This is a genomic window from Opitutaceae bacterium, from assembly GCA_041395105.1.
Taxonomy (GTDB): Bacteria; Verrucomicrobiota; Verrucomicrobiia; order Opitutales; family Opitutaceae; genus B12-G4.
Window position 1 is genome coordinate 806,920 of record JAWLBB010000001.1, and the last position, 57,671, is coordinate 864,590.

At 60.6% G+C, this 57,671-nt stretch carries 44 protein-coding genes and 3 tRNA genes (2 of these 47 only partly in view); 15 read left to right on the forward strand and 32 right to left on the reverse strand.

Features of this window, described 5'->3' with window-relative positions; all coding sequences use genetic code 11:
* A protein-coding gene (locus tag R3F07_03140; GenBank protein ID MEZ5275361.1) for a biotin--[acetyl-CoA-carboxylase] ligase crosses the window boundary here: on the reverse strand, positions 1 to 440 show its beginning. Its footprint begins 559 nt before the window's first position; the window shows 440 of its 999 coding nt (coding positions 1–440); the start codon lies at positions 438 to 440; its stop codon lies off the left edge, out of view.
* Positions 437 to 1,375: a carboxylating nicotinate-nucleotide diphosphorylase gene (nadC, locus tag R3F07_03145; protein ID MEZ5275362.1), complete on the reverse strand. Its 939-nt coding sequence runs from the start codon at positions 1,373 to 1,375 to the stop codon at positions 437 to 439. The genes R3F07_03140 and nadC overlap by 4 nt, the downstream gene beginning before the upstream one ends.
* Positions 1,376 to 1,395: 20 nt before the next feature.
* Here nadC and R3F07_03150 point away from each other — a divergent pair, with 20 nt between their 5' ends.
* Entirely contained in the window at positions 1,396 to 1,689 is a 294-nt protein-coding gene (locus R3F07_03150) for a hypothetical protein (GenBank protein MEZ5275363.1), read from the forward strand.
* A 9-nt stretch (positions 1,690 to 1,698) separates the two neighbouring features.
* Here R3F07_03150 and R3F07_03155 read toward each other — a convergent pair whose 3' ends face one another.
* Both R3F07_03155 and R3F07_03160 read right to left on the reverse strand, forming a co-directional pair.
* A complete protein-coding gene (locus tag R3F07_03155) occupies positions 1,699 to 2,172 on the reverse strand; it encodes a hypothetical protein (GenBank protein MEZ5275364.1) in 474 nt (157 codons plus the stop codon).
* Between the two features lie 16 nt (positions 2,173 to 2,188).
* Positions 2,189 to 3,472: a glutamate-5-semialdehyde dehydrogenase gene (locus R3F07_03160; protein MEZ5275365.1), complete on the reverse strand. Its 1,284-nt coding sequence runs from the start codon at positions 3,470 to 3,472 to the stop codon at positions 2,189 to 2,191.
* A 117-nt stretch (positions 3,473 to 3,589) separates the two neighbouring features.
* Between R3F07_03160 and R3F07_03165 the strand changes: the two genes are divergently transcribed.
* Positions 3,590 to 4,447 (forward strand): endonuclease/exonuclease/phosphatase family protein, encoded by an 858-nt coding sequence (locus tag R3F07_03165; protein ID MEZ5275366.1) that lies wholly within the window; start codon positions 3,590 to 3,592, stop codon positions 4,445 to 4,447.
* On the opposite strand, the gene R3F07_03170 is transcribed toward R3F07_03165, so the two are convergent.
* Complete coding sequence (locus R3F07_03170) at positions 4,434 to 5,357, reverse strand: PfkB family carbohydrate kinase (protein ID MEZ5275367.1); 924 nt, start codon at positions 5,355 to 5,357, stop codon at positions 4,434 to 4,436. The genes R3F07_03165 and R3F07_03170 overlap by 14 nt on opposite strands.
* A gap of 120 nt (positions 5,358 to 5,477) precedes the next feature.
* Between R3F07_03170 and R3F07_03175 the strand changes: the two genes are divergently transcribed.
* From R3F07_03175 to R3F07_03190, 4 genes are all read left to right on the forward strand, one after another.
* Positions 5,478 to 5,672: a hypothetical protein gene (locus R3F07_03175; GenBank protein ID MEZ5275368.1), complete on the forward strand. Its 195-nt coding sequence runs from the start codon at positions 5,478 to 5,480 to the stop codon at positions 5,670 to 5,672.
* 60 nt (positions 5,673 to 5,732) lie between these two features.
* Complete coding sequence (locus R3F07_03180; GenBank protein MEZ5275369.1) at positions 5,733 to 7,334, forward strand: CTP synthase; 1,602 nt, start codon at positions 5,733 to 5,735, stop codon at positions 7,332 to 7,334.
* Between the two features lie 9 nt (positions 7,335 to 7,343).
* The gene (gene kdsA, locus R3F07_03185; protein ID MEZ5275370.1) at positions 7,344 to 8,141 is read left to right on the forward strand and encodes a 3-deoxy-8-phosphooctulonate synthase; all 798 of its coding nucleotides are present in this window, start codon (positions 7,344 to 7,346) and stop codon (positions 8,139 to 8,141) included.
* A gap of 138 nt (positions 8,142 to 8,279) precedes the next feature.
* Positions 8,280 to 9,869 carry a beta-ketoacyl-ACP synthase 3 gene (locus R3F07_03190; GenBank protein MEZ5275371.1) on the forward strand — a complete coding sequence of 530 codons (1,590 nt, stop codon included), beginning with the start codon at positions 8,280 to 8,282 and terminating at the stop codon, positions 9,867 to 9,869.
* A 21-nt stretch (positions 9,870 to 9,890) separates the two neighbouring features.
* Here the strand turns inward: R3F07_03190 and R3F07_03195 are convergent, their stop codons facing one another.
* A complete protein-coding gene (locus tag R3F07_03195; GenBank protein ID MEZ5275372.1) occupies positions 9,891 to 10,718 on the reverse strand; it encodes an RsmE family RNA methyltransferase in 828 nt (275 codons plus the stop codon).
* A gap of 565 nt (positions 10,719 to 11,283) precedes the next feature.
* Between R3F07_03195 and R3F07_03200 the strand changes: the two genes are divergently transcribed.
* The 4 genes from R3F07_03200 to R3F07_03215 all read left to right on the forward strand — a co-directional run bounded on the left by R3F07_03200 (position 11,284) and on the right by R3F07_03215 (position 13,183).
* Positions 11,284 to 11,369, forward strand: a tRNA-Leu gene (locus tag R3F07_03200).
* A 73-nt stretch (positions 11,370 to 11,442) separates the two neighbouring features.
* Positions 11,443 to 11,519, forward strand: a tRNA-Pro gene (locus R3F07_03205).
* 388 nt (positions 11,520 to 11,907) lie between these two features.
* The gene (locus R3F07_03210; protein MEZ5275373.1) at positions 11,908 to 12,789 is read left to right on the forward strand and encodes a hypothetical protein; all 882 of its coding nucleotides are present in this window, start codon (positions 11,908 to 11,910) and stop codon (positions 12,787 to 12,789) included.
* 37 nt (positions 12,790 to 12,826) lie between these two features.
* A complete protein-coding gene (locus tag R3F07_03215; GenBank protein ID MEZ5275374.1) occupies positions 12,827 to 13,183 on the forward strand; it encodes a hypothetical protein in 357 nt (118 codons plus the stop codon).
* A gap of 30 nt (positions 13,184 to 13,213) precedes the next feature.
* Here the strand turns inward: R3F07_03215 and R3F07_03220 are convergent, their stop codons facing one another.
* The 7 genes from R3F07_03220 to R3F07_03250 all read right to left on the reverse strand — a co-directional run bounded on the left by R3F07_03220 (position 13,214) and on the right by R3F07_03250 (position 28,442).
* Positions 13,214 to 13,978: an HNH endonuclease gene (locus R3F07_03220; GenBank protein MEZ5275375.1), complete on the reverse strand. Its 765-nt coding sequence runs from the start codon at positions 13,976 to 13,978 to the stop codon at positions 13,214 to 13,216.
* Positions 13,975 to 14,976: an AAA family ATPase gene (locus tag R3F07_03225; GenBank protein MEZ5275376.1), complete on the reverse strand. Its 1,002-nt coding sequence runs from the start codon at positions 14,974 to 14,976 to the stop codon at positions 13,975 to 13,977. The genes R3F07_03220 and R3F07_03225 overlap by 4 nt, the downstream gene beginning before the upstream one ends.
* A complete protein-coding gene (locus tag R3F07_03230; GenBank protein ID MEZ5275377.1) occupies positions 14,973 to 16,166 on the reverse strand; it encodes an ATP-binding protein in 1,194 nt (397 codons plus the stop codon). The genes R3F07_03225 and R3F07_03230 overlap by 4 nt, the downstream gene beginning before the upstream one ends.
* A 60-nt stretch (positions 16,167 to 16,226) precedes the next feature.
* Positions 16,227 to 20,147 (reverse strand): N-6 DNA methylase, encoded by a 3,921-nt coding sequence (locus R3F07_03235; GenBank protein MEZ5275378.1) that lies wholly within the window; start codon positions 20,145 to 20,147, stop codon positions 16,227 to 16,229.
* 4 nt (positions 20,148 to 20,151) lie between these two features.
* The gene (locus tag R3F07_03240) at positions 20,152 to 22,950 is read right to left on the reverse strand and encodes a DEAD/DEAH box helicase (protein ID MEZ5275379.1); all 2,799 of its coding nucleotides are present in this window, start codon (positions 22,948 to 22,950) and stop codon (positions 20,152 to 20,154) included.
* A 9-nt stretch (positions 22,951 to 22,959) separates the two neighbouring features.
* Entirely contained in the window at positions 22,960 to 28,167 is a 5,208-nt protein-coding gene (locus tag R3F07_03245; protein ID MEZ5275380.1) for a DEAD/DEAH box helicase, read from the reverse strand.
* 89 nt (positions 28,168 to 28,256) lie between these two features.
* Positions 28,257 to 28,442 (reverse strand): ribbon-helix-helix domain-containing protein, encoded by a 186-nt coding sequence (locus R3F07_03250; GenBank protein MEZ5275381.1) that lies wholly within the window; start codon positions 28,440 to 28,442, stop codon positions 28,257 to 28,259.
* 535 nt (positions 28,443 to 28,977) lie between these two features.
* Between R3F07_03250 and R3F07_03255 the strand changes: the two genes are divergently transcribed.
* Positions 28,978 to 30,132, forward strand: a complete 1,155-nt coding sequence (locus tag R3F07_03255; protein MEZ5275382.1) for an ImmA/IrrE family metallo-endopeptidase — start codon at positions 28,978 to 28,980, stop codon at positions 30,130 to 30,132.
* Positions 30,129 to 30,641 (forward strand): DUF4411 family protein, encoded by a 513-nt coding sequence (locus tag R3F07_03260; protein MEZ5275383.1) that lies wholly within the window; start codon positions 30,129 to 30,131, stop codon positions 30,639 to 30,641. The genes R3F07_03255 and R3F07_03260 overlap by 4 nt, the downstream gene beginning before the upstream one ends.
* A gap of 298 nt (positions 30,642 to 30,939) precedes the next feature.
* Here R3F07_03260 and R3F07_03265 read toward each other — a convergent pair whose 3' ends face one another.
* From R3F07_03265 to R3F07_03285, 5 genes are all read right to left on the reverse strand, one after another.
* Positions 30,940 to 31,188, reverse strand: coding sequence for a hypothetical protein (locus R3F07_03265; GenBank protein MEZ5275384.1), 249 nt, complete (start codon positions 31,186 to 31,188; stop codon positions 30,940 to 30,942).
* Between the two features lie 68 nt (positions 31,189 to 31,256).
* Positions 31,257 to 32,285: a tyrosine-type recombinase/integrase gene (locus R3F07_03270; GenBank protein ID MEZ5275385.1), complete on the reverse strand. Its 1,029-nt coding sequence runs from the start codon at positions 32,283 to 32,285 to the stop codon at positions 31,257 to 31,259.
* A 1,017-nt stretch (positions 32,286 to 33,302) separates the two neighbouring features.
* Entirely contained in the window at positions 33,303 to 34,559 is a 1,257-nt protein-coding gene (locus tag R3F07_03275; GenBank protein ID MEZ5275386.1) for a hypothetical protein, read from the reverse strand.
* A gap of 3,336 nt (positions 34,560 to 37,895) precedes the next feature.
* Positions 37,896 to 38,894, reverse strand: a complete 999-nt coding sequence (locus R3F07_03280; GenBank protein MEZ5275387.1) for a Gfo/Idh/MocA family oxidoreductase — start codon at positions 38,892 to 38,894, stop codon at positions 37,896 to 37,898.
* Positions 38,895 to 38,913: 19 nt separating this feature from the next.
* On the reverse strand, positions 38,914 to 40,032 hold the full coding sequence (locus R3F07_03285; GenBank protein ID MEZ5275388.1) for a Gfo/Idh/MocA family oxidoreductase: 1,119 nt from the start codon (positions 40,030 to 40,032) through the stop codon (positions 38,914 to 38,916).
* Between the two features lie 200 nt (positions 40,033 to 40,232).
* Between R3F07_03285 and R3F07_03290 the strand changes: the two genes are divergently transcribed.
* Both R3F07_03290 and ligA read left to right on the forward strand, forming a co-directional pair.
* Positions 40,233 to 40,676 carry a VanZ family protein gene (locus R3F07_03290; GenBank protein MEZ5275389.1) on the forward strand — a complete coding sequence of 148 codons (444 nt, stop codon included), beginning with the start codon at positions 40,233 to 40,235 and terminating at the stop codon, positions 40,674 to 40,676.
* A 31-nt stretch (positions 40,677 to 40,707) separates the two neighbouring features.
* On the forward strand, positions 40,708 to 42,720 hold the full coding sequence (gene ligA, locus R3F07_03295; protein MEZ5275390.1) for an NAD-dependent DNA ligase LigA: 2,013 nt from the start codon (positions 40,708 to 40,710) through the stop codon (positions 42,718 to 42,720).
* Between the two features lie 316 nt (positions 42,721 to 43,036).
* On the opposite strand, the gene R3F07_03300 is transcribed toward ligA, so the two are convergent.
* The 9 genes from R3F07_03300 to R3F07_03340 form a co-directional block, all read right to left on the reverse strand.
* Positions 43,037 to 43,531 carry a hypothetical protein gene (locus tag R3F07_03300; protein MEZ5275391.1) on the reverse strand — a complete coding sequence of 165 codons (495 nt, stop codon included), beginning with the start codon at positions 43,529 to 43,531 and terminating at the stop codon, positions 43,037 to 43,039.
* Between the two features lie 67 nt (positions 43,532 to 43,598).
* The gene (gene dnaA / locus R3F07_03305; protein ID MEZ5275392.1) at positions 43,599 to 44,981 is read right to left on the reverse strand and encodes a chromosomal replication initiator protein DnaA; all 1,383 of its coding nucleotides are present in this window, start codon (positions 44,979 to 44,981) and stop codon (positions 43,599 to 43,601) included.
* Positions 44,982 to 45,402: 421 nt separating this feature from the next.
* A complete protein-coding gene (hprK, locus tag R3F07_03310) occupies positions 45,403 to 46,374 on the reverse strand; it encodes an HPr(Ser) kinase/phosphatase (protein MEZ5275393.1) in 972 nt (323 codons plus the stop codon).
* A 55-nt stretch (positions 46,375 to 46,429) separates the two neighbouring features.
* Complete coding sequence (gene lptB / locus R3F07_03315) at positions 46,430 to 47,173, reverse strand: LPS export ABC transporter ATP-binding protein (protein MEZ5275394.1); 744 nt, start codon at positions 47,171 to 47,173, stop codon at positions 46,430 to 46,432.
* Positions 47,170 to 47,811: an LptA/OstA family protein gene (locus R3F07_03320; GenBank protein MEZ5275395.1), complete on the reverse strand. Its 642-nt coding sequence runs from the start codon at positions 47,809 to 47,811 to the stop codon at positions 47,170 to 47,172. The genes lptB and R3F07_03320 overlap by 4 nt, the downstream gene beginning before the upstream one ends.
* A complete protein-coding gene (locus R3F07_03325) occupies positions 47,808 to 48,260 on the reverse strand; it encodes a hypothetical protein (GenBank protein MEZ5275396.1) in 453 nt (150 codons plus the stop codon). Before R3F07_03325 ends, R3F07_03320 begins: the two co-directional genes overlap by 4 nt.
* The gene (locus R3F07_03330; protein ID MEZ5275397.1) at positions 48,257 to 48,817 is read right to left on the reverse strand and encodes an HAD hydrolase family protein; all 561 of its coding nucleotides are present in this window, start codon (positions 48,815 to 48,817) and stop codon (positions 48,257 to 48,259) included. The genes R3F07_03325 and R3F07_03330 overlap by 4 nt, the downstream gene beginning before the upstream one ends.
* Positions 48,814 to 50,739: a thiamine pyrophosphate-dependent enzyme gene (locus R3F07_03335; protein MEZ5275398.1), complete on the reverse strand. Its 1,926-nt coding sequence runs from the start codon at positions 50,737 to 50,739 to the stop codon at positions 48,814 to 48,816. The genes R3F07_03330 and R3F07_03335 overlap by 4 nt, the downstream gene beginning before the upstream one ends.
* Before the next feature lie 163 nt (positions 50,740 to 50,902).
* Positions 50,903 to 51,589, reverse strand: coding sequence for a metal-dependent hydrolase (locus R3F07_03340; protein MEZ5275399.1), 687 nt, complete (start codon positions 51,587 to 51,589; stop codon positions 50,903 to 50,905).
* A gap of 353 nt (positions 51,590 to 51,942) precedes the next feature.
* Here R3F07_03340 and R3F07_03345 point away from each other — a divergent pair, with 353 nt between their 5' ends.
* Entirely contained in the window at positions 51,943 to 52,587 is a 645-nt protein-coding gene (locus R3F07_03345; GenBank protein ID MEZ5275400.1) for an energy transducer TonB, read from the forward strand.
* A 34-nt stretch (positions 52,588 to 52,621) separates the two neighbouring features.
* On the opposite strand, the gene R3F07_03350 is transcribed toward R3F07_03345, so the two are convergent.
* From R3F07_03350 to ppk1, 5 genes are all read right to left on the reverse strand, one after another.
* Complete coding sequence (locus R3F07_03350) at positions 52,622 to 54,139, reverse strand: sulfatase (GenBank protein ID MEZ5275401.1); 1,518 nt, start codon at positions 54,137 to 54,139, stop codon at positions 52,622 to 52,624.
* A 257-nt stretch (positions 54,140 to 54,396) separates the two neighbouring features.
* Positions 54,397 to 54,486, reverse strand: a tRNA-Ser gene (locus tag R3F07_03355).
* 330 nt (positions 54,487 to 54,816) lie between these two features.
* Complete coding sequence (locus R3F07_03360) at positions 54,817 to 55,476, reverse strand: energy transducer TonB (protein MEZ5275402.1); 660 nt, start codon at positions 55,474 to 55,476, stop codon at positions 54,817 to 54,819.
* Positions 55,477 to 55,556: 80 nt separating this feature from the next.
* Positions 55,557 to 56,177 carry a MotA/TolQ/ExbB proton channel family protein gene (locus R3F07_03365; protein ID MEZ5275403.1) on the reverse strand — a complete coding sequence of 207 codons (621 nt, stop codon included), beginning with the start codon at positions 56,175 to 56,177 and terminating at the stop codon, positions 55,557 to 55,559.
* A gap of 202 nt (positions 56,178 to 56,379) precedes the next feature.
* A protein-coding gene (gene ppk1 / locus R3F07_03370; protein ID MEZ5275404.1) for a polyphosphate kinase 1 crosses the window boundary here: on the reverse strand, positions 56,380 to 57,671 show its 3' portion. 832 nt of this gene lie beyond the right edge of the window; the window shows 1,292 of its 2,124 coding nt (coding positions 833–2,124); its start codon lies beyond the right edge, outside the window — the gene reads right to left on this strand; the stop codon is at positions 56,380 to 56,382.

Genomic DNA, 57,671 nt, shown 5'->3' on the forward strand with positions numbered 1-57,671 from the left:
GGAGGAATCCTCGGTCGAAAGGCAAAACTGGCATAGAGATTGCCCCGGTCGGGGCTCGACCAGTTGCGCCCGAGTCGTCCGCGACCGCGGGTCTGACTGCGGGCGAGGACGACAAACGGCGTGACCGCGCCGGCGGCAAGCAGGCGCTCGGCCTCGCTGTTCGTGCTGTCGACCTCTTCGCGGAACTCGATGGTCGGAATGGACCGAAGGGAGCAATGGGCCTGGACGAGGAGCGGGTTGAGTTCCCGCGGTGCGTCAACCAGTCGGTAACCGCGCCGCCGAACCGCTTCGAAACGAAAACCCTGCTTCTTCAGGCCCTCCATCCGGGCCCAGATGCCGACTCGCGACATGGCCAGTTCCGCTCCGAGTTCATTGCCGGAGACAAAACCGTCACCGGCCTGGAGCATCCTTCGGACGATAAGAAGATCGGACGCGCTCATCGGGGTGTCCAATCCAACCCGATATCGACCCACCGGCTCTGATGGACGAGGGCTCCGCTCGAAATGAAGTCCAGCCCGAGATGGGCATAAGCGGGGATCGAGTCGAGGGTGATGCCGCCGCTGGCCTCGATCGCGGCCCGCCCCGCGATCAGGCGGACTGCCTGCCGGATGGCGGACGGCGTGAAATTGTCGAGGAGGATGATCTCGGGGAGGGCTTCCATGACGGCCGGGATCTGGTCGAGTGCATCCACTTCAACCTCGATCAAGAGGTCAGGGTTCCGGCGTCGGGCGGCCAGGATGGCATCGCGCAGGGCGCTGCCGGTGCCGCTGTCTCTTGCGGCCAGGTGATTGTCCTTGATCATGACCCGGTCGTAGAGCCCGAGACGGTGGTTCCAGCCTCCGCCCCTTGCCACCGCATACTTTTCGAGAGCCCGGTAGCCTGGCGTGGTCTTGCGGGTGTCGAGGATACGGGTGGGAGATTCCGCCAGCAGACGGGCGAACCTGGCGGTCTGGGTGGCGATTCCGCTGAGGTGTTGGAGGAAATTGAGGATGACTCTCTCGGCGGTGAGAAGCCGGGCGGCCGGCAGTGAGAATTGGCCGAGGGCATCGCCTGCCTCGACCGTATCACCATCCCGGCGCAAGGGGCGGAATCCCGTCGACTGTCCATAGCAGTCCAGGATCAACGGGACGAGAGGCAATCCGCAGACGACCATCGGCTGGCGGGCCACGAGTCGGGCCCGACCGGCCGTGGCCGGCGCAATCAGGCTCCGGGTGGTCACGTCGCCCCGGTGGGCGGCGGACCGGCGGAAACCCGAACCGGACAGATCCTCGCGACGGGCGAGGCTGATCAGGGTTCGAAGGGCTGAAGGCTCGAGATCGGACCACGATATCTGCTCGCACCGGGGGAGACTGGATGTTAGCCGTTTCCTTTTCATCTCGAGACGTTTGAAGATCAATGAACAGGATAGAGGCATTCCACAGCAGTGTTGCAAGCGAAGAGGCACCCCCCGCAGGGTATACACCGGCCATTCAGGCACTCTGGTGGGACGCCAGGGGCGATTGGCACCGCGCCCATGAAGCCACCCAGGAAGATTCCGGTCAGGCGGTGTCCTGGGTTCATGCCTTCCTGCATCGCAAGGAAGGGGACCTGTCCAATGCCGGTTACTGGTATGCCAGGGCGGGACGGGTGGCTGCCTCGGGCTCCCTCGATGCGGAAAGAGATGCAATCCTCGCAGAATTGCTGGGCTGAGGTCCGGCCTTACTCGACCGTTCCCACGGTTTCCTTGATGGAACCGCAGTGCAGCATGGCGGCCCCGTAGTAAGGATTGGCCACCTCCGGCTTGGTCTGGATCCAGTCGGCCTTGGCCATCGGGCAGGTCATCACATAGTGACCGGGGATCCATTGGGCCAGGCGGATGACCTGTTTGGAGATGTCCCGAAAGATGATCCGTGCCTCATCGATCGTCCGGGAGCGTTCGAGGTCTGCCACCCGGCGGTCGAGGTCCTCTTCGCCGAGGCATTCCGCCCAGAGTCCAAGGTCCTCGGCCCCGTCAATCGCCCCCTTCAGATCGTCCGCCGCCAGGGCCACGGCGATTTTCTCGTAGGACGGAATGAGGTCGGCGCAGGCCTCCTTGCAGCAGGTCCCCTGGGGCACCGCCGATCCGACGTCTTCCGCAAAACCGGCGCAGGTGAAGAGAAACACGGGGAGGAGGAGGAGGCGTGCGATTTTCATGCGGGTGTCTGGGACATCAGCGGATCTGTCCGGTTCCGCGGATGACATACTTGTAGCTGCAGAGTTCGGTCAGGCCCATCGGCCCGCGGGCATGGAGCTTGTCGGTCGAGATCCCGATCTCGGCGCCGAGGCCGAACTCGAATCCGTCGGTGAAACGGGTGCTGGCATTCCAGTAGACGGTGGCGGAGTCGACGCCGGCAAGGAATCGGTCGGCCCGGCTTTCATCCCGGGTGATGATGGCGTCGCTGTGGGCGGAGCCAAAGGTGTTGATGTCGCGGATGGCGGCGTCGAGAGACGGGACCACCCGGACAGCGAGGATCAGGTCGAGGTATTCTTCACTCCAGTCGGCCTCGGTGGCCGGCTGAAAATCGATCTGGTGTGCCTCAAGGATGGCGGCTGCGGCCGGGTCGACCCGGAGTTGAACCGCGTGTCGACGAAGGGAGCGGGCCAGGCCGGGCAGGAGGGTGGAAGCCACCCCGGCGTGGATGAAAAGGTTTTCTGCCGCGTTGCAGACGGAGGGACGCTGACACTTGGCGTTGATGACAATTGCCTCGGCCATGGCCGGATCGGCCTCCCGATCGACGTAGACGGTGCATACGCCCTTGTAGTGTTTGATCACCGGGATGGTCGAGGTTTCGGCCACAAAGCGGATGAGCCCCTCGCCGCCCCGCGGGATGATGCAATTGACCAGGCTGTCCAGTTTCAGCAGGGTCAGGAGGGCATTGCGGTCGGTCGTCGGGATGAGTTGAATGGCCGCTTCGGGCAGGTTGGAATCCCTGAGTGCCTGTCGGATCAGGCCGGCCAGGGCCTGGTTGGTGTGGAACGCTTCCTTTCCGCCGCGAAGGATGGCGGCGTTGCCGGATTTGAGGCAGAGGATGGAGCAATCGACGGTCACATTGGGGCGCGACTCGTAGATGATGCCGATGACTCCGATGGGAACGCGGACCTTTTGGATCTCAATCCCGTTCGGTCGGACCGTTTTCTCGATTTCCAGGCCCACCGGGTCGGGCAGATCGCGAACCTCGCGGGTGCCTTCGGCCATGGCTTTGATCCGGGCATCGGTCAGGCGAAGACGGTCGAGGAGTGCGCCGGTCAGTCCGGCGGCTTCACCGGCTTCAAGATCCCTGGCGTTTTCAGACTGGAGGATTGCCACCGAAGATTCCACCAGATCGGCCAGACGGCTGAGAAAGGCGTTCTTGGACGCGGTCGACGCGGTGGCCAGGCGGAGGGATGCCTCCCTCGCCCGGCCGGCCATGGCACGGACCATCTGGTCCAATTCGGTATCAATCGCGGTCGTCACGGCTCAAACCAAGGCCGGGATCGCCGAATATTCAAGAAATACCGCAGTTGCTTGATCCGCCGGTTCCCCCTTGCTATCGTCGGAATCTGCATTTCCGTTGAGCGGTTTTTCCTTTCCATGCCGAGCCTGAGATTACTGACCCTGAATATCGCCCACGGACGCGGACTGTCCCTCTATCAGGGGTTTCACTCTCTCAAGTACATTCACCGCAACCTCGACCGAATTGCGCACCTTCTGCGTCGCCTGCGGCCGGATATCGTGGCCCTGCAGGAAGTGGATGAGAGTTCCCATTGGAACAAGCACATCAATCTCCTCAGTTACCTCCAGGAAAACGCCGCTTATTCGCACGCCTTTCTCGGCGTGCATAATCGTCGCGGGGGGGAGAAGGAGCTGGCTTACGGGAATGCCATCCTGTCCCACCACAAGATCCACTCGACCGAGGCCATACCATTCGGAACCAAGACCCTCGGGGAGAAGGGCTACGTCTTCGCCCAGGTGGAGGTGGGGCAGAGGGTGATCCCCGTGATCAACCTGCACCTCGACTACCGATCAAGGCGGATCCGCACCGAGCAGGTTGAACGCATCATTGAGGATCTGGACGAACGGTCGCGACACCTCGAGGGATCCCAGCGGATGGCGCCGATCATCTTCGGCGATTTCAACTCCTCTTCGAAACGCGCGCGGGATGCCGTCCAACACCTTCTCTCCCATGTCCGCAAGCATACCCACTACCAGATTCATCCGGAGGGAGGGCGGACGTTTCCCGCTCATTTTCCGCGTTGGGGTTTCGATTTTTTCTTTGTCCCGCCGGAATATGAAGTGACCAGTTGCCGGGTCATCCGCAGCTATGTCTCCGACCACCGTCCGGTGCTGATGCAGATCCGTCTGCCGGACTCCGCGGCGGCGGGAATCAATGGCGATTCGGCGGTTGCCGGGGCGGGCGTCGAACCCGGCGGGCCGGTCAATCCAGCCTGATCAGCCGGAGCAGATCGGCGGAACGGGCATCGATCTCGGCCCGGCCCGCCGCTTCCAGACGGTCGCAGGAAAACGACTCGACGGTGAGACTGGCGGTGGCGGTGGCCTGAATCAGGGCGCGTTTGAGCGCGGCGAAGCCGGTCGCTCCCTGTGCGGCCAGACTGCCGACGAGCGCACCGAGATAAGAGTCACCCGCGCCGGTCGGATCTTCGACCCGGGTGACGGGATAGGCGGGGAGCATGAAAAGCCCGTCCGAATGGAAGAGAACGGAGCCGTGTTCACCCTTCTTGATCACGATGGTCTTCGGCCCCAACCCCTTCAGGCGTCTTCCGGCCAGAATCAGATTGGACTCCCCCGTCAACATCCGGGCCTCATCGTCATTGACCACAAACAGGTCGAGGCGGGGCAGGAGGCGGTCGAGGTCACTCCGGGAGATATCGATCCACAGGTTCATGGTATCGGCGGCCACGAAGGGGTGGCCGCTGATCTGATCGAGAACATTGTGCTGGAGCGCGGGGTGGATGTTTCCCAGCAGGACGTAGGGCGTCGACCGGTAGCTGTCGGGAAGGACCGGATTGAAGTGCTCAAAAACATTGAGGTCGGTCCGGGTCGTCTCGCGGGTGGCGAAATTCTCTCCGTAAACACCCGACCAGTAGAAGGTGGGCCCGGAGGGGTCCGTCTGGAGGCCGGTCAGGTCGATCGGATGGCGGCGCAAGCGCTCGAAGTGGGCTTCGGAAAAGTCGTTGCCGACCACACCGACCAGGTTGACGGGGGACTGGTAGCTGGCGGCGATCGACGCGTAGGTGGCCGACCCGCCGAGAACGCGGCCGCTTTCCGCAGTCGAAGTGGTGATATCGTCAAAGGCGACCGAGCCGACGATCAGAACAGGCGATTGGGTGGAGGCGCGCATGATGTTAGGGCAACAGGTTCTGGCAGGAACCCGGGGGTCTTGCCAAGCCTGGATCTGCGGAACGGTTTTCGGATAGCCGGCATTGCATTTGGTCCGGCCACTTCTTAACCCTTGAAAAGCGTGCCCAATCCGATCCAACCGTTGATGGAGAATCTGTCGGCCTACCCGTCCTGGCTGGTGGCCGCCTGCACCCTGATCGTGCTCACGGGGGTCTGCGCCTTTTTCTTCAAGGTCTTCCGCTTCGTCATCGTGACCGCCCTTGTTGTGGTCGGGTTGATTCTGACCGCTTATGTGACCCTGCGGCTGGCCGACTGAAGAAGGCTTCCGGCCAGAGTTTGCTTGTAAAGGCTTTTGGCCCCGGTTTAACACTCGCCGATGAAGTACATCTTCGTAACCGGCGGTGTGGTATCTTCCCTGGGCAAGGGGCTGACGGCAGCCGCACTGGGTGCGTTACTGGAGGAACGGGGCCTGACCGTTCGGATTCAGAAGTTCGATCCTTATCTGAATGTGGACCCCGGGACGATGAGTCCGTTTCAGCATGGCGAGGTGTACGTGCTCGATGACGGTGCTGAGACGGATCTTGATCTTGGTCATTATGAGCGCTTTACATCGGGACAACTCAGCCGGCTGAACAACCTGACCTCAGGCCAGATCTACGAGTCGGTCATCCAGAACGAGCGGCGCGGGGTCTATCTGGGCAAGACGGTTCAGGTGATTCCCCATGTGACCAACGAAATCAAGGAACGCCTTCGGCAGACTGGAGAGAATGTCGATGTGCTCATTACGGAGATTGGCGGAACAACCGGCGACATCGAGGGCCTGCCGTTCCTCGAAGCCATGAGGCAGTTCGCGCTCGAGGTCGGGCACGGCAACGTCCTCTTCATGCACGTGACCCTGATTCCGTATCTCAAGGCGGCGGGTGAGCTGAAGACCAAGCCCACCCAGCAGAGTGTCGCCAAGCTGCGCGAGATCGGCATACAGCCGGACATCCTGGTCTGCCGTTGCGATCACCCGCTGAGCAATGAGTTGCGGGAAAAACTCAGCCTCTTCTGTAACGTGCCGGTCCGGGCCGTCATCGAGGAGATGGACGTCGAGTCGTCGATCTATGAACTGCCCCTCATGCTCCAGCGCGAGAAGGTTGACGATCTCGTGGTTGAAGGACTTGGCCTGACCGCGCCGCCCAGCGGTCGCAATGTCTGGACGGATGTCGTGCGCCGTCTGAAATCCCCGGCCAACCGGGTCGAGATCGGGGTGGTCGGGAAGTACATCGAACTCCAGGATGCCTACAAATCGGTTTATGAATCCCTGACCCATGGAGGGATTGCCAACGATTGTGCGGTCAAGATCGTGCGGATTGATGCCGAAGCGCTGGAGGAGGAGAATGGTGGCGAGCGCTTCAAGGGCCTCGACGGCATACTGGTTCCGGGCGGGTTCGGTGATCGCGGAACGGAGGGCAAGATCGCGGCGGCCCGTTATGCACGGGAAAAGAAGGTTCCCTATTTCGGCCTCTGCCTGGGCCTGCAGATCGCGGTCATCGAGTTTGCCCGGCATATCCTCAAACTGGAGACGGCCAACAGCCTGGAGTTCGATCCCGAATCTTCGGACCCCGTCATCACCCTGATGGAGGAGCAGAAGCTGGTCGTCGACAAGGGGGCGACCATGCGGCTTGGCTCCTACGAGTGTGCGCTGGTTCCCGGCACCCTGTCGGCCAAGGCCTACGGGACCTCCTCCGTTCGTGAGCGCCATCGTCATCGCTACGAGGTGAACAACGACTATGTGGAGCGGCTGGAAGCGGCGGGCATGCGCGTGAGTGGACGCAATCCCAAGCGGAATCTGGTCGAGATCGTCGAGCTGGTTGACCATCCCTGGTTCGTTGCGGTTCAGTTTCATCCGGAATTCCAGTCCAAACCGAACCGGGCCCATCCTCTTTTTGCGGATTTCATCGCGGCGGCCATCCGCAGGAAGAACAATCGTTGACTGTCTGACATGCTTTACGATCCCTCCCGGCTTCTCGTCATCGCCGGTCCCTGCTCCCTCGAGACGCTCGAGGTCTGCCGGACGGTGGCCGGAAAGCTGCGCGAGATTGCCGAGCGCTTCCCTGAACTGCAGATCGTTTTCAAGGGCTCCTTCGACAAGGCCAATCGCACGTCCATCTCCGGGGCCCGCGGTCTCGGAATTGATGAGGGCCTGGCCATGCTGGCGCGGATGCGCTCGGAATTCGACCTGCCGGTTCTGACCGACGTGCACCTCCCGGATCAGGTTGCCCGGGTCGCGGAGGTCTGCAACGTGCTGCAGATTCCCGCCTTCCTATGCCGGCAGACGGATCTCCTCGTGGCCTGTGCACGGAGCGGATGTACGGTCAACGTGAAGAAGGGACAATTCCTTTCACCGCAGGAAATGGAGCATGTTGTTGCCAAACTGGTTGGTTCGGGAGCCGGGGAGATCTGGCAAACGGAGCGAGGGACGACTTTCGGCTATCAGAACCTGGTGGTCGATATGCGCTCGTTCCCGATACTGCATCGGTGGGGGGGGGCGGTGATCTTTGATGCGACCCACAGTGTTCAGTTGCCGGGAGCGGGAGGCGGCAGGAGCGGCGGGGAGCGGGAATTCGCGCCGACCCTGGCCCGGGCCGCCGTGGCGGCGGGGGCGGATGGCCTCTTCATTGAGACTCATCCGGATCCGGATCGTGCCCTTTCGGATGGACCCAATATGGTGCCACTGGATGAGTTGGAGCCCCTGCTGGTCACCTGTCTGGCCATCCGGCGGGCGGTTCAGACCGGATAGGATTTGACCGGGGCCGGTTCCGCTTCAATCCTAGGCAACTCCCGTCGGGGTCATTACCACTTTGTCTGCAGCATGCCAATCCGACCGATTCTCAGTCTTCCGGCCACTCCAAGGGTCCGTATTTGAAACAGCCTTCTGATGGATTCACTTCTGGTTGAAATTCCGGTCCCTTCGATGGGAGCCACCGTAAACGAGCTCACTGTCATCGATATCATGATCGAGGATGGGCAGGCCGTGAAGAAGGGCGAGCAGATCGCTGAACTCGAGAGCGACAAGTCTGTTTTTGAGTTCGAGTCGCCCTGTGATGGTGTCGTCCGGGCAGTCCTCTGTCGGGCGGGCGATATTGTCCCGAGCGGCGCGCCCTTTCTGCGCATCGAAACCTCCGATCTGAGTCTCCGCCATCTCGCCCTGTCCTCTGCCGGGCAGTCCGGTGGGAACGGAGCGGTAAGGAAGAGCTCGGGGCTGGCTTCGACTGACGGACCGACACCCGCGAATCTCCCCGTGCACCCGCATCCGTCAGCTCCCTCACCCAAGGCCGCCGCCCCGGCCGGTATCAAGTGGACCCCACGGGCGATCAAGTTGGCTACGGACGCGGGTCTGGATCCGGCAGGTATCATCGATATTGAGGGAACCGGTCCGGGTGGACGGGTTTCGGGCGACGATTTGACCCGTTATCTGGAGCGACAGCCCAAGGCGGAGGGGACCGCACCGGTCCCCTCCGCTGCGATCGCGGGAGCGACAGGGGACCAGACGGTCTGTGTGGCCGGAATCGGCTACGCTTTTCCCAGGCAGGTCCGCTCCAACCAGGAAATCCTGAAGGCATTTCCGGATATGACGGAGAAGGACTTCTTCAAGGTCACCGGCATCCGCCAGCGCTATGTCGCCGGTCCGGACGAGTCGGCGACCAGTCTTGCCGAGATGGCCGCCAACAATGCGCTGGAAATGGCCGGACTCAAGGCTTCGGACCTGGATGGGGTCATCGTGGCCACCCTGATTCCAGATCAGCCGGTTCCGAGTGCGGCCAGCGCTTTGGCCCGCCAGCTCGGCATCCGTTACGCCCTGGCCTTTGATGTGAACGCGGCCTGCTCCGGGTGGCTTTACGGGCTCGAGGTCGCGCGGGCCTTCATCCGGGCCGGGACGGCCAAGCGTCTGCTTGTAGCGACGGCCGAGCTCCTGTCCCGAATCACCAATCCGCGTGACCAGTCGACGGCCTTTCTCTTTGGCGATGGCGCCGGAGCGGCCATCGTCACGGACAGTCCGGCGGGACACCGTCTCAACCGGATGGGCTTGTCGGGTGATGCCGAACTCTACACCGCGATTCAGAGGCGGGGCGGCGGCGCCCGGCAGCCCGTTCCTCAACCGGGCGATAATCTGGATCAGTTCTACATCACCATGGATGGCGCAGTCGTCTTCAAGCATGCGGTCATCGCTTTCGGGACCATCATCGAGGACACGCTCAAGCGCCACAACCTGACGGTGGACGAAGTCGACTGGATTGTCCCGCACCAGGCGAACGAACGCATTCTCAAGGCGGTCAGCAAGCGGGTGAGCATCCCTTACGAGAAATTCGTTGTCACGATCGGCGAGTACGGAAACACATCGGCGGCCTCGGTTTCCATGGCGTTCGGCTGGGCGGCGGAGGAAGGGATCTTCAGTTCGGGCGACAAGATCATTTTCTGCAGTGTTGGTGCCGGTCTCACCTTTGCCGGTGGATTGCTGGTCTGGTAGGCGGCCGAAGCCGCGGCCGCTTTACTGCAACTCGTAGCTCAGAATGCTCAGGGCATAGACGGCGGCGGTTTCGCAGCGCAGGACGAGCGGACCGAGGGAAACCGGCTGAAAGGCGGCGCTTTTCGAGTTACCCATCTCGGCCGGGGTGAAATCCCCCTCGGGGCCAACCATCCAGACCATATTTTTGGGGGCTTGCGAATGCTCGAGCCGGTATTCGGCCAGCACGTCCCGGAGAATCCGCGCGCCCGGTTGCAGACTGGCGACGAGCCGGAGATCGAATTCCCTGGCTGAGGTTTCCATGAATTCGCGAGCGGTCTGGGGAGCGAGGATTTCCGGGAGAAAAGCATTCCCGCATTGCTTCGCCGCTTCGATTGTCGCGCTGCGCCACTTTGCGGTCTTGACCTCCTCGCGGTCCTTCTCGAGGTGAACTTCGGTCCGTTCGCTGTAAAGCGGGGCGATCCGGGCGACGCCAATCTCGGTCGCCTTGCGGACAATTGCGTCCATCGACTTGCCCTTGGGCACGGCCTGGGCCAGCGTGATCCGGTAGGGCAGGGGCTTGATCCGCTGGTGGAAGCGCACCTTCAGTACGGCCCTGCGGCGATCGGCTTCGACGCATGCGCAGATCCATTCGTTTCCCTTGCCGTCGAAGGCGACCACGGTGTCCCCGCTCTTGGCCCGATTGACCGAAATCAGATGGTGTGACTCATCGGGATCCAGTTCGATCGAGGTGGGTCCGAGTTCGTGAGGGCGGAAATAAGAGCGAAAATCCGGCATGAGCTCAAGAAACGGGGGCAGGCCGTCCGGAGGCAATCGAAAATCAGGAATCCGCAGGGTACGAAAAAGAGGCACCGCTTTTGGCGATGCCCCTTTTCCGACTTATCAAACTACAAACTAGAACTAAACCCTAATAGCTCTCTTGCGTGGGGATAGACGGGGGTGAAGGGCAAAACGTTCAAATTTTCTTTGGACGGTGAAAAAAAGTGCCTGCTGTCGCCACCCGGTCGACGGGTTATTCCTCGAGCCGGGGGCGTCCGGGTTGGAGACAGCCCCGTGAATCCGGTCGCCGAACCCGGAAAGAAAAAGAGGCACCGCTTTTGGCGGCGCCTCTCTTTCCGACTTATCAAACTACAAACTAGAACTAGAACAAAACCCTATTAGCTCTCTTGCGTGGGGATAGACGGGGGTGAAGGGCAAAACGTTCAAAAAAAGACCGCCCCCCTGATCGTGTCGCGCACATCCCCGGACACTTCCCGGAGGTTTGATTTCTGAAGTAGCTGATTTTCAGGAAGTAAATGGCCTTGCTAATAAGATGTGAAGGTTAAGGCGCCCCCGACGAAGCGCGGAATTTTCGTTGAGCGAGACATTTTTCTTCCCATTTGGATTGGATTGAAGTCGCATCATTTCTCCCTGGTAGGCCCGGATGGCGGAATTGGTAGACGCGCTAGACTCAAAATCTTGTTCCCTCTGGGAGTGTCGGTTCGATCCCGACTCCGGGTACCACAAGAGAAGCTCGAGGAAGACGTGATTGGGACTTGCCTTCCAGTCCGGCAACCCGTTCTTTCGTTGGCTTTGGCGGGCCGTAGCGTAGCCTGGTAGCGCGCTTGCATGGGGTGCAAGAGGTCGCGAGTTCGAATCTCGCCGGCCCGACCATTATTCCTGAAAACTATTGAGTCTCGGGGAGGATGGCCGGTATCGTAAAGGTATTGTGCAGAAAGCGGCCAAGAAAACGCCCACTGAAGTGCCCACTAGGTCGCCCATTGGGCGCCCACTAAAGGCTCCCCCTCGAGGCCTCTCGTTTGAGCACCGACCGAGTAACCCGCTTCCTTTCTTTGCCAGGTGGCGTGAACCGGGGGGGAAGAAGCGCTCAAAGGCCTTCGCAACGGAAAAGGAGCGCTGGGTATTTGTAGCGGCGTGGGAGAAGCGCAAGGAAACGTTTGGAAGGGCCGCCGTGGTAGCCAGGCCGGAGCAGGTTGAGACCTGGAGGCTCTTTAGCGAGATCACGGAAGGCGCGGACCCTTTGGAAGTTGCCAGGTGGTTCGTGAAGCATGGTCCCAGCGTTGGCGGTCAGATGAGGGTAGCGGACGCGATAAAGCGTTACCGGGAGACTGGCCGTCTGACTGGGCATGCATCCCTGCATCTCGATCGCCTCGAGGCCGCCTTTGGTAACACCCGTCTCGGTTCGCTGCAGACTTCAGACCTTGCAGAGTGGGTCGACTTCTTGGTTCATCCCAAGACCGGCGCGGCCGTAGCTGCCTGGACAAAGCGGCATCATTTTTGCACGGTCAAACGCTTTTTTGAAGTCTGCGTTCATGAGCGGTGGATGGATCGCAATCCGATGGAGACGCTCAAACCGCCACATAAGGACGAGGACGACATCTACGTGTTGCCCGTCAAGGACGCCGAGAAGCTATTCAATGCTGCCAGTAAGTCGATCGCTGTCGGTCGTCTAGCACTTGAGGCGTTCGCGGGGTTGAGGTATTCATCAGCAGCCAGGATCGCCAAGGCAGATCTGGATTTCAAAGAGTGTGGTGTCACCATGCAAGGCAAGAAGCACAAGAGCGGTCGGCGTCACTATGCTGAGGGTTTCCCTGGGAATCTGTGGCTTTGGCTTGAGGCTACCCCCGACCAGTGCTGGTCGTTGACCGAGCGGCAATATTTCGAGGAAAAGAGCCGTATCTTTCGTGCTGCGGGTTTGAAGCCCGAGGGAAAGGCCAAGACCGAAGAGGAGAGAGAGCAATTGGCCAGAATGCGTAACGTCTTGCGGCACAGTTTCGCATCATACCATGTCGCGCTGTTCGGCGATGCAGCCAAGACGGCCATCCTGCTTACCCATCGAAATCAGGCCATGCTCTATCAGCATTACCGGGGTCGGGCGACGAAGAGAGATGCAGTAGCGTATTTTGGTATAGTCCCTGGTTAACGCTCGCGACACAACTCGCGCGCTTTCCGTTTTTGGGATGAGTACTTCGATTCTGATCGCGGATTCGGTGGCAGAAGGGGCACCTCGCAAACTCTTGGTCCGAACGGTTGGCGCCACTCTTTGGACCTTTGGAGTCTCCGGTGCTCTACCTGATACGGTTCTGGAGATTGTTAAGGACGATCAGACAATAGCTGAGAACGACGATTGGAGTGATGCCGCAAATTCTGGTTTCATCTTCAACGTGTCTGCCGCGCTTGAAGCGTTAAGGTTGAAACCAGGAAGATTGGACTCTGACGTCCAGACTATCCTCTATCTCGGCGCCTATTCGTTCAGAGTAGGGGCAAAGGACGGTGCGACGGGTGTAGCTTTGGTTGGCATTTCCAAGGTTCTGTAGCAGTCTATAACGCGGATTCGCGATGGTCTTTCACCTATTGGCCAATGCATGGAAGCGTTTACGATGGTGTCCTAGGCTCTCACGGTGGGAATCGGTGAGGGGGATGGGTTGTTCCCAGGTCAACGCCTGCCGGGCGGCGGGGCTGAGCTTGGGTGAGAACTCGGGCTTTCCGTGGTCGTCGAAGGTGACGAGGGCGCGATCGAAGGCGGCGTCCCAAAGGGCAGAGAGAAGGAGGCCGTTGCGGACGTCCAGGCGCCGGGCATCGTCGGTGCAGTCGGCCCAGGGGATGATGTGGGAGGCACGGAGGAGTTCGGGGTCGGTGATGCCAGTGAGCGGGCAGCGACCCTGCCAGTATTCCATCAGGCTCTTGCGGAAGATGTCCTGGCCGATGCGTTGGATGACGAGGCGCTCGACCTCGGTGGTTTGGGGCAGTTTGGCGGTTTGCCGGTGAAAGGTCTTCAGCGGCGCGTCCGGGAGGCTGGTGGCCAGTTGGTAGAGGCGGGGCAGAATGGCGTAGAGGGCGGTGAGGGTCGGGAAGCTGAAGCGGTCGATCCCCGGACCGGTGATACCGGCGGATGGGAGGGCGAGTTCCGCGATTACACCCGGATGGTCGAGAGCCAGGAACCACGGACCTTGATCGGAGGCGGCGGCGAGCCAGAGGGTCCCCTGTGCCGTGGTGGATTCAAAGGCAGCCCAGCCGTCTGACTCCCCAAGTGCCCGGCGGAAGCCGTATTGCCAGGCGGCTTTCTCGCACTCCTCACGGATGACGAAGGGTTGGGGTGTCACAATGGTCATGCACTCTGTGTCACCATCATCTGGAGTTTGCCACCGATTTGGTCGGCCAGATTTTGGAAGTCTTGCCCGCAGTCTTTTACTGCATAGGTGTGCGCGCCGATGGCCCCATCAGCAGATTTCAGATGGAAAATTGGCTTTCTGGCTTCCATGGCCATGGGCATGAGGCTGCGATAATGCTTCAACAGCCCGAGGCAGTTGGAGTCTTGTTCAGGGGAGCCGGCTCCATCGGGAGGGAGGTCGAGCACCTTTTCCCGGAAGGTTGAGGGAATGCGCTTCGCCCACTGATCATAGGCTGCAACAGGGCGGCTGTCCCGGATTCCAAACTGCAATACCACGTATCCGAGTGGAGTCATGGTGGCAGAGGGTAGAGGCAGGTCCGAGGCGGGATTCTCGGCCAATCGTTTGTTCCACTCTATGCGCCACTTCTTGAGAGTAGGCCCGAGGTTGCGCAAACCCTGAATGGAGAAGAGATCGGGAGCTACCGGGATGACCACGGCATCGGCGCAGATCAGGGCGGCGCGGTTGATAGCTCCGAAGTTCGGGCCGACGTCGATCAGTACCAGATCCGCCTGCAACTCGTCGGCGGCTTGCTTGATGATGCGAAACAGTGAACTTGTGACGCGGAAGGCCGGTTCCTTGCCGTCCAGGCAATCTCCCCATGCGTCAGATAGATTGGACTCGAAGTTGGAAAGGTTGAGATCGCCAGGAATGAGCGACAAATTCCGGGATATTCTTTGCGTTGGAGTCGGGCCGATGTCACCGACGCCACGGATGATCGGCGTCAGAGGTGCGATGATGCTCTGTTCCTGTGTGTGGTCCGGGTTCCACAATGCCTCCAACTTCTGCTCCGGGAGGAACATTGAGGTGACATTCGCCTGGGGATCAAGATCCGCCACGAGCACGCGCTTGCCGAGATCGGCATACATCCAGGCAAGGTGGTAGAGCAGCGTGGTTTTGCCGACGCCACCCTTGTTGTTGAAAAATGCGACGATCTTCATCGGAGCGGGTGCTTGGGGATGATGGCGAGGAAGTGGCTGGTGTGGTAGTCGAATTGCGGTTCCGGGCTGCCGTTGTCGGCAAGCGCGCGTTTGGCCCGGGCGATGCCGCGGCCGAAACGGTTCACATAGCCAAGCGTGTGCATGGCTTCGGCGACGACAGGATTCCGGTAGGCGTTGACGTGTGGGAAATTTTCCGGCGACGCCTCGCCATAGAGTCCTCCGGGATTCTGGATCTCGATGCGGTCGCTGAATTGATAGAAGCGTATCGGCCCGGTGGACTGGTAGTCGCGGTGCAGGATAGCATTCATCAGCAACTCGCGCACCGCCTCGGTCGGGTAGTCAAAAACCGGATGTTCCCGGAGTTCGGATACGGCAACCGGCTTTTGGGTGAACCGGCCTTTGAGGAAACTGTCCAATTCCGCGAGGATCGTGATCAGGTTTCCCGTGAAGGTTTTCTCCGCGAGCACATCGGCATCGAGTTCCGGCCCGTCATACTGCACGAACTGCACCTTGGCGCCGGGGAACAGGTCCAACGGGTCGTAGGCGAAGACCAGCATGCCGGCATTGGTGGGACAGGTCCGCTTGAGATTGTAGAAGCGCAGGGCGGCAAGTTGCTCCTCGACGGAGCGGTGATTCTCCGCGATGACCTCGGCCGCCACCGCGTGCGGGCGGTAGCTTTGGCGGAAGGTTTCCAGATCCAGACGATCGAGCGCACCCTCCGGGCAGGGCGTGGCGTCGAAGGTGGGGAAACGGGATGATCGCCGCTCCATTAGGACGCGCTCTTCGGCTTCGGTGGCGAAGTCCTTGCGCGGGCCGACACGGATGCAGACGCGGCCTTTGGAACGAACAGGCGGCAGATCGTGCGGGTGGACTTCCACCACGATCACATCGCCTCCTCCTGCGGGATGCGGGTGGGCGGCCACGTTCATGACTGGCAAAGGCATCACTTGACCGTCCGAACGGTACGAGGCGAACTGTTTGAGCAGCGCATCGGTGGCTTGAAGGCGGAAAGACGAATCCCTCTCGTCCACCCCGATGAGCAGGTAACCCGGCAGTCCTTTCCCCGCCATATCGTTGGAAAACGAGCAAATCGCCTCCCGGAACTTGTCTACGTCCGTCGTGGACCGCGTCTTCTCGACTCGATCAGTTTCGGTGCAGGCAATCAGATTCTGGAGGTCCTCGGGGGTCATGTCGGCTTTTGGTATGCAGGCGGGGGGAACGCGGGCAATCTAGGGTAAGGGCGGACCATTTCACAGCCCCATTTCGGCGAAGGTGCCCTCCGCTTCCATGCGGTCCCAGGCTTCGAGGACGAGGCGGCGGGTGCGGTATTCGCCGTGGTGGCGGATTTCCTTTTCCTTGAGGACGCGGAAGGTTTCGGAGGGGTAGTCGGGGCCTTTGACGTCGGCGGGGTCGAGGATGTAGCGGAGTTCGTCGCGGTCGAGGCCGTAGGCGCGGGCGTAGAAGGCGTCCAACTCCGCCCGCAACTCCGCCCGGCGGTCCTCGTCCCACGCAAAGGGCGGGCCGTCATAGCCCAGATCCCGCGCGAACGGGGCCAGCGAATGCGAGGTGTAGGTGAGTTCCAAGACCCGCGGAACGATGAAGTCGAGGCGCGGGGCGGTGTAGAAGATAGGCGGAAGAATGGGGAGCTGGAAGAGAAACTGGTATGTCAGATTGGTGCCGCCGAGTTTTTGTCTCTCCACATAATCCGTAACGATACTGGCAAAATTCGCCTGAAGGCACGCCACTTTTTTGGGTGATTGATCTGCCATTGCCAGCGGAAGAGAGTTTCCTGCTGCGGTTCGAGGAAAGATAGTGGAAATTAGCGTCCGTTCATTAGTTGCATTGGTTATATTCCGCCATCCCATAAGCCATCTGTGCGGCCACCCTTGACCTGATAGCCTTGAGTCGACTTCTGGCTCTGGAACCCAGTAACGAGGAATCGGTTCGCAGTCCGCGTCACGCTTTTCATCTGCCGCGAGGTCTCGGCTATCGGTTCCTGATAAATTGTAGGTCGCCCAACGATGATCGAACTGATGGATCATCTTGGCTTCATAGAGTGGCACGTAAGATTGGCCGCCTTGCGGTGCTATCCAACGGTTACCTTCGCGACTATAACCTAGATCAAGAAGCTGTTCGGCGGTGTGAAACCACTCTGAATCTTCGGCCATATGCCAAATGCGAGTATGAAAGCTGGCGTTCCACATGTTGCCTTCACTCTCTGCCCCTTCCGGGTTGAAGACGGAAACGTTTGCGTAAATCTTAGCTGAAAGATCGGCGTCAAGGCGCGATCGAAACAGTGGAGCTGTTCGGGTGTTCGGATTAATTGATGCAATCTCTTCCTCTGTTAGGAAATAGCGTCTATCTTTATCAGCCAAGTGGTCTGTAGAAAGTAGGTAGCAGGCAAACTCGGCGGGCGCTTCTGTCGATCCAATCGTAAGAAGCACGAAAGGGGTGTCGGGATGTATGGCAGGAAAGATTTTCCATGCATTGTCGAACATAAACGCAGAGGAGAGACGACCAGAAGTCATTAAATGCTCGAAGTAGAATCGCGTGGTTGAGTCGGTCGCGATGCCGGTCGGCAAGATGATCCCCGCACGACCGCGGCCAAGATCAGCGAATAACTCGGCGAAGAGGGCGTAAGTGTTGACGTCCCCTCGACCGGTAAGAGCAAAGCGTCCGCCTTCAATTCCAGCAGTTCGTGCAAACTCACTGGTTGCCTCCGACTCACGTTTGGCGGACGCGAAGTCGTCGAAAAGACAACGTTCAGGTGAACCCATCTTTGCCATCGCGAGGGTGTTTATCAGCTTGTCGCGGGCGGCCTTGTTTTGTGCGCCAGCAATCTCCGGCGACCGTGTCGCAAAGAACTCCTTTTCCTGAATTTTGACTCGCTCCCACGGCGGATTCCCCAGCACCACATCGAATCCCCCGCATTGCATCACATCCGGGAACTCCAGCGGCCAGTGGAATGCGCGGGCACGGCGGGCGGCGGCGGGTGCGGCTTCCATGGCGGGGCGGATTTTCCCCTGGTTGAGGGCGAGCCAGAGTTCCTCAGTGGTGGGGACGCTGCGTTTGCTAGGATCGGTAGGTGCGCCGCCGGTTTTGGGCAGGAGGAAGGCGGCGACGTAGAGATCGCAGGCGGTCTGGGTTCGGAGGAAGTCCTGGCCTTTGCGCAGGGTCTCGAAGCGCTTGGCCTTGGTCCCGATCTGCTCGACGGTTTCCTCCGGCAGGTCGCGGAAGCCGGAGAAGTCGGCGGCGAGGGGTTTGGTGTCCGGCATCTGGGCCTGGCCGGAGCCGAAGTCGAACTCGCCCTGGCCAGCCTTCGCACCCTTGTTGGCCTGCGCGTAGTATTTCGCGGTGTCCTTGTCGTCGCCGGTGAGGGGTTTGTAGGCGGCATAGGGGATACCGTCCTGGAGCACCTTGAGATCGAAGACGCCGAGGAGGGCATCGCCGCAGCGGATCTGGGCGTCGAAGAAGCCGAGGGGCAGGCCGGGATCGACGGTTTCGATCCAGAGGGCGACCTTGGTGAGTTCCACGGCCATGGGATTGCGGTCCACGCCGTGGATGCAGCAGCGGGTGACATCGCGGAGGGCGTGGCGGAAGTCCTCTGTGGAGGGCGTGCCTTCGGCGCGGATGCGGGCTAGACGGGTGGCGATGCGGCGGGCGGCGGCGAGCAGGAAGTGGCCGGATCCGCAGGCGGGGTCGATGATGCGGAGCTTCAAGAGCGCCTTGGCGGGATCGTCGGACTCGGCCTCGATGCGGTCGAGCACGGGATCGAGGGCGGTATCGAGCAGGGACTGGACGAGCGGATCGGGCGTGTAGAAGGAGCCGGTGATTTTGCGCTGGTTGCCGCGTTGTTCGACGGCATCGGAAGCGAAGAGCAGGCTGCGTCCATCGGAACCGAGCTGGGGCTGGAGTTCGAGGAGGGACTCGTAAACGGAGCCGAGTTCCTCGGTTTCCATGGCGCGCCAGTTCACCGGGACCATGCCGGTCTTTTTGTCGTCGGTAAGCCAGGATAGTCGGTAGAGGGCCTCCATGAAGGCGCGGTTGCGGAGGCGGGCGGTTTCCAGATGCGGAAGCTGGTCGGCAGCGAAGAGACCGCCGAGGGCGGGCAGGGCGAGTTTTTCCTCCCCGGCGGTGAGCGAGCGGAAGAGGATTTTCACTCCCTCAAAGCGGTCGTGGTGGCGGTCCCAAGTGGCGCCACGGGTGCAGAGGGCGCGCAGGGCGGTGAGCGAGTAGCCCTCGGCGTAGAGTTTCCGCGCGGCGGCGGGGGCTTTGGGTGCGTGGAGCAGGTTGCGGTCCTCGGCGACCATCAGGAAGATGAGGCGATAGACGAGGCGGAGGAGTTCGTTGAACCAGCCGGTGAGCGGGATGTCGCCGGACTGGATGCGCTTGGAGAGGTCGGGATTAGCCTCGAGGAAGCCAGAGCCGAGGAGCTTCAGGGCGAGCTGGACCTGCCCGGCGAGGCGGTCGCGGGCGGCTTCGCCTTCCTTGGCCCCTGCATCGCGCCAGCGTTCGAGGGCACAGTCGGTGGCGGGTGTGCCGGCTAGCCCGAAGCGGGTGCGGTGGCAGAGCAGCCAGAGGACGGCGAAGGAGGCGGCGTCCTCGTTGGTGAAGATCTGGGCGAGGTCGGCCTCGATGTAGGCCGGGCGGGTGAGCGAGGCGTTGTCCCGCAGGAGGCGGAGGACGGTGCCATTGGTGGCGATGCCCCAGAGGGCGTCGTCGCGGTCGTTCAGGTAGTCCTGGATGGCGAAGGCGGCGGAGCGGGAGCGGTCGGAGGAAAGCGTGGGGCTTTTTCGGTCGAGCTTTTCCTCGTCGGGCGGGGTGACGACGATGGGCACGCGGCTTCCGGCGAGGAGGGATACCGCTCCCTCGTGCGGGGCGAGGTCGTCGAAGCCGAGGGTTTCGGCGAGGAAGTCCTTGATGAAGCGGCGGGTGGCCTCGGCGGAGGGGTGTTGGAGTTTCCGGAAGGCATCGAAGTGGGACTGGCCGACTCGGAAAGCGGTGGAGATCTCATCGCGGATGGAGAGGCCCTTGCGGATGCGGTAGGACTGTCGGGTGTCCTCATCGTCCTTGGGCGCGGCGAGACTGGCCACCATGGCGGGGGCGATGAGGTTGCCTTCGAGCGTGAGCGAGGGCCAGGCGGAGAGGTCGGTGACGGGTTTGCGAGCCATGGACTCAGATCGCGGAGGGCATCAGGACGAAGAGGCCGATGACATCTGGTGGAAGAACGGGTTCGACCGAGACGCGGGAGATGGACCCGAGGTCAGTCTTTACGGCACCGCGGAGACGGGCGTGGTCCTCGGCCAGCTCGCCGGTCCGTTGGCGGACGTAATCGGCAAGAGCGCCCTCAAGCAGGTCCGGCAGGTCGGCCTTGGCCTTGTGGACGAAGCGCTCTTGGGCGGAATTGGCAAGGTTCGCAGATGCCTCGGCCTGCAGCAGTTCACGAACCTCAGCATCGGTGGCGATGATCTCGTCGCCCTGCAAGGCGACGAGAGCAGCCTCCTCGGCCAGCAGGAGTCGCTCCCGCCGGGCGTGGATCGTGAGCTTGTAACGGATGCGTAGCAGTGCTACGCGGGTGAGCTTCGCCACGACACCGGTCTCCCAGGCTCCCACCCGACCGAGACCGAGATCGCCGAGCAACTCGGGATCGAGCGAGGCTTCGACGAGGGACTCGGCCAGCGTGGCGGTGAGCGGATGGGTGCGGGTGAGAAGGATGGCCCCGGACGGTGCGGGCTCAGTCAAGGCAAGACGGACGGAGCCCTTGAGGTTTCGCTGCTCGAGTCGTTCGCGGAGGCTAGCGTCGAGGCCGTGGGTATGGGCGAGAAGGAGGTTCTTCTTTGGTTCGAGGGGGACACCGAAGCGGGCCATGGAGCGCTCGACGAAGAGTCGGGCATCCTCTGGCGAGCCGAGAAAGCGGCGGGCCTTTTCCCACTCGGGGGCGACCTCCTGCGGCTTCATGGCGTTCTGGGCGAAGCGGGCCCGGGACTTTTTCTCGTTCTCGGAGGCGTCTCGCCAGTTGGCATTCATCGCTTCCGTGCTGCCACCGAGGCCGAAGTCGAGCATGAGTTGATCATGCTTCTTCTCGCGGAGCATCATGGCGGCCATTAGGGCATCGGTGACGGGGCCACGCTCATCGGGAAGGGGCACGGTGACGCCGGTGGCTTTGCGGATGTCCTCGGCCTTGCGGAGGATGACCTCGAGGACGGCACCGTCGATGGCGCTATCCGGGGAGAACATGAGGATCGATCGGACCACCGGAGCCGGCTGACCAAAGCGGTCCACCCGTCCTTCCCGCTGCTGGTGACGGGTGGGATTCCAAGACATATCGTAGTGGACGACTGAATCGAAGAGTTGCTGGAGGTTGATGCCCTCCGAGAGGCAGTCGGTGGCGACCAAGATCCGCTGTTTCTCTTTCTCATCTTCCTCCGGAGCCATGTCGGCTACGCGGTCGCGCCGTGCGTCTGGGGTTAGCACTCCGGTAACGGCTTGAACGATGAGCTTAGGGAAGGCCTTGCGGAGGCCGTCGCGAACGTGATCGGCGGTGGCGAGGTAGCGGCAAAAGATGACGGGGTTGGCCCCATCCTCGATGAGGGGCTTGAGCACCTTCACCACGGCTTCGAGTTTGGGATCGGGGGCCGTGGTCAGCTTCTCAGCGTGCTCAACGAGGGCCAGCAACGCGGGATCGGCATTGAAGGGAGCGCCGGGCTCGAGGTCGACGGCATCCTCGTCGTCCCCGTCCTCATCGTAGATCTGGGGTTCGAGCCGCTCGGCCTCGTTGGCCATGCGGTTTCGCAGGGCGCTGAGGGCGGCGGCTGGCGAGGAACCGACACACCGCATGAGCGCCAGCGTTCCCCAAAAGGCGAGTCGTCGGTCTCGCTGCTCAGAGCCGGCCTTGGCGACCACCTCGAAGCAGTAGTCGAGGACGGCCTCGTGGAATTCGGCGTGTTCCTGCGACAGTCGGTAGGGATAGCCCAACTCGCCCTTGCGGTGCTCGTAGGCCTCGTGCTTTGGGAAGGCTCGATCCTCGTCCCACTCGCCATCAACCAAATCGATCCGCCGGCGCTGGACAAAGTGACGGGAAAGTTGTTCCCGGTATTTCGCGTCGTCGAAGTTGAGGGAGCCGAATTCGGGACCAATGAGTGAGAGCAGGCGGGCGAAGGCCTCTTCGTCGCCGGAGTGTGGCGTGGCGGTGAGCAGGACCATCCGCCGTTCCAGGTCCTTGGCGAGGCCGCTGAGCAATCCGAAACGCTGCTGCTTGCCGACACCCGTGCCCACGCAGGCATGAGCCTCGTCCACGATTATGAAGTCCGGGCAGGCCTTGGCGAAGTTGTCGCGGCGCTTCTCGGCCTTGATGTAGTCGAGGCTGACCACCGTGTGGGGGTATGCCTCGAAGAGTGACTGCGAAACCGGCAGCGCCCGTTCCAGTCGGGAAGCACTGCTGGAGGTGACCGGCACGGCGTCAATGCCGAAGCGGGAGTTCAGCTCGATAATCCACTGTTCGACGAGGTGTGGCGGACAAAGCACGGCGAAGGCATCGACCTCGCCGCGATCCATGAACTCTCGGAGGATGAGGCCGGCCTCGATGGTTTTGCCGATACCGACATCGTCAGCGATGAGGAGGCGTGGCACCGGGAGGCGGAGGGCCATGAGCAGCGGCACCAACTGATAGGCCCGTGGCTCGAAGGCGAGCTGGGCCGCCGAGCGGAATGGTCCGGCACCCCGGCGAAGGGTGAGACGGAGAGCGTCGGCAAGGAGGGCGGCCTTCGACTGGACGGTGATCTGGGCATCGTCCGGGAGATCGAAACGGGCGGGCTCGACCGGAGTGAGCTCGAGCTGGGGGTCGAGGAGAGTGACGTCGGCTTCCGTCCCCGAGAGCGGTCGCAGCCTCAGCAGGGATTCCTGGTGTGACGGCATGGCGACCCATTCGCGGCCACGGGCACGAACAAGGTCTCCGGGAGAAAAGGTGCTGCTCATGGGGAATGGTCAGGCTTGAAGGGCGGCAGTCATGGCTTCGGGAATGGTGTCGTTGTCGGGTCTGGCCGGAAGCTCGAACAAGGTCCAGCCCATCTCCTCGGCGTATGTGGCGGCGGCCTCGGTGATGGGTTCGGGGGCTGCGGCGACCCGGTGAAGACGCCACACAAAGGGATATTCCTGCCCCTCGAGGACTGCCTCCCCGGCATCGGGGGCGGGAAGGCCGAGCTGCCTGAAGACGGCCAACCAGCCGGTCGCCTCGTCGGAGGCGGTGCGGGGTGCGGACGGATGGAGCTTTCCTCGGGCGAGGTCGATGAGGAACTGCTTCGCCTGGTCGAGGGTGCGGTCGATCTGCTCGTGATCGGGCTGGTTGAAATAGGAAAGCAGGCAGCGGTAGCAGCCACGAACACAGGCCCCGTGCTGGTCGACCAACTTGGCGGGGTCGCCGGCGGCGATGGCCTCGTCCACCTGGTCGTAGTGCATCAAGGACAGAGCGGTGCGGGCAACGCGGCCCAGGGCAGCGTCGTCGTCGATCAAGCGACCGAGCACGCCGGCCCCACCTTCGGTGGCCTCATAGGTGAGGATGGCCCGGCGGTCATCGCGTGAGGGCAGCGGTTCCCCGAGCACCTCGCCTTCTTCCAACTGGAACTCGAGCTCGATGCCTCGGAGCAGAGCGTGCTGAACGGTGGCGATTGCCGAGTCCCGCTCTTTCTTCTGCCCGGGATCCGATTCAATCTCTCCGAAACCGCCCGCGGTCGCGAGTCGCAGCAGGAGGGCATTCTTGCGGTCGCGAACGATCGGCACGATCCGCACCGGCCTGATGACGTCCGGCGGAGTCTCGGTGCTGTCATCTTCGTCATCCGACTTTGACCAGTAGCCCGTGCGGGGGTCGATGTAGAAACCGAAGATGGTCTGATCTCGGCGGCGCTTGAGGCCCTTGTTGAGGCGGCTGATCTCCGCACTGTTGGCGTACTGGAGCGTGAGCAGGGTGTCCTCGCCGCAGCGGAACTCGGCTTCAGTCACCTCGAGGCGGCCATCGCGTCGGGGCCAAGAGAAGACGGTCTGGATGTCAAACCCCTGGCGAACTCGCTCCTCATCATTGGCTGTGATGCGATCGGCGGGGGCGGCCTCGACATTGTCGATCCGGAGGGTGCGTTGAATGGGAATCTGTCCGGCCATGGACGTGTCGCAAGCATGGCAGCGCTCGACTTCTCCCTCATGGGAGGCCCCGCAGTTCTGGCAGATGAAGATGTCCTTGGTCGCCAGCTCCGAGCCGTCCGCGGTGCGGACCTCCGGGGGCAGCTTGGCCTTCATCACACGGTAGGCACGGCCTTCATGGTAGATGAGGCTCCGCGGGCCGAACTCGGAGATAGCAAGGAAGCGGGCGCGCTGCAGGAACGATCCAGCTTTGCCCTCGCCGGGAATGAAGGCATAGAGGGGAAGACGCGGGAAGTTGTAGCCGGGAAGGAAACCCTCGGTGGCGAGGTAGCGGTAGGAGTAGAAGTCGGATCCGTTGGACGCCTTGCCCTGCTCCAGGATAGCGATCTGGTCGGTCGCCTGCATCTGGGCGGCCTTGACCCGCTGCCGGTCCACTCTCGACAAGCCGGTGATCATGGATTTGGCATTGGCCTCGGCGAGCTGGCTGCGGGCAGAGTGATACAACTCCCGCCAGCGGCCGAAGGCTTCGTCGAAGCGCTTGGGAGCCTCGTTGGCAACGTTCTCGATGAACTCGTCGGGATCATCGAGCCAGACTGGGTGGACTCCGCCCACGGATTCGAGAATCTGATCGAGGACCATCTTCATCGGGCCCTTGGCAGCGGCGGCGAGGGTTGGCTTCTGGATGACCTCAAGCACCTCCTGTTTCAGCGGGTACTCCGGCTGGCTCAGGTTGAGGACGTCCGGGATGTCGGGTTCAAGCGCCAGTTTCGATTCGGCCAGCCAGACGGCGTGGAGATGGGATCGCACGAGTTCCTCGTTGGTGATGTCGAGCGCCGGTGGACGCACGACACCCGCCACCATGTCGTTGCGGCGGCTGAAGAAATACTGATCGTGCGGCGACTGGGCGGCACAGTAGGTGACGATGACGGCGGCCTGGCCCGAGCGCCCGGCCCGGCCGGCCCGCTGGGCGTAGTTGGCCGGGGTCGGGGGGACGTTGCGGAGGTAGACGGCGTTGAGGGCGGAGATGTCGACGCCCAACTCCATGGTGGGAGAGCAAAATAACGCCGGCAGGAACTGGGTCGGCTCACCGGCGAGTTTCATCTCGGGCTTGCTCTCCTCGATCTTCTCGAGGTCGTCCTCTTCGTAACGGAAGCGCCACTCACGCCACTCACGCTGCTTCTGGGAGACCTGGGCGGTGTGTTCGCGGCCCTCCAGACCCCAGTAGGTGCTGCCGTCGCCCTTTAGGTCCGTGGCAATGCTGGTGTAGAGGTCGAGGAAGTAGGTGTTGCCATCAGTCTCTTCGCCCAAGGCCGCCGGACCGGGAACGATCCTCACCGTGGACGGCGAAAGCCGCCACCCCCGGACGTCGGCGTCGACCTCGATCGGCAGCACCAAGCCCTCCTCATGTAGCAGTTCCATGAGGGCGGTGATGGCGTCACGGTATTCGTCGCGTTTCAGTCGGGTGCCGATCACCGAGATGCGGTTGATCTCGCGGCCGAGCCGGGAGGAGACCCCGGCCCGGAGAATGGTCTGCTCCTCGCGGAGGCCGACTTTGTCCTTACCGGGTGCCTGGAGGAACATGGTCGTGTGACCGCGCAGCTGCTCCTTCTGGTCGATGGCCCACGGTGCCCGCAGGAGGTTCCGGGATTTCTGGCTGACGCCATCAAGCACCGTGCGGTCGAGAGCCTCGGTGTTCACAGCCAGGCCCTGCAGGAGGAAGGTGAGGATCTTGACGAGGACTTCACGCCGCTGTTCGTGGGTCAAGTCTACGAGCGCCGGCAGGGCCGCGGAGAGGCCGGCGGTGTTCTCAGCGACCTCGTCAAGCCCGACGAACTCGACCTTGATCAGATCAATATCGGAGAGGCTGGGATTGGTGTAGCGCCATCCACGCCGAAGGTCGGTCCAGACGCGGTGGGCGAGCACCTTGGCCAATGCCCGTTGGGAGTCCTCGCGTCCGACGGCACCGGATTCAGGTTCCAGCATCCAGTGAATGCGAGCCGCCTTGTTGGCCGCGGTAAAGCCGAGGGCACGAACGGTACGGAGCCCGAACTCATCTTCGGTGATACCGTCCGGACCGGCGTCCAACACAGCACGGAGGATCGCCCCCCGCAGGAGGCTGACGTAGAGGAAGTCGTTGAAGTGGCCGGCTTGGAGGGCGGCGTCCTGGCGGTTGTCGGTGAAGCCAAGGAGTTTTCTCTTCTCGGGAGGCATGCTGCTCTCCGGAGCATTCATCCATTCCAAGGCGGTCGAGACGAGGAGTGTCGTTGCGGAACTCCGGCCCTCACCGGACAGGCCGGCGAGCTTGCTCCGCTCCCGCATGCTCGGGTGCGGCTGCTCGTGACAGCACGGGCAGAATCCGAATTTGCCGGGAATGAACCAGAAGGCGGAACCCGAGGGTGCATAGCGTCCATCGGCACCTACGGTGAGGCGCTCCGGGATTCGCTTCTTCCGGCTAGACCGAAGTTTCTCGATCCCGTTTCGGACTTCCTTCCAATCCTCCGGGTAGGTTTCGACCTCACCATTGAATTGATACTCCTTGTCGCCGTCTCCTACCGGTACCAGGTAACCGGCGGTGTCGCCGTCGGGGTCGTCTAGCGGCGTATCATCGATGTTCCGGGGGAGAAACTGGATCCCTTCGGCTTCATCGGCCCGGGTGACGACATGCACCTCGTGCCCGCAGGCACGACAGAAGCGAGTGGGATAGAGTCGCGTGCCGGGTGCCTCGGGGTCCTCGAGCTGGCCCTCGAAGAGCACGCGGCGGGGCGGGGCGGTAAGGGTGGTGAAGAACTCGCCCGCACCCGAAATGAAGCGGTGCAGCTTGAAGGCCAGGAACGCAGCAGAACCGGAGCCACCCCGTGCATCTTCCGGTAGGCTCGCCCGGGTCAGAAAGGTCACGAGAGCCTCGCGGCACACTTCGGCATCGACGCCACTGTCGTCGGACAGCTTCTCCACCGCCTCACTGAACGGAATCGGGTCCTGGCGGCGGAGCTCCTGCCCGTCCTTCAGGCCGATGGCGAGCTCGGACCAGACGGCCAGCGGGTGGTCTCGCAGCACTTCGTCGGTGAGGACATCGGGAAGATCGTTTTCGAGGGCCGGCGCGAGCTGTGATTGGATGTTGTCCAGCTTGAGCGTGTCGTTCGTCGCCCGCTGTAACGACTCGTCAATCACGGCGTCCGCACCGACCGAGGTGCCGAATAGACTTGAGGCCACGTCCGCGACCGCTTCGGCCTTGCTCTGGTCGGAGCCCTCGTTGGCCATGGTGGCGGAGGTTCCGATGCAGATGGGTGCCTTGGCGGGAGTGCAGCGGTTCCGAAGCCGTCGGACCAAGACCGCCACATCAGCGCCCTGACGGCCGCGGTAGGTGTGGAGCTCGTCCAGAACGATGAACTCGAGGCCAGCGGCGTTGGCGATTACCGCGGAGTCCAACTCGCTCTGCCGGGTGAGCAGCAACTCGGCCATCATGAAGTTGGTGAGCAGGATGTCCGGGGGGTTCGCGGCGATCCGTTGGCGTTCCTCGCCGTCCTCCTGGCCGGTGTAGCGACCGACGGTCGGTTTCACCGACTCAGGCAATCCGGATTGGGAGATGAACTTCCCGATCTCCTTGATCTGGCTGTTGGCCAGGGCGTTCATCGGATAGATGATGATCGCCCGGGTGCGACGGGCAGCGCCTGCCTTGCGAGCCCGCACGATGGCGTCCACTATCGGCACGAAGAAGCACAGGGACTTGCCCGAGCCTGTCCCAGTGGTCACCACGAAGCTCTGCCCGGCCTTGGCTTTGGCGACCGACTGTCCCTGGTGGCGGTGGAGGGTGAGAGGACCGTGGCCGAAGCGGAAGATCTTGCCCGTAGCTTCGTCGAGGTCGCCAGATGCGACCAGCTCGTCGATCGTCGGACCGGCCTTGTAGCGGGGGTTGAGGGACAGCAGGCTATCCGGCCAGAAGCGGCCGGCGTTGTACTCGGCTTCGATGGCATTTGCGAGGTCTGCCGACCGGATCTTGGTGAAGGAACGGGAGAAGTTCGCGTAGCGGTCGATGATCCGGTCATCGAAGTCGAATGCTTTCATGGAGGTGCTTATGGGCGGTGCGTCTGGATACTGGAGTGTTGAACAGCGGGCGGGACATTGGCTGACCGAGACGGCCAGCCAAGCCATGCTCAATCAGCCGCGGGGCGCTTTTTCAGATACTCCGAGACCGCATCTCGAAGCACCCAGGCGAGACTGACCTTTTTCTTGGTCGCGATCTTCTCGAGGGCCTCCTTGTCCTCAGTGGAGATGCTGAGCGAAAGCCTGGTGACCGATTCGCCTGGAACAGGATGGCGGGATCGTGGCAACTGCTTCATAATGCACCATAACGAATCATTATGGTGAAGAGGCAAGCCAATTGAGGTTCCTCTGTTATCCGAAGGGTGCCATGAGTACGGCGAACTATTACTGCGAGATTACTGCCAAAACAGGTGCCTCTACGTGCCTTCTCCTGCCAATTACTGCCAATAACAGAGAGCCTGCCCCACTCTGGAATGCAATATTCCTCTGATTTACAATAGGTTTCAGACCCGGCGGACTCGATTTCGACTCCCGCCGCCTCCACCCATTACGCTGCGGAAATCAGTGCGCGCCGTCAGCAGATCACGACGCGATTCTGCGAAAGACAATCATCCCGTCGTATCACCGAAAATCCGGGCAACCCGTAGAGCCACGTCCCAGCGGAGCCCTCACCTGTGATGGTCCGATATACAGCCCTGAGCTCTGCTAGCTACAAATTGAGCCCCACAAAACCCAAACCCGTAATGCTGCCTCCAAGCCGCTTCAGGTCTTTCGCGGCATCCTCTCACCATCCAATCTTGTAGATTGACGTTTATTCCCTAGACTACCAGTGTGAATCGGATAGCCGTCAGTCCAAAAGTCCTCCGCTGGGCGCGGGAACGTGCCGGGCAGGCAGGGTCCGATCTAGAAACGAAGTTTCCGCACTTAGCTAAGTGGGAGGCTGAAGCGGCTCTGCCGACCCTGAAGCAGTTGGAGAATTTCGCCAAGGCAACTCGGGTGCCATTCGGATTCCTGTTTCTGCCAGAACCTCCGGAGATACCTCTACCGTTTGCTGACTTCCGGACGTTGGTGAACCGACGCTCCCAGGGCATCAGCCCTGAGCTGATGGATACGATCCAGCTGATGCAGCGGCGGCAAGCCTGGCTACGGGACGAGCGAATTGAGGCAGGAGCCGAGCCGCTAACCTTTGTCGGTTCTGCAAAAACCTCCGAAAATCCGGCGTCGATCGGCCGGGAAATGCGGCGCGTGGTCGGCCTGGATGATGGCTGGGCGCAACGGGTATCCACCTGGACCGCGGCGATCGGCGAACTGCGTAGTGCAATTGAAAACCTTGGGGTGATGGCCGTAGTTAACGGCGTCGTCGGTAACAACACGCACCGCAAACTGGACGTGAATGAGTTTCGCGGCTTTGCCCTCAGCGATCCCTATGCTCCGCTGATATTCGTCAATGGAGCGGATGCGAAGTCTGCCCAAATGTTTACGCTCGCCCACGAACTGGCGCATCTTTGGCTAGGCGATGCCGGCGAGGGTCTGTCCGGTTTTGTGGGTCTGCAACCGGATGGGGGCGCGGTAGAGACTTTCTGCGACCAAGCAGCGGCCGAATTTCTTGTGCCCGCTGCCGAAATCCGGGCTACTTGGCCAGATATAGCGGACAGCGACGAACCTTTTGAGAAGCTAGCTCGGAAGTTCAAAGTCAGCCCGGTGGTCATTGGGCGGCGGGCGATGGACCTGCGCTTGGTAGATCGAGGCGAGTTCTTCAGCTTCTACCAGTATCACACGAAAAAGGAATTCCAAAAAAGGCAGACCGGAACGGGTGGCGACTTCTACAACAACCAGAATACTCGGGTTGGTCAGTTGTTTGCCACACATGTGATGCGGGCTGCGAAGGAAGGGAGGATCGGCTTTAAAGAAGCCTATGATCTGTCCGGCCTAAACGGCGGCACATTTCAGAAATATGCACGCAAGCTAGGGGTTTCGCTTCCATGAGTGGCGCACCCAGCTACCTGATCGATTCAGATGTGCTGATTACAGCTAAGAATCGATACTACGCCTTTCAAATATGCCCGGGGTTCTGGGACAGCCTGTTGCACGGGCATACACTAGGGTGCGTGCACAGCATCGACAGGGTGAAACAGGAGTTGCTTAACGGAAGCCCCGATGACGATCTTGTGGAATGGGTCAACAACTCGGTTCCGGCAGGATTCTTCTACTCTTGTGGTAATCCCAAAGTCGTTGATGCCTTCCGCGAAGTGATGCTGTGGGCACAACGACACGGCCAATACACCGATGCCGCAAAGGCGAAATTCGCCAGCGGAGCGGATGGCTGGCTTGTGGCCTTCAGCCAAATCAATGGTACGACCGTTGTTACTAATGAACAACCTGCACCCGACTCAAGGAAGGAAATCAAACTGCCGGACGTGTGCAACCAATTCTCTGTCCATAATGAGGATACCTTTTCGATGCTGCACCAGCTTGGCTTCCAGTACAGATTCTAGGAGAAAGCGATGGGGTCGGCCCTTTAGGAGACGTCATCAGGTTGATCTTGTCAGCTGGACAGAGGCGCAAGACTAGCCAACTTCGAGAGCCTATTTGAGGCATGAGCAAAAGGGGTCAGCCCTGAATGGCCCCACGATAAGGGGAGATTCCGGGTCACATTTGCTTGTCAATCGACCATCGGGCACTTTGGCAGCGGGTGTTTCAACAAGCAGACGACCTAGCACTAAAACCCGGGACTATCCTTGGACTCGAGGATCTGTGGGCGGTGCCGTCGGCGCTGTGATTTGTGAGAGTCCGTCAAGTTTTGGGGGAGAAGAAAGGGTCGTCCGTGGCCACGGGCTCCATCAGTCGATCGAGATCGGTGATTTTGAAGTAGGACTGGCCCCGCCAACGTCGGACTTGCATTCCGTGCTCTTTGATGAAGTCGGAAAACGTGTTCTTGCTCATGTCCAGGTACTCCCCGGCCGCGCGCAAACCTCGGATGTAACCGCGCATCTTCTTGTCCTTTGCGGTGCTCCTGTTTTGCCTCGGTTCCATTTCCGGCATAGATCGTGGCGGAGTCGACTTAGGCAGTCCAGAGCGGATGCCGGTTCTGTTCGAGACTTCCCGACTGATCAGATGGACTCAGCATCCAATCCGAGGTGAAGATAGCGGGCTGTGGCGGCCTGGGAATTGTGACCCGCAAAGATCCGGCAATCCTCGAGACTGAATCCATCTTTCCTCCACTGGCTGATGCGGGTATGGCGCAGGCCGTGGAACGTCAGGCCCTCGAGGCCGAGCCGGTTGAGTTCCCGCTTGAAGTAGACGGAGAACTTTGACCGCTTGCTCACATCCTGTAACTCCTCCCGTTCCTCGGGAAACAGGTAGGGCCCGTCTGCCAGGGGAACCGCGGCCAGCGCAGCACGCAGCTCAGGCGTGATCGGCAGGCTGACACGGCGGTCCCGCTTCTCGGTCCAGACCACGATGGTGTTGGGCTTGATGCTGGCCCACTCGAGCTGGATCACATCGCCAAGGCGCAGGGCCGTGGCATAGGAGATCCCCGCAACAGCCCGCCAGAATCCATCCAGCCCGGTCAGGAGCCGCTGGATTTCCTCGGGAGTGTAAGGTCTCACCTTCTTGGGTTCGCGTTGATCGTGGCTCAATCTGCGCAGGTCCACGACCACCAGCCGGGACGGGTTGCCGTGGATGTAGCCCTTGGCCGCCATGAAGGCGTAGAGCGACCGGATTGCGGAGAGCTGCCGCTCCCGGGTCTTGGCCCCGGCCTTGCCCTTGGCGTTGATGAAGGCGTTGATCTCCTTCTCGGCCACTTCACCTGGCGCCCTGCCCTCAAGGTCTGCGTCGGCCAACCAGGATGACAGGATGATCCGGTTGCGCCGGATCGTCAAAGCGGATTGGCCCACGGTGTCGGCCCATTCGGCCCACTCGTCCACCGCCTTGGCCAGGGTCATGCCGTGGCCGGCGATCAGGGTCGGGATGGTGCGCCGGCCGGCATCACCGGCCTTCGAGGCGTGTTCGATCTGCTCCAGGTTGAGGTCCTTAACCATCTGGCGGGCCTCCTTATCGGAGCGGGTCTTCAGGGAGATGCGGCGGCCGCCTACCCTGACGTACTTGTAGCCGTTATCGGCTCGGGTTTTGATTCTCATGGTCTTTATCCTCCGAAGCATCTCACACGGGTTCTCGGATCAAAGGCCGCCAGCCGATGACGATGACGCTCTCGCATACGGGAGAGAGGCAAACAACCTCCCTGAGGTTATTGAAGCCAGCCAAGAGGCCACACGGACGAAGAATGACCACGCGACTGATTCGACAGGAGCCTGTTTGCCGGAACCGTGGCCGGGCGACGATGCCCGCGAGTCTGTTTTGTCAAGCGTCTAGGAAGTCTGGCCCAAGATTGCCTGTTCTAGGGTCTCCGCCACGGCGTTTGCACCCTTCTTGTAGACTGTCACGCAAAGTAGCTCGCCGTTCAGAATAACGCTCCAGAATCTAGTCGGCCACCCTGAAGAATCCACATACCGTTGAACTCTGATATTGACGGGGGTGCCTGCGCGATCGGTTACGGAGGGTCTTTGCACTGCGCTATACCCGGTGCAGTGCCGCGCGACTTCAATTGCGTCCTTTGAATCGCCCCGAACCTCGTTCACTTCTTTGGTATTGGCCTTCATTAACGCCAGTGAAGAGGGGTATGGTTTGGATGCCCGTAATCATCTCTATCCTGCTGTGATTAAGCACCTTGCTAAGAATCTTGGCAGGATGAAACGTTAAGTCTCCATTTTCGATATGTGCACACATTGTTCTCAATATGTCTCCTGCAGAAGGACAGTTAGGGCATGCTTATGCCCTAACACCAGAGGACATGAGCTTCGGAGCGATCGCTAGAGCAGAGGCGCTGAGAAAAAAAGAGGGGGGGAGGGGGCCGGGGAATCGCCGCCTTTCATCCCTGAAATACATAGGCCCTCCGTGAGAACTTTGCTGCAAAAAGGTTTCAGCTACATTCAGTATATTATGAATTTCCAATCAACCAGACTAGGTCCGACTATCGAATCGAACGGTTCATGTTCGGGGCAAAGACGAACAGAGAATGAGTATGGCATTACTCTATTCGATCCGTGCGACCTGAGCGGTATGAATCTCAAGAAAACGGTACAGATTTCCTATGGGCTTTAGTCGCAGATCGCACAGGCCGCAAAGCTGTAGTAATTCACATTTATACTCTTTCTAAACTCTTGCCTGTATTCCTCCTTGGTGACTCGGGTAACATGAATTCCCTCCGCCACAAACACTTCTCCGTCCTTAAAAAACCGACTCATGATCTTGCCGATAACCTTGCGACCTTGAGCCTCATCGAAACTCTGAAGACCCGGAATCTGTATATCCCGTTCCTCACAGAGCTGGAATAGGTCAGTTGCGGTAAGTTCCTTCGCAGGGTCCACAGATTCTGTTAAAGCAGTAGCAACTATTCTCAACCACGAGAGGCCGGGGTTACTGACCCGCCCTTGCGCCTGTTCGTGTCCATCCATGAGAGGGCCGCACTTCAAGAGATTCTGACAAATCCAGTCTAGATTCTGCGCCCATCCCCGAAAATCATGACGGACCTCGCTAGTTTTTGGACGGCCGTGCCCTGCCCAAGCCTTTACAACGGCGAAGACACAGCCTAGGTAATATGCTTGATTGCCTTTAACATGTGAAAGAAGGTCACCTTCAGCGTACTCTTTGAACCGCCTCCCTTTGGGCTTTCTGATGCGAATGATCGTTGATCGGTTCGCCAAGTCGCGAGTTGTCTCAAAGCCATTGCTCGTGACCTGGAATAGCACTCCGCGTGAATCCACCATTACCTCTCCTCGGTGCGGGACGCGAGCGGCCACGGGACCATCTGCGGTGACTACTGCCTCTAGGAACTGCGTATTCATTCTCCCTCTGAGATTATCGAGCAGAAGAAACGTCTTCCCAGAAACCAACGCCGTAGAGATTGATTCATCAACGCTGCCAACCCCTCCATTCCGCTGGCCAATGATATACGGAAGTTCTCCATAGACAGCCGCCACGACTTTCTGACGGTAAGTCTTCCCTGACTGGGACGCATCTGCTTCTGAAACGTCGACAGGTACAGAAGATTGCAGCCATCCGCCAATTTTCAGGGCTGGTGTAATCAAGGATGCCATCGCACGAGCACGGTCACCGTCGGATTGGAAGTCGAAGTCCTGAACCAATTCTCTCAGCGATTGAACGGCCCGCTCGAGTGGCACATCCGGTGGCAACTCCCCAGATGAAACAAGCGTTCCTCCGTTTGCATCATGATAGCCCGGCCCTAATACGTTACCGGTCGTCCCGGTCGGAACGATGACCGGCGATCCCGTGATCAGCGCTACCGGTGGCAGTAGATTCTGAGCTTCAGAGGTTGCGAGAAGCGCTTTTGCCATATCATTCGGGCAAGTTGCCGGCTTAAGGACCATCTCGTTATAGCGTCCCATTCGCCAAGCGAGTACTAGATGTCCGAAACCTTCTATTCTCGATCGGAAAGCCTCAGGCTGGACGATGGCCAAGGTATGCCCGCGATGGTCTATTACCAATTCCATGACTCTCCCCGCACGAACAAACATCCGTCTCGTGGGAGAGATACCGGAGAAGATCTGCTGGGCTGATTCCGAAATGGATACATCGCCCGATGGTAAGACCCAAAACTGATTTTTCCTTCCAGAATCCGCCGATTGTGAGGGATCGCAGAACGAACCTTCGACAGGGTCTGGACGTGCGATTTCCTCGGCAACGCTCGGATCAAGGAGATTTTGCAGAGACTGTTTCAATTTCTTGAAGCCCCATGCATCTTCCTAGAGGCTGGGTGATTGCTATGAGGCATCTTCGATGAGAGCTATATCTAGTTCTTCTTGCTCCCAATTCTGGCCATCCAGTGGAGGAGCGACTTTGGAAGTCCAGCAGTTTGTAGCGAGAGCGTCTGGCACATTGCTGGCACTTGCTGCCATCAGAACGTCGGAGAGATCGGAACCGCTAAGGTTCAGCCAAGGATCAAGAGACACTCTACTCACCTTTCGTGCTCCCAGTCGGTAGAATTCGCGGGCCCAGGAGCTACAAGCCTGTTCTCCAGCTCGATCCCTGTGCGGGTAAATGACTACCTCACGATCGTCAATAAACTGGCCCGATTCCTCTGCAAGACGAGAGACTCCTGCGCCGAGGATCCCAACTGGAGTGTACATTTTGGATGTATCCGTGAGAATGCTCCAGATAGCGATGAAGTCTGGCTCGCCCTCGGCAACTAGCAGTATAGAGTCGGGAACTGCTAGGTGAATGCCGACAGGCCAGGATTTGGAGGAGTGCTTTAGGGAGCGGGACTTCGGTGTTCCATCGAGGCAATTCCAGTTCTTGCCATCGAGTCGACGGGCCGAGACGTTTCGCTGCATGGGATCAAGCACGAGCCACGCACGAACCTGTTCCCATGAATTGCTCCGGGACATACGGTCAGGCATTGTAGCAAATCCAAGACATCCGGCCGTAGCCGCCCTCTTTATTCCCTGCATCGAGGGCCATTTTCGCACGGCTGCCAAAGCCCTGTGATCAAGTTCGGTTCCTTCGCTAAAGTCGCAGGGCAGCTCGATCTTTGACTGACCTGATTTCGGTTTCGACCCAATTCGAGACCGAAAAGCCCCCGAGTTTTGGGCGGACGACTCAGGTTGGCGAGGTCTCGCTCGCAAGAATGAGACGGCTGCCGCAAAATCGCAGTCCAAAGCGATCTGAATGAATTTGAATACATCACCTTTGAGGCCGGTTGCGTGGTCTTTGAATGCTTTTCCGTTTTCGAAGATGGAGAAGGATGGGTTTCGGTCTTCGCGAAAAGGTGAGGATACAACTCCATCATGAACAGGCTGCGGCGGTGGAAGACCAAGGGAGGTCCAGACCATAAAGATTGAGTTGGCTTCCTTTAGAAGACGTAGGTCATATGGCTTGTCTGGAAATCGATTACGGGCGCCGTTATCGTCCAGCGGCGAAGAGATCCCCATGGTCTTCACGATGACTTCTTTCCTTCCAGTGCTTTTCGGATTTCACGTTGAGCTCGGAGTCGTCGTTCCTGGCGGGTGCTGAGACCGAGCAGAGAGGCTCGCTTTGACGCTGGCAGTTGCCAGAAGATTGCCTCGGCGAACGCCATATGCTGTTGTGTCGCGGCAGTCTGAATCTTGGCAGCCTCAGCCAATTCCCTTATAGCTCTGGCTAACTCGAGTGCATACATTTTGTCCGCCTCAAGGCCCTGTGGCATTTTGGTATAGGGGTTCTCCGACATTAGCGAGGTAGGTTCCGTGGCCAAAGGAGGTCGAGGTCCCCCTCCGAAATCTGTCTGAAGGCGAGAAGCCTAAGCCAATGTGCGCATGCTCGTAGAGAGAACTTAAGCATATGCCGGCTGTTCACTTCGTCGTAACAGTGCGTTGTCGCGAGTCTAGGTCCCCATTCTTTGATAATCTTCACGACTTCGAAGAGGTCCGAGAAGTAGCTCGCGCGTTTCACAGAATCCCATTCCGAATAGATGGGCGGCTCTGCCTAGTTGGGACCCGAGGACTGTTGATTTGGTGTCGGAGTCCTGATCTGTGCGTCTTCTAGAATCTGACGAACGAGGCTGGATAGAGAACGTGAACCTTGCGCCCCAGCTAGTCCTTCGAGCCAGATTCTTAACTCGAGGGGCAGTCTCAGTGTAACGGAAACGAATCGTTGGTAATCCTTAGTCATCCCGCAATTGAGGATTCGTTAGTAATCTTTAGCAAGCAAGAAATGTTTGATTCTTGCGGATTTTCTGATCTTGATGACCACTGTTATGCCAAGACCGCGATCACCACGGATCAAAAACAGTGTCAAAACTACGATCACGATCCCTGGAGCACTGTTTGAGAGACTGAAACGAGCAGCAGGTGCTGACAACAGATCTGTTTCGTCCTGGATCACGCCTTTGCTGGAGAAGGGGTGTGACTCTTGGGAGGCACAGGATGAAGCCAAATCCGTGTTCGGATTGACCGACCAGTCTGACTCCAAAGGTCAGATTGAACCACAGGTGTTAAGGAAAATCGCCTCTGATTTAGGAACTACCTCCTTCGAGAAATACGTAGGGATGCTCGATGACCTGGAGTCTCACTTGGAGACTATCCGCCAACTCCAGAAATCGAACGAGATACTCCGACTGACCCTTCTGAGAGACGTAGCTCCAAGCCTTCCGAAAGGGAAACGGGAGTCTTTCTCTTGTTCGGTGCGAGAAATGGGTATGCGGAAACCCTAGATTGCTTTAGTCACCTGCCCACTGGACGCCCACTAAAAAGTGCTACAGTGCTCGAGTTCGAATCTCGCCGGCCCGACCATTATCTTCTCGAAGAATGTACTTTGTGTATATCCTGCAAAGCCACTCGACCGGGCGCTTCTACGTTGGCCAGTGCGACGACTTGGTCCGGCGATTTCACGAACACCAATCAGGGAGAAATAGCTCCACCCGGAATCGAGGACCTTGGTGGATGCCCTATCATCGGGGATTTGAGACTCGTTCTGAGGCGGTAAGGTGGGAGCGGGAGATCAAGGCCAAAAAGAATCCGCAGAGCATCAGGCGTATTATCCGTCAGGCCTACCCAGGCTTGGATTTGCAGATCTAGACCGGCGCGTCCCGAGCGCGCTTCGCGCCTCGGGAAGGTCGCGAGTTCGAATCTCGCCGGCCCGACCATTATCTCTTTCCGAGCGGATCGATCTTCCGGTGGGCCGGGGCAGTCCGAATCCTACCCGACCTTCACCACGGTTTCGGTCTGCAGAGACTCTATGGCGGCGGCCAGCACTTTCTGGGCAGCCAGGCCGTCCGCCCCGGATCCGTCGATCTGATCCGGTTCCGCACCTTCGTTCAATTGCTCGACGAAACGACTCAGGCGGTTGCGGAAGGTGTCATCGAAATCGCGCATGCCGCCAAAGAACGGATTGGTGTAGACGGTTTTCTCCAGGCTGCCCGCCGGATAGAGCGTCACTTCCCTGAAGATGTCGTCGATGACAAAGCGGCCCTTCGTCCCGGCCATTTCGACCCGTTCCATCGGGTGGCCCCGCTCGATGTCATAACTGCCGGTCAGGTGTCCGAGTGCGCCACTCCTGAAGCGCATGTTGAATTGGGCCGTTGACCAGATTTCGCGGCCGGGTGCTTTTGTGGCGAAGCATTGCACGGCTTCGATGTCGCCACCGAAGTGCCGCATGATGTCCACCGTATGGGGGTGCAGGGCCTTGATCTGAAACCACGGCGAAGACTCCCGGGGGTTCTTGATCCACATGCTCACATTCATGAACAGCGGGTGTCCGATTCGCCCCTCATCGACCCACTTTCTGGCCAGGCGGGCTGCCGGTGTGAAGCGGTGATTCAGGTTGATGCCGTAGCAGAGTCCCTTCTCCTTCGCCTTGGCCACCATCGCTTCGGCCAGGGGGATTTCGTTGCAGATCGGCTTTTCTCCCAGGACATGGAGACCGGCTTCGAGCGCTTCCATGGTCGGCTCATAATGATCGCGACCGTATTCGTGCCCGGCCGTGGCCACGCTGACCATGTCGAGTTCCACCCCGGCGATCATGTCCTGAACGGAGGTGAAAGCAGGCACGCCGAAGCGCGCTTTCCCCGCCTCCGCCCGTGGATTGTCCCGATCGCACACAGCCACGAGCTGCGCCTGCTCCATCGACTGGTAGAGTCCCGCGTGTTTGCTACCGATGGGACCCAGACCAATGACGCCGACACGTTGAACCTTCATTGCGGCAGGCAGATGCGGATCAGGCGGGCCGGCGCTTTTCCGGGGGCAGGGGATGGGGGCGGACGACGGCCCCGTCACGCTCATAGGACTCGATGGCCGCGAAGGTGTATTCCAGCGTGGCCAGGGCATCACGGCCCGAGGCCCGCAGGAGGTGCTTGGGTACACCCTTGCTGACGTCCTCGACGAAAGCGTCGATGCGCGGCTGAAAGGTGAGGCCGAAGTCGGTTTTTCCCGTGTTGGTGACCACAGGAGCGGGAGCCTGTCCGATCTTGAGCTTTTCCGGGGCCGCGGCGCCTTCTGATCCCGGTGTCGGGAAGAAGGTCAGTTTTTCCACACAGTTCTCGATACAGAAGGTTCCCTTGGAACCGCCCACCTCGACACTCCACCAGCCTCCCAGCCCCATGGTGGCGTCGCCGCGCTGGCTGAAGAGGTAGCCGACGGTGCCGTTGGCGAAGAGCACGTGGATGCTGTTGACGGATACCATCGGGTCGTTCGCGTTGCGGCGGAACCCAGGTTGCCCCATGAACGCCTGGAGCTTCACGATATCTCCGCAGAAGTAGCGCATGATGCTGAAGGGGTGGGCGAGGAAGGCCTTCACGTGTGCGTAGGGGAAACCCTCGAAATTCGCATTCTTCGCCGGGCCGGGATAGTTGATCTCTCCGCCCGGGAATCCCATCCGGTGCAGGCAGTATATGGGTTCGCCGATCTTGCCCTCGTCAGCCAGTTTCTTGGCCAGGCCGGCCGGCTCGGTGAAATAGTGGTTCAGGTTGCAGCCGAGATAGAGGTCCTTCTCTTCAGCCAGCCTGACCATCTCACGGGCCTCGTTGATGTCGTTTGAGATGGGTTTCTCGACCAGGACATGCTTGCCGGCCCGGAGTGCCTGCATGGTCGGCTCGAAATGCCAGGATCCGTTTTCGTTGCCCCCCGTGGTGACGTCGATGATGTCGAGGTCCGGGTGGGCTTCGAGCACTTCCGCCAGGGAATAAAACTCTTCGCAACCGTGTTTCTCGCCGGCTTCGTCGGCCTTGGCCTTGACCACGTCGCAGACCGCCACCAGATCGGCGGCCGGATTGTTCCGGTAGCAGGTCGCATGAATGTTCCCGATACCGCCCATTCCAATAACAGCTACTTTCATCATGGTTCGTATTCCTTACCCATTGGGACAAACCGATTTGACCCTTGCGTGTTGCACCTTCTGAAAACGTCGCCCGACTTTCGTCCGGAGACGACTCAATTCTACTCGAATTCGATCAATTGCCTTCTCCAGTCCGTCGCTCGGGGTGTGCGCCAGATGGGTTTTCTTGTTGAACGGGCCGGGCCGGTCCGAGAATCCTGTGGATGACCATGGAGAACGACGCCACCACGAATGCAAAGCCCCGGCTCTGGTCCCTGGTCTGGCAGGATGGGCGGCTTCTCTTCCCGCTGATGCTCGCGGTCGGCATCGTCAGCCTGTCGGGGACGGAAAATCCGGCCGCACCCGGAGGGATTCCCTCTTTCGACAAGATCGCCCATTTCTGCGTCTTCGGGCTCCTCGCCACCCTGATCCTGCGGATGATCCCGGACGGTTCCCGGACGTTTCTTGCGGCTGCGGCTGTGGTTGCTCTGGTGTCCGTCTTTGGCCTGACCGACGAGTTCCATCAATCGTTCACCCCGGGTCGTTCGGTCGAATTTGCCGATTGGGTGGCGGATACCCTCGGGGCGCTGACGGCGGTCGTGGTCTACTGCCGCTGGCACGCCTACCGCAGGATCATGGAGTATCGACCGGTCCGAAAACAGGGCTGACAGCAAGGGTCGACCTCGCCTGAATGGAGACATGGGTCCAGACGAAGCCAGGACACGGATCGAGGAACTCCGCAGGGAAATCGCCGCCCACGACAGGCTCTATTATCAGCAGGCCGCCCCGACCATTGCCGATCAGGACTACGATCGACTGAAGGCCGAGTTGGCGGACCTGGAAGGCTCGTATCCGGAGCAGGCTGCGGGTGACTCGCCGACGCAGAGGGTGGGCGACGACCGCCTGCCCGGCTTCGAGCACTACCGGCACCGGGTGCCCATGCAGAGCCTCGACAATACCTATTCCGAGGAAGAATTGCGGGCATTTCATGAGCGACTGGTCAAAGTCCTCGGACGGGAGGACCTGCGCTACCTGGTAGAGCCCAAGATCGACGGGGTCGCGGTCAGCCTGACCTATGAGGACGGCATCCTTGTCCGGGCGGTTACGAGGGGAAACGGGGTCGAAGGCGACGATGTCACCGAGAACATCCGCCTGATCCGTTCACTGCCGGGTCGGCTCCCGGGCAGTGGATTTCCGCCGATCATCGAGATCCGTGGCGAGATCTTCATGACCAATGAGGAGTTTCGCCGAATCAATCAGTTGAGAGAGGAGGATGGTCTCGAGGTCTATGCGAATCCGAGGAACCTGACCTCGGGAACGGTCAAGCTCCTCGATCGGCGGGAAGTCGCCGCCCGGCAGCTGGATATTGTTCTCTACGGACTCGGTTACCATGAAGGTTTCCGGATTGAGACCCAGGGTGATTTCCACCGCCTGCTCGGGGAGTGGGGTCTTCCCACCGTGGAAATGAAGTGGTCGGCGGACGGGATGGATGCGGTCTGGGCGGCGATTCAGGAGCTGGATTCGCGGCGGGCGGATTTTGCCTATGCCACCGATGGCGCCGTGATCAAGCTGGATTCGGTCGCGGCCCAGCAGGAGGTCGGATCGACCTCGAAGGCCCCCCGCTGGGCCATCGCCTACAAGTTTGCCGCCGAGCGGGCGGAAACCATCCTGCGGGCCATCAGTATCCAGGTGGGCAGGACAGGGGTGCTCACTCCGGTGGCGGAGTTGGAGCCGGTCCAGCTGGCGGGAACCACCGTATCCCGGGCCACGCTTCACAATGCGGAGGAAATCGCGCGCAAGGATGTCCGGGAAGGCGATACGGTCTCGGTCGAGAAGGCGGGCGAGATCATCCCGGCGGTCATCGCGGTCAATCTGCAGAAACGGCCGGCCGGCTCCGTGCCTTATGTTTTCCCGAAAGCCTGTCCGGTCTGCCGGACGCCGACTGTTCGATTGGAGGGGGAAGTGGCCCAGCGTTGTCCCAATCCCAATTGTCCGGCGCAGGTGCGCCGCCGGCTCGGCCATTTTGCTTCAAAAGGTTGCCTGGACATCGACGGAATGGGTATCGCCGTGGTCGACCAACTGGTCACGCGCGGGTTGGTTACCCGTCTGCCGGATCTCTATCGTCTGGACCGCGAATCACTGCTCGGACTGGAAAAATTCGCCGCGAAATCAGCGGACAATCTGCTGGCGGCCATCGAGGCGAGCAAGACGGCCGAGCTCTGGCGGGTTATTCACGGTCTGGGCATCCCGCATGTCGGTGCGACCACGGCCCGCGACCTGGCCCGCGCTTTTCCCTCCCTCGAAACCCTTGCGGCCGCTGAGGAGAACGCGCTGGTGGCGGTGGAAGGCATCGGGTCCGTCCTGGCGGCGGCCATCCGGACCTATTTTGAGCAGGAGGCGAACCGGGACCTGCTCCGGGAACTGAAGGAACTCGGATTCGAGCCGACGGGTCCGGGTGAAGGGGTGGGAGCGGGCGGGAGCCTCGCGGGAAAGACCTTCGTTCTTACGGGAACCCTTCCTTCGATGACCCGGGACGAGGCCCGCGCCCTGATCGAAGGGGCAGGCGGGAAAGTGACCTCGGGGGTGAGCCGGAAGACCGACTATGTGGTGGCGGGCGAAGAGGCCGGCTCCAAGCTGGCCCAGGCGGAGAAACTCGGCGTCTCCGTGATCGACGAGGCGGGTCTGCGGGGATTGATCGAGCGGCCGGCCTGAAGGGACGGTCGGCAAACCAACCGTAGTGTGCTGGAATGGCGCTTAGTCGAGGGTTTTGATCGTTGTTTTGTCTCGGACAATCGTTGCGGCTGGCCGGGGACGTCCAGCCCTACCATGCATGCTCCGTTTTCAGGTGGTAGGGCGGGGCCTCCGGACCCGCCGTCGAAGAGCAAACAGAGCTTTGTTGGCTCATCGCGCCTTGGCGCTAACGAAGCGCCATTCTAGGTTGCTACGTTTGGTTTGGGACCTGAAAACCAAACGTAGTATCCTACGGTTGGTTGTGGAGTGGATACCCGACGCTCGCCGCGTTCCGGATTCAGAATCCCTGCTTCTGGAGTTGGCGGCTGAGTTCCTGCTGGAAGACGGCGATGTCGTCTTCGCTCGGACGGTAGCCGGCGGCTCCCGGGTCGAGGGCGAGGCGGCCCAGCTGGTCGAGGGCCCAGGATGCCTTGACCCCGTCGCTGAAGACGACGTTGCCGCTGACCACCGTGCCGGGCCGGGTGATCTTGTCGACTTCGACGGTGACGGCGCCGGTCCCATCGGCTTCGAGATCGAAGACCTCGCTGTCGGCCGTTCCGGCTTCCCGGGCAGCTGATGTCCCTGTGGCGGGAGCGGCAAAGTCCGGGGTCTCGGCCGGCTTGACCTTGTCTTTCAGATCGAGTTCGAGGTCATCGATGAGGAATCGGGCGTCCATGAAGGTGATCCCGATCTGGAATTCCTCCTTCAGTCGCTTCTGCACGTCCGCTACGGACGCACCCTCCTCCACCCACTTCCCCACGGCCACTTTCTGTTCTGCGGTCAAATCCATCATGAGGGTCGCAGTGTCGGGGCGGGGATGGCGGCGGTCAAGCCGGGTTGTGTGTCCCCGGCCCGGCCTCTTACTTGGCCATTTGGCTCTTGAGGAATTCCACGCTGTTGCGGACCGACTGATCCTGCTCCATCATGTTATCGACTGACTTGCAGGCGTGGATGACCGTACCGTGGTCCCGGCCGCCGAAGTTCTCGCCAATCTCCTGGAGGGAATGCTTGGTCAGATTCCGGGCCAGATACATGGCGATCTGGCGGGGGATCGCGATATTGGCCGGGCGGCGCTTGCTGACCATGTCCGAAGGACGCAACTGGTAGTATTCGGCCACCCGCTTCTGGATGCCATCGATGGTGATCTGCCGCTGGGCCTCCTCCATCAGGACATCCCGGAGCAGGTCCTCAACGATCGTGAGGTCAAGCTTCCTGCCGGTCAGCGCCGAGTAACTGGCCACCTTGATCAGCGCCCCCTCGAGACGCCGGATATTGCGGACGATGTGTTCGGCGATGAAATCGATGATCCCGCTGTCGATCTTGAAATGGTGGGCGTTGGCTTTGGCGCGCAGGATGGCGACCCGGGTTTCAAAGTCCGGCGACTGGATGTCGGCCATCAGGCCCCATTGGAAGCGGGATACCAGACGGCTTTCCAGCTTGGCGATTTCGTTGGCCGGTCGATCGCTCGAAAGGAAGATCTGCTTCTGGGATTCGAAGAGATCGTTGAAGGTATGGAAGAACTCCTCCTGAATCCGCTCCTTGCCGCTGAGGAACTGGACGTCGTCGAGCAGGATGACATCGACATTGCGGTACCGCTTGCGGAAGCGGGTCAGGGTGTTTTCCTGGATCGCGAGAATGAACTCGTTGGTGAACTTCTCCGACGAGAGGTAAGCGATGCGGGATTGCGGGTTGTTCTTCAGGATGCTGTGCCCGACAGCGTGCATCAGGTGGGTCTTGCCCAGTCCGGTCTCGGCATAGATGAAGAGCGGGTTGTAGGCGTGGGCGGGCGCCTGGGCGACCGCCATGGACGCGGCATGGGCGAGCTGGTTGTTTGAGCCGACCACGAAATTCTCAAAGGTGTTCCGGGGGTTGAGGCTACCGGTGGTCTTGCGATCCTCGCCCGTATGGCGGGCCGTCGGGCGCGTCGCCGGGGTGGGCTTGTTCCGGGAGGCGGCCCGATCGGCATCAACCACCGGATCCCCGCCTTCGCGGGCCATCTCGACCTTGATCCGCATCGGGTGGCCCGAGGCAACCCGGGCCAGCTGCGAAATCAGATCGAGGTAATTGTCGTGGATCCAGATGGCCGCAAAATCATTGGGGGCGCCCAGAACGAGGGTCTCATCGGACTCCTGAAGGCATCGGATGGGCTTGAACCACATCTCGAAAATATCCTTGGGCAGCTGTTTGGCCAACTCGGCTCGAATCGTCGGCCAGCAGGAGGTCAGAGAGGTGGTGGGCGGCATGGGCGTCGGACAGGGGAGGGAAGGTTATTCACATACGGGATTCCCGGGAATCGGGACACCGCTCTGACCGCAACCGACTCGAACGCTCAGCCTGGAAAAATGGGTGATCCTTCAGAGGTGGAATATGGATACGCTGTTAAACGTATAAACTACTGAGGGATAATGGTTTGGCTAAAAAGGCTGTGAGTTGATTCGATTGCGTGCAGGGCGGACCAGAATTCAGGGGCCGTTTGGCAGATCCCAAACTATGGAATGTGACAATAACGTTAAGCCTAATCGGCTTTTCAAGACCAACTTTCCGACAAGTTACTGACAGTGTCCTGAGGATAAGTTTTTTGATTTTTGGATTGCCACGAAAACGGCTCCACGGAGCCGATTGCGGGCCTTGCACCCGACCGGTTTGACCGGCTGATCCAGGGACTTACTCCTGATCATTGTTCCGGGACATGTGGGCAATCAGCTGTTCGTTGAATTCCAGAGCAGGGTCATGGCCCATGATTTTGAGGGCTTGGACAAGCGCGGCCACCTCAACCAACCGGGCGAGGTCCCGTCCCGGCCGGACGTAGATCTCGACGTGGGGCACCTGGATTCCGAGGATTTCATAGATCCCCCCTTCGAGTCCGGTTCGTTCTTCGATCGCATCCGGGACCATTTCGAGCAGGCTGACCACGAGATCGATCCGCTTCTCGAGACGGACGCTGCGGATGCCGAACATGGTGGCCACGTTGATGATCCCGAGGCCGCGACATTCCATATAGCCACGGTTGAGCTCCATGCTGAAGGCCATCAGGTCGCGTTCATCGAGCAGTTTGACCCGGGTCATGTCGTCGGCGACCAGACTGTGTCCGCGTTCGATCAGAGCCAGGGCGCACTCGCTTTTGCCGACACCGCTGTCGCCGCGGATGAGAACCCCGATGCCCTTGATGTCCATCGTGGTGCCGTGCATGGTCGTGGTCGGGGCGAATTCATTGTCGATGCAGAGCGTGGCGGCATTCACGAAATTCATCGTGATCATCGGCGTCTTCAAGAGGGGCAGCTTCCGCTCTTCCGCGATCTGCAGCATCGGACGGGTCGGGTTGAAGTTCCGGGAAAAGACCAGGCAGGGAATGGCGCGGTCGACCAGAAGACTGATCACCTCGTACTGCTTTTCTTCGCTCATCGAGCGCAGGTAGGTCATCTCGGCGGCTCCGAGCACCTGGAGGCGCTTGTTGGCGAAGTACTTGGTGAAACCGGTCAAGGCGAGGGCCGGGCGGTTGATGCTGCCTTCACGGATGGTCCGGAAGAGGCCCTTTTCTCCGGCCACGACTTCCAGCTTCAGCCGCTCGCGGTAGGTATTGAAGAAATGCTCGACCGTGATGCTCCTTGTTTGCCGTTTTTTGGTGGGGGTCGCCATGGTGGGATTGAAGAAGAGGCCTCTTTTCGCGTTTCGAGTCGAATTCCGGGGGCTTCTAGAGATTGAAATCCTCGCCGAGATAGAACTTCCGGCTCTGCGGGTCCTGGATGAGGAAGTCGCTGGTGCCCTCGCAGAGAACCCGGCCCTCGTGGATGAGGTAGGCCCGATCGACGATGCGCAGGGTTTCGCGCACGTTGTGGTCGGTGATGAGGATACCGATCCCGCGCTCCTTTAGGGACAGAACGATGCGCTGCACCTCGGCCACGCTGATCGGGTCCACTCCGGAGAATGGTTCGTCGAGGAGAAGGAAGCGGGGCCGGGTGACCAGGGCCCGGGATATCTCCAGACGGCGGCGTTCGCCGCCGCTCAGGGTGTAGGCCTTCTGCCCGGCCAGCGACGTCAAGCCCAGTTCCTCGAGGTGTTCGGCCGTGACGGTGGCGCGTTCGTGCCGGTTGAGCGGGAGAGTCTCCGCGATGGCCCGTATATTCTCTTCGACGGTGAGCTTGCGAAAGACGCTGGGTTCCTGGGGCAGGTAACCCACGCCCAGTCGGGCACGCTGGTGCATCCGCATCCGGGTCACATCGTGGCCCTGGATAGTGACTTTGCCTTCGGTCGACCGGATCAGGCCGACTATCATGTAGAAAGTGGTGGTCTTGCCTGCTCCGTTGGGTCCGAGCAGGCCGACGATCTCGCCTGCCTTGACGTCCAGGTTCACCCCGGAGACCACCCGGCGGGTTCCGAAGACCTTGACCAGGTTGCGTGCCTCGATCGAGGGGGTCTGTGCGGTGCGTTCAGTCACGTTTCCTCGGTCTCCGTGACAGGGGCCTCGTTTTTCTCGCTGGTTCTTGGCGCGTCGCCGGTGTCCGGTTGGGCTTCGGGTGGCGCTGGGGGTTCGACCACGTTGTTGTCGAACCCGAGATTCGGAAGGGCGGGGAGAATCACCCGGGCCGGGCCGGTGGCGCCTCCTTCGACGATCGCGCGCCGATCGCCGCGGAAAAAGGTGATGCGTTCCCCGGAGACGGTTCCCTGGGTGTCAGTGACCATCGGACTCTCGGTCAGGACGATCTTGTCCTGACCCGGCAGGACCTCGGCCCGGCCGGCGGTGGCCACCCGGCCTTCCTGCGAGATGGAGACGTTGCCGAGGGCGAGAATCTGACGGATACTGCCGATCTGGCCCACATTGGCCTCGAGGTCGCCGGTCCGGTCGGCATGGATTTCCAGGCGGTCGCAAGTGACGATCAGGTTGTTGCCGGTCAGTTTGACGTGATCGGAGAAGAGGAAGAAGGCCTTCTCGCCGTCATTCTCCATTTCGAGCCGGTCGCTAGAGATCACCGTTTCAGGGATGGACGGCTCATCCGCGGCCGGGGTTGCAGCGGTGATGGGAACGAATCCGGAGAAGGCGAGCAGAGCGGTCGCGGTGGCGAGAATGTGTTTCATTTCAGGATGTCTCCGATGCCTTCGAAGAAGGTCACCTCGACGTTGGTTTCGATGGACACTCGATCTTCGTTGCCGTGCCAAGTCCAGTTCTGTCCGGTGATTTTGAAATCCCGATTGGTGATAAGAATGCCGTTGTGCCCGACCGCCTTGTTTTCTGCGATGAGCACGGTGGCATCGGGACTGGTGATCTCGGTCTGCACCTCGCTGGAGGCATCCCCGGTGAAGAGCTGGATTTCCATCTCGACCAGGTCGACGTGATCCCCATCTCGGTAGATTCCCTTGGCCCCGCGCAGTTCCCAGGTGCGGTAGCCTTCGGGATTGAACATGGGCAGGCGGAAATTCTCGACCGGTGCATTCGGGATCATCTGGGCCAGAAGGACGGAATGAAGCGGGATGAGAATCATCGCGACAATGGCGAGTCCGAGGCAGATCACGACTCGGGGCTTCATGACCTTGTGCCCGGTCGGGCCCGGGGCAGAATCTGTTCGCAGACTTCGCGCACGGCGCCAAATCCGGCCGGGCGGGTGGTGATGGCATCGGCGGCCTCGACCGCAGCGGGCATGGCATCGGGCACCGTGATGCCGATTCCGGCCCAGCGGATCGCGTCCGCATCGATGTCGTCGTCGCCCATATAGCAGATGTTCTCCTGTTTGATCCCGAGTTGGGAAGCAAGATCCTCGAGAACCTCGCGCTTGTCGGTGCGCCCTTGGACAAGGTGGGTGATCTTGAGTTCCGTCGCCCGGCGGGTGGTGGCGCCGGATTCCCGCCCCGAGATCCAGGCGAGAATCACTCCCGCGTCCCGGAGCCGGACCAGGCCGAGTCCGTCCAGAATGGAGAATCGCTTGGTCTCGGATCCGTCGGAGGAAACGAGGATCGTGCCGTCGGTCAGGATGCCGTCGACGTCCATCGCGAAAAGGCGGATGGCGGCCCATCGCCTCGCCGGGAGATCCCCGGGACCCGGAGTGGCCGGGCCGACCGGTCGCCGGTCCGGTGCGCGTGAACTCAATCCATCCATTCGATCAGCCTGTCGGCGATGCGGTTGGCGGAGGGGCGGTAGGTTTCCTCCAGTTCCGGGGCGAAGGGGACGGGTGTATCCAATGAAGCAATACGAAGGGGCGGGGCCTCCAGGTCGAAAAACTTGTCCTCGACCAGGCGGCTGACCAACTCGGCCCCGAACCCGCAGGTCCGCCTCCCCTCATGGATGACGGCAAGACGGTGGGTCCGGTCGATCGACGCGGTGATCGCGCCAAGCTCGAGCGGGGCGATCGCCCGGATATCGAACAGGTCGAAGGTGTAGCCATATTCTGTTTCGAGAGTCCGGGCGGCCTGCTCCGTCTGGCCGACCATCTCCCCGTAGGTGACCAGGGTGGCGTGGAGCCCCGAGGCGACCTGTCGGGGGTGCCAGACGGAGAGGTAGTCGGGGTCGAAGCCGACCAGGCCCTTGCGGTTGCGATAGAGTTTCTTGTGCTCGAAGAGAAGGACGGGATTGGGGTCCTCGAAAGCGGCGAGCAGGGCATTGTAGGCGTCCTGTGGGGTGCTCGGGTAAAGTATCTTCAGTCCGGGGGCGTGGGCGTAGAGGGCTTCAAGGTCCTGGGAATGAAAGGAGCCGAAGGTGAGACCACCTCCGTTCGGAAGTCGGAGGACGAGGGGAACCGATGCGCCGGAGCGGAAGTGGTAGGTGCCGGCATTGAGCAGGATCTGGGTGGTGGCGTCGGTTGCGAAATCCGAAAACTGGAATTCAACGACCGGTCGGTGTCCGTTCAGGGCCAGGCCGGTCGCATAGCCGACCATGGCCGACTCCGCCAGGGGTGTGTTCAGGACGCGGCTTCGGCCGAATGCTTCGAACAAGCCGTCTGTCACCTTGAAGGCGCCACCGTAATCGGCGATGTCCTGGCCCATGATCAGCGACTCCGCACGTTCGGAGAGGATCTTCTTCAGGGCGCGGTTGATCGCCTGGGCCATGGTCAGTTCTTCCTTCTCCGTGGTCACTGTCCATGGTATCGGCCCGGTCGAAGGGGCGAGCACCTCCGCCGCGAAATCTCCGGGGAGGGGGCGGGCCACCTGCAGGGCGGTGGAGACGATATCCTCGAGGAAAGAGGAGTTCTCCTCTTCGATGGTCGCAACCGCGGCAATGGCTCCGGTGGTGGTCAGGCGCTCGCGCAGTCGTCGGAGAGGATCAAGCGGAGCCCAGCTTTCCGCTTCGCCGGGTTTGAGATAGGTGCAGGTGTCGTAGCAGGCATGGCCCCGCAGACGCAGGACGCGGGCTTCAATCAGCATGGGTCGGCCGGATTCGCGGACTTCGGCGATCGCGGCCGGCAGGACCTGCAGGCAGGCCTCCACGTCGGTTCCGTCAAGGGCCAGACCTTTCATGCCGTAGCCGGCCGCACGGGAGGAGAGATCCTTGACCCCGTATTGTTCGGAGACCGGTGTCGAGTAGGCGTAACCGTTGTTCTCGATGATGAAGAGGACAGGGATGCCGAGGACACTGGCCAGATTCATCGATTCATGAACGTCGCCGGTGCTGGTGCCGCCATCGCCCAGAAGGGCCACGCCGATGGCGGGAAGCCCTTTCCGGCGCTGGGAGTCGGTCCCTCCGACCACATTGGAGAGCATGGCCCCCAGATGGCTGATCATGGGATAACTCCGGTGGGCGGGGTCCCCGTGATGGGCGTTGCCCTCGCGTGCCTTCGTCGGGCTCTCGGCGTTGGCCAGGTACTGGTTGAGGTGATCCCCCGGATGGCCCCCCCAGATCAGGTGGCCGGCCAGGTCGCGGTGGGTCCAGGACACCACGTCGATCTCCTTGTCGAGCAGGAGTGCGAGCGGGACGGTCAGTCCCTCATTCCCCTGGCCGCCGGTCACGGTACCCTTGATCAAGCCCTGTCGGAAGAGGTGAAAGATCCGGTCGTCCATCATCCTTGCGAAATGCATCCAACGGTAGGACTGGAGCAGCGCGGAATCGGAGTCTTCAGACGAACTCGGTTGTAAGGTCCGTTGGCGCAGGGCGTTGGGTGGCGGCGAGAATTCCATCGTGGCGGTCCGTGATTACCGGTGGGGGCGAATTGACTCGAGCAAAATCAGATCGGGACAGACTCTAAAGTTCCAGGGATTCCCCCGGTTTCAGGGCGACGACCCGGGACCCGCTGTCCTCGAGCTTGCGGGCCAGTTCCGCCGGATCGGCCAGGATCAGGTCAAAGGTATTGTAGTGGATGGGGATGATGACTTTGGGTTTGAGCAGGCGGGCGGCCTCGGCCGCTTCGCCGATCCCCATGGTGAAATTGTCTCCAATCGGCAGGAGAGCGAGATCAAGGGGGTGCATGCGCCCGATCAATTCCATGTCGAGGAAAACGCAGGTGTCACCCGCATGGTAGATCGTGCGCCCCTCCAGGTTGAGGATGATCCCCGCGGGGTTTCCCATGTAGCGTAGGTTTCCCTCGGCGTCGGGATAACTCGAACTGTGATGGGCCAACGTCAGCTTGACCTGACCGAAGGGAAACCTCCATTGACCTCCGGTCCCCATTCCGTGAGTCGTGAGCCCCTGTCGTTCGAAATAGGTGGCGATTTCAAAATTGGCGACGATGGTTGCGCCGGTCCGCCGGGCTATGGCTGCGGCGTCACCGATGTGGTCGTCGTGCCCGTGGGTGATGATGATGAAATCGCATTCAATTTCATCGGGCCCGATCGGGGCCTTGTCGTTTCCGGTCAGGAAGGGGTCGATCACGATGGCGTGGGTCCCGGTCTGGATCAGGACACCGGAATGGGAGAGATAGGTCAGTTTCATTACGCGAGATCTGGCTGATGATCGGCGGCTGACCGGAGCGGGCGGGGATGGAAGAACGGCCCGATCCGGTCAGCCAGATGGTCTGGCTTGTCCATGATGGACCGACCCCGGGTGGTTTCAACCGTTTTGGAACAGACAGACAGGGCTGTCGTCGTCGGAGCGGCTTGGATCGGAATTCGAAGAATTGCACTCCCGCCGGATTGACTCCTGAGGCCGATTCCTCCATACTTTCTTTTCAGATCGACGGTGTTTTTGCGATCCATTCGATCAAGAACGCATCGTTGAGGCCGAATCAAAGGAATATACCCCCTCCGATGTATCAGCGCGGCAAATCCTCCAAAGGGTCCGGACTGATGGCTGGCGCGACAGCCATGGTTGTCGTCGCGTTCCTGTTCCTCCTGATTCCCTTGATGAATCGCACGGATCGTCATGGGGGGCCTTCGAAAAGCGGATTGGGTCTGATCACCACTGCTCCGGCGATCTCACGCGAAACGGTGGCCGAGCCATCGATCTCGGTCCGGAATGAACGGTTGAATCTGGCTGATCGGGGGACCATTCCCGCGGGCTGGACGGCCGCCGAAAAGCAGGTCACCGAAACGCCCAGGGCTATTCAGATGCCGGTTCTCGAGAGTTTTGAACCCGCCGAGAGGGTGGAGACGGAATTCGTCTTCAACGTCGAGGATCTTGACAACACGCCGACCCCGTTTTTCAGGGAACGCCCGACCTATCCTGAAGTGATGCGGCGGCAGGCCATCGAGGGCAAGGTGGTCGCCGAATTCCGGGTTGATCGTGAGGGCAAGACCTGGGATGTGGTCGTCGTCAGCTCGGATCATCCCGAATTCTCGGCGAGCGTCATCTCCGCTCTCAAACGCTGGCGTTTCCTTCCCGGGCGGGTGGATGGCCAGAAGGTGGAGTTCCGCATGCGGATCCCGATGGTCTTCAAGATCGTATCGGCGGATCCGGAAGACGCGGAACCCATGTTCGCCGTGGCCCAATGAGGCGGCGAATCGCTTTCACCTCAGGAATTTCCTTCTATTTGACCGTGTCGGGAAAGTAGCGCTGACGCAGAATGGCGGCCCCGTCGGCGCGGCCGGTCGCTTCGAGGCGGTCGATGTAGCGGGCGAGACCCGGAAGACCTCCCGGTTGACCGGGCAGGGTGGTGCGGGCGTGAAACGGGCCGCCCTCGTGGATCACCGTCCAGAGGGGATCGGCCACGTCCGAGGTCGTTTTCGCCATTTTCTGCATCTGTCTGTCGTGCCAGCGTGCCAGTCGCCAATTGCCCTCCCGGCAGATCTCCGGATGTGAACCCGCAAGATTGTTCTCTTCGTACGGGTCGGTTTCCAGGTTGAAGAGCATTTCCTGCGGAAAAAGATGGAATCCGTCGTGATAGGTTCGGATGTAGAGCCATTTCTCCCAGCGAACGCTGCGTTGGCAGACATGGACACATTGACTGAAAACGACCTCTTCCCGACCGGCATCCGGGTCGCCATCGGTGATGGCGGTGGCATAGCTTTCTCCGTCCCAGATCGGGCAGGCTTTACCCCCGAGCAGTTCCATCAGGGTCGGGGCGAGATCGAGATTGTAGTGGAATTTTGAATTCTCGCCGATCTTTCCTCCCGGCCACTTGATGATCAGGGGGACACGGCAGGTCGGCACGTCGGCCGTCCCGTGTTCGCCGTAGATGCCAAGCTCTCCCTGGTTCTCCCCATGGTCCGCTGAGATGATGATGGCGGTGTCGTCGTAAACACCGGCCCGGCGCAATTGCTCAATCGCGCGACCGATATGGTCGTCGACGTAGCGGATGCCCGTGTCGTAGCCGTCGATCATCCGCTTCAGTTCGTCCTTGTCGGTCAGGGAGAGGGGGTGGCGCGGGTAGGGCGAGGACGCCTCCTCCTCGCTGCCGGTGTACATGCCGATGTCGAGGGCGGTGTGCGGGCCGGTCGTGGCCTGATGGCGTTTCAGGGCGCTGCCGTCCGCCAGCCATTCGGGCAGCGGATCGTTCTCGAAGGGGTTCGGGTAGCTTTCAGGGACGCGGTAAGGGGTGTGCGGATCCCAGAAGTTGAGGTGAAGGTACCAATTGTCCCGGGCCGCATTGTCCTCGAGCCATTTGTCGAGGACGGGGGCGACGTGTTCGGCCGATTCCATTCCCCCCATCCCGGTATTGTGGATCTCGTTGAATCCCGCATAGAACCAGTGGGCGGCGTGGCGCTGTCCGAAGGGCGAAATCATCGCGGTGTGGAAACCCTTGGTCTGCAGTTGACGGGCCAGTCCCTGTTCGTCGAAGAGATCGCGAAAGCCCCGGGTCGGACCCTCGTTTTTCGGAGAGGCGGCTGAGCCGCCGTGGCCGACCACCCCGGTGTGTATTCCGAACCGACCGCTGTAGAGGGCGGTCCGCGACGGCAGGCAGGGGGCATCGCTCGCGAAGCACTGATGGAAGAGGGTGCCCTCCCGGGCCACTGCGTCGATTTGCGGCGAAGTGTTGCGGTGGTAGCCATAGCAGCCGAGGTGGTCTGCGCGGCAGGAGTCGATGTCGATGTAGAGGATGCGCATGGTCAGATCGAATCTAGACGGTCAGCGCCCGCGTTCGAGGCAAAAACCGGAATCGTCCGGAATCGGGGTAATAATGGTGGTCCGGGCAGGGCGACCACCAGTCGCCCGTGTCAGCAGTCGTGGAGAACCCCGAGGGTGTATGTCGCCTGAGCGACAGAGATGTGGCCCTTTCAGGGCTCGGAACTCATCCCACCATCGGCCGGGGACGTCACTGTGGTCGATTTCGCGGACTTCGGGATGCGGGACTATTTTGTGAGTGGCGGAGAGGGTGGGATTCGAACCCACGGTACCCTTACGGGCACGCCTGATTTCGAGTCAGGTACATTCGACCACTCTGCCACCTCTCCTGTCGAAAGTAGGGATTACGCACAAGGTGGCAGGAGGATGCAAGTCCGACCTGACTCAAAATCAGGCCTGATTGGGAGCCTCGCTCTGCGTCGGCGTTGTCGCCTGCCTTGAGGGGCAGGCTCGGAACGAGTCAGGTACATTCGACCACTCTGCCACCTCTCCTGTCGAAAGGAGGGATTACGCATAAGGTGGCTGGAGGATGCAAGTCCCGACCTGACTCAAAATCAGGCTTTCCAAACCGATTTGGATACCTCCAGGAGGGAACCTGAGCACAAAAAAAGCCCGGTCGAAACCGGGCTTTTCTGAAAGGAATCAGTGAACGTTCCGACTCAGTTGTTCAGGTTGAACTTGAGCGGGAGCATCATGCGGGTCTTGACCGCGCGTCCGTCCTTCATGCCGGGCTCGAATTTCCACTGAAGGACCGCGTCAATCGAGGGCTGCTCGAATTCGCGATGGGTCGAGGAATCAATTCGCGGTGAGCGCACCCGGCCGTTCTCGTCCACGATGAAGATGACGCGGGCGCTGCCGCTGATGCCCGCCTGCTTCATTTCATAGGGATAGGTCGGGGCGACCCGGTGAAGGGGATTGGGAATCTTGTCGAGGTCTGCCAGTTCGAAGACCTCGAGTTCCTCCAGGGCGTTGAAGTCGGCGGTGAAGGTGCCGAAGCCGAAATCTCCGGAAGCTCCGCCATCGCCGGGATTGATCGCGATTTCCAGCTGGGCCAAGGTCAGCGGCGGCGGCTTGGTCTCGAGCTCGGGCTTGTCCTTGTCTTCCTCATCTTCCTGGGGCGGTGGCGGCTCGGCCGGCGGGGGAGGGGGAGGCGGCATCGAGTAGTCGGACAACTCGACTCCGTCACCGGAACTCTTGACCGCATTGAGGAGCTGGGTGAAGGGCAGCGCGAGGAAAAGAATTGCCGTGGCGACGAACCCGCCGATCACGGTGATGGAAACCCTCGATTTATGATTCGCGGTTTTGTAGATTTTGTTCACTGGGCGAAGGGATTGGAGGTTAAAGGGGGGAATGGGCGATCGTAAGAGTCTACACCAAGATCGTTCGAAGTCCAGAGGCGTCAGGAAACAGCATTGCCGTTCGACTGGGTGCGCTTCTTGAACTCCTGAAGGGTCAGGCTCTCCAGGCGGACCAGGAACGACTCGAATTGGGCCCGCTTGGACTTCACGTTGTAGACGAGAAAATAACCGGGAATCGCGAGGAAAAGGCCCATCTGAGTGGTGATGAGGGCCTCGGAGATACCCTTGGCGACCAGGTCGGTGGTTTTTTCCGCTCCTCCCATCGAGATGCCCTGAAAGGTGGTCAACATCCCGAGAACCGTGCCGAGAAGGCCCATCAGCGGAGCGGCATTCACGAGAACTCCGAGGACGACGATGCTCAGGTTGATGCGGGGGATTTCCGAAAGACGGATTTCCTCGAACCGCGTCTGGATCTGCTCCATCGAAGAGACGTCTTCCTGGGCATAGCGAAGGATCTCGCCCACCTGTCCGTCGGCGCTGGAAGGGTCTTCGACCCACGCCTTGACCTGATCATGCGTGGCTTTCCGGAAATTGTTCCGCCGGAAGAAAAAGATGATGCTGATGCCGAGCCCGTAGATGACGAGGCCGAGCATGAACAGTGGAATCATGACCCATCCACCGTCGATGAGGATCCGAAATACGTCCCAGGAACTTTCTTGCATGTGATTTAGGAGAAAAGCGGTTCAAGGCGCCTGTGTCGGCGTCCAGTCCCGAGCCAGTTCCCAGCGGGGAAGGGTCCCCTATCCAACGAATCGGATGGCTGAAAACAGAACCGAGCGTGCCATTAATCCCGGGGGGACGGGCCAAGTCAAGGCAGGACTCCGGTCGAATCCGGCAAAAAAAGACGGGAAGTCGCCCCCTTTTTCAATCGCTGGAATCGGTCCCGGGCGGGATGGCGTGACGGGCCACCAGGGTGGATTGAATCGATACCCGGGGCTCCCCTTCCCTGATCGCGACAGGGCGGTAGGCTCCGTTGGGTTGCAGTTCACGGGCGTTGACGTTGTCCTTCCAGAGGAGTGGAAGGTAGTTGTTGATGATCCGATCACGCAAATCGGGGTCCTCGACTGGAAACATCAACTCGATCCTCCGGTAGAAATTCCGGGGCATCCAGTCCGCGCTGCCGAGGAACAGCCTGGGCTCGTGCCCGTGATTCTCGAAGTAAAGGACACGTGGATGCTCAAGGAAGCGACCGACGATGCTCCGGACGCGGATCGTCTCGCTCAGACCCTTGATCCCGGGAACTATGCCGCAGATCCCCCTTACGACCAGATCAATCCGAACCCCGGCCTGCGAAGCGAGGTAGAGGTTGTTGATTGTCACCTTGTCGATCAGGCTGTTGACCTGCACGAGGATGCGGGCGGGGTGTCCGCGTCGGGCATTGCGCGTCTCCACCTCGATCATGCGCTGGATCTCGCTGTGCAGATTGTAGGGGGCAACCAGCAGCTGCTTGAAGGGGTGGGGGCGGCCGTAGCCGGTCATCGTGTTGAACAGGTAGGCCACCTCGCCGGTGATCGCCTCGCGCGACGTGAAGTAGCTGAAGTCGGTGTAGAGCCTGGCGGTTTTCGGGTTGTAGTTTCCGGTTCCGAGGTGGACGTAGTGCTTGAGGCCGCCCGGAATGCGACGGACAATCAGCGAGCACTTGGCGTGGACCTTCATCCCGACCACACCGTAGACGACGAGGACACCGGCCTCCTCCATCTGCCGGGCCCATTGGATGTTGTTGGCCTCGTCGAATCGTGCTTTCAGCTCGATCAGGGCCGTCACCTGCTTGCCGTTCCGGGATGCTTCGATCAGGGCCGCCACGATGGGCGAGTCGCCACTTGTGCGGTAGAGGGTCTGTTTGATTGCCAGAACGGCGGGGTCACGGGCCGCCCGCATGACAAAATCGACCACTGGCTGGAAGGACTCGTAGGGATGGTGGAGAAGGATGTCCTGCCTTTCGATGGCGTCGTAGATCACTTCCCCGGGAATTCCGACGGTGGACGATCCGGGAACGAAAGGCGGGTCCTTCAGTTCGGGCCGGTCAATCGCGCCGAGAAGACCCATCAGGCGGAGCAGGTTGATCGGACCGTTGATCTGGAAAACATACTCCTTCGGCAGATCGACCTGGTCGAGAAGGATCTGGAAAAGCGCATCATCGACCCCTTCTTCGATTT

Bases quoted from the DNA above. Each gene is read 5' to 3' on its own strand.
- R3F07_03365 (MEZ5275403.1), bottom strand. From the start codon at position 56,177: ATGCAAGAAAGTTCCTGGGACGTATTTCGGATCCTCATCGACGGTGGA.
- R3F07_03300 (MEZ5275391.1), bottom strand. From the start codon at position 43,531: ATGATGGATTTGACCGCAGAACAGAAAGTGGCCGTGGGGAAGTGGGTG.
- R3F07_03220 (MEZ5275375.1), bottom strand. From the start codon at position 13,978: ATGACCATTGTGACACCCCAACCCTTCGTCATCCGTGAGGAGTGCGAG.
- R3F07_03265 (MEZ5275384.1), bottom strand. From the start codon at position 31,188: ATGCCGGAAATGGAACCGAGGCAAAACAGGAGCACCGCAAAGGACAAG.
- R3F07_03350 (MEZ5275401.1), bottom strand. From the start codon at position 54,139: ATGCGCATCCTCTACATCGACATCGACTCCTGCCGCGCAGACCACCTC.
- R3F07_03340 (MEZ5275399.1), bottom strand. From the start codon at position 51,589: ATGAAACTGACCTATCTCTCCCATTCCGGTGTCCTGATCCAGACCGGG.
- R3F07_03225 (MEZ5275376.1), bottom strand. From the start codon at position 14,976: ATGAAGATCGTCGCATTTTTCAACAACAAGGGTGGCGTCGGCAAAACC.
- R3F07_03235 (MEZ5275378.1), bottom strand. From the start codon at position 20,147: ATGGCTCGCAAACCCGTCACCGACCTCTCCGCCTGGCCCTCGCTCACG.
- R3F07_03190 (MEZ5275371.1), top strand. From the start codon at position 8,280: ATGGATTCACTTCTGGTTGAAATTCCGGTCCCTTCGATGGGAGCCACC.
- R3F07_03170 (MEZ5275367.1), bottom strand. From the start codon at position 5,357: ATGCGCGCCTCCACCCAATCGCCTGTTCTGATCGTCGGCTCGGTCGCC.
- R3F07_03230 (MEZ5275377.1), bottom strand. From the start codon at position 16,166: ATGACCCCCGAGGACCTCCAGAATCTGATTGCCTGCACCGAAACTGAT.
- dnaA (MEZ5275392.1), bottom strand. From the start codon at position 44,981: ATGCCGCCCACCACCTCTCTGACCTCCTGCTGGCCGACGATTCGAGCC.
- R3F07_03245 (MEZ5275380.1), bottom strand. From the start codon at position 28,167: ATGAAAGCATTCGACTTCGATGACCGGATCATCGACCGCTACGCGAAC.
- R3F07_03215 (MEZ5275374.1), top strand. From the start codon at position 12,827: ATGAGTACTTCGATTCTGATCGCGGATTCGGTGGCAGAAGGGGCACCT.
- ligA (MEZ5275390.1), top strand. From the start codon at position 40,708: ATGGGTCCAGACGAAGCCAGGACACGGATCGAGGAACTCCGCAGGGAA.
- hprK (MEZ5275393.1), bottom strand. From the start codon at position 46,374: ATGGCGACCCCCACCAAAAAACGGCAAACAAGGAGCATCACGGTCGAG.
- kdsA (MEZ5275370.1), top strand. From the start codon at position 7,344: ATGCTTTACGATCCCTCCCGGCTTCTCGTCATCGCCGGTCCCTGCTCC.
- R3F07_03325 (MEZ5275396.1), bottom strand. From the start codon at position 48,260: ATGAAGCCCCGAGTCGTGATCTGCCTCGGACTCGCCATTGTCGCGATG.
- R3F07_03280 (MEZ5275387.1), bottom strand. From the start codon at position 38,894: ATGAAGGTTCAACGTGTCGGCGTCATTGGTCTGGGTCCCATCGGTAGC.
- R3F07_03240 (MEZ5275379.1), bottom strand. From the start codon at position 22,950: ATGAGCAGCACCTTTTCTCCCGGAGACCTTGTTCGTGCCCGTGGCCGC.
- R3F07_03335 (MEZ5275398.1), bottom strand. From the start codon at position 50,739: ATGCATTTCGCAAGGATGATGGACGACCGGATCTTTCACCTCTTCCGA.
- R3F07_03285 (MEZ5275388.1), bottom strand. From the start codon at position 40,032: ATGATGAAAGTAGCTGTTATTGGAATGGGCGGTATCGGGAACATTCAT.
- R3F07_03250 (MEZ5275381.1), bottom strand. From the start codon at position 28,442: ATGAAGCAGTTGCCACGATCCCGCCATCCTGTTCCAGGCGAATCGGTC.
- R3F07_03320 (MEZ5275395.1), bottom strand. From the start codon at position 47,811: ATGAAACACATTCTCGCCACCGCGACCGCTCTGCTCGCCTTCTCCGGA.
- R3F07_03290 (MEZ5275389.1), top strand. From the start codon at position 40,233: ATGACCATGGAGAACGACGCCACCACGAATGCAAAGCCCCGGCTCTGG.
- R3F07_03165 (MEZ5275366.1), top strand. From the start codon at position 3,590: ATGCCGAGCCTGAGATTACTGACCCTGAATATCGCCCACGGACGCGGA.
- nadC (MEZ5275362.1), bottom strand. From the start codon at position 1,375: ATGAAAAGGAAACGGCTAACATCCAGTCTCCCCCGGTGCGAGCAGATA.
- R3F07_03180 (MEZ5275369.1), top strand. From the start codon at position 5,733: ATGAAGTACATCTTCGTAACCGGCGGTGTGGTATCTTCCCTGGGCAAG.
- R3F07_03155 (MEZ5275364.1), bottom strand. From the start codon at position 2,172: ATGAAAATCGCACGCCTCCTCCTCCTCCCCGTGTTTCTCTTCACCTGC.
- R3F07_03345 (MEZ5275400.1), top strand. From the start codon at position 51,943: ATGGCTGGCGCGACAGCCATGGTTGTCGTCGCGTTCCTGTTCCTCCTG.
- R3F07_03260 (MEZ5275383.1), top strand. From the start codon at position 30,129: ATGAGTGGCGCACCCAGCTACCTGATCGATTCAGATGTGCTGATTACA.
- R3F07_03150 (MEZ5275363.1), top strand. From the start codon at position 1,396: ATGAACAGGATAGAGGCATTCCACAGCAGTGTTGCAAGCGAAGAGGCA.
- R3F07_03275 (MEZ5275386.1), bottom strand. From the start codon at position 34,559: ATGGCAAAAGCGCTTCTCGCAACCTCTGAAGCTCAGAATCTACTGCCA.
- R3F07_03270 (MEZ5275385.1), bottom strand. From the start codon at position 32,285: ATGAGAATCAAAACCCGAGCCGATAACGGCTACAAGTACGTCAGGGTA.